Source organism: Bacillus sp. AMCV2, from assembly GCF_056033925.1.
In genome coordinates this window covers 823,014-880,684 of the sequence record NZ_JBVYIB010000002.1, presented here as the reverse complement: position 1 = coordinate 880,684, position 57,671 = coordinate 823,014, and the positions used below count along the sequence as shown (strand labels likewise).

Annotated in this window: 56 protein-coding genes and 1 pseudogene (1 of these 57 only partly in view); 19 read left to right on the top strand and 38 right to left on the bottom strand. The window is 45.9% G+C overall.

Annotated features, from left to right (window positions below; genetic code table 11):
- A protein-coding gene (locus AC0OMA_RS04580; protein ID WP_015383120.1) for a YnfA family protein crosses the window boundary here: on the top strand, nt 1-66 show its end. Its footprint begins 264 nt before the window's first position; 66 of the gene's 330 nt are visible here — the last part of the coding sequence; its start codon lies beyond the left edge, outside the window; the stop codon is at nt 64-66.
- 35 nt (nt 67-101) lie between these two features.
- Here AC0OMA_RS04580 and AC0OMA_RS04575 read toward each other — a convergent pair whose 3' ends face one another.
- The 12 genes and pseudogenes from AC0OMA_RS04575 to AC0OMA_RS04520 form a co-directional block, all read right to left on the bottom strand.
- Nucleotides 102-281, bottom strand: coding sequence for a small acid-soluble spore protein H (locus tag AC0OMA_RS04575; RefSeq protein ID WP_015383119.1), 180 nt, complete (start codon nt 279-281; stop codon nt 102-104).
- Between the two features lie 53 nt (nt 282-334).
- Nucleotides 335-2,152 carry an acetoin dehydrogenase operon transcriptional activator AcoR gene (acoR, locus tag AC0OMA_RS04570; protein WP_041517761.1) on the bottom strand — a complete coding sequence of 606 codons (1,818 nt, stop codon included), beginning with the start codon at nt 2,150-2,152 and terminating at the stop codon, nt 335-337.
- A 115-nt stretch (nt 2,153-2,267) separates the two neighbouring features.
- Nucleotides 2,268-3,644, bottom strand: a complete 1,377-nt coding sequence (gene acoL, locus AC0OMA_RS04565; protein WP_015482962.1) for an acetoin dehydrogenase complex dihydrolipoyl dehydrogenase — start codon at nt 3,642-3,644, stop codon at nt 2,268-2,270.
- 20 nt (nt 3,645-3,664) lie between these two features.
- The gene (acoC, locus tag AC0OMA_RS04560; protein WP_015383116.1) at nt 3,665-4,861 is read right to left on the bottom strand and encodes an acetoin dehydrogenase complex dihydrolipoyllysine-residue acetyltransferase; all 1,197 of its coding nucleotides are present in this window, start codon (nt 4,859-4,861) and stop codon (nt 3,665-3,667) included.
- A 13-nt stretch (nt 4,862-4,874) separates the two neighbouring features.
- Nucleotides 4,875-5,903, bottom strand: a complete 1,029-nt coding sequence (acoB, locus tag AC0OMA_RS04555) for an acetoin:2,6-dichlorophenolindophenol oxidoreductase subunit beta (RefSeq protein ID WP_014476166.1) — start codon at nt 5,901-5,903, stop codon at nt 4,875-4,877.
- Nucleotides 5,904-5,906: 3 nt separating this feature from the next.
- Nucleotides 5,907-6,908, bottom strand: a complete 1,002-nt coding sequence (acoA, locus tag AC0OMA_RS04550) for an acetoin:2,6-dichlorophenolindophenol oxidoreductase subunit alpha (RefSeq protein WP_015383114.1) — start codon at nt 6,906-6,908, stop codon at nt 5,907-5,909.
- 232 nt (nt 6,909-7,140) lie between these two features.
- A pseudogene (locus AC0OMA_RS04545) lies at nt 7,141-7,353 on the bottom strand (hypothetical protein); the annotation flags it as partial.
- A 39-nt stretch (nt 7,354-7,392) separates the two neighbouring features.
- A complete protein-coding gene (locus AC0OMA_RS04540) occupies nt 7,393-7,845 on the bottom strand; it encodes a DUF6884 domain-containing protein (protein ID WP_015383112.1) in 453 nt (150 codons plus the stop codon).
- Nucleotides 7,846-8,056: 211 nt separating this feature from the next.
- The gene (locus AC0OMA_RS04535) at nt 8,057-9,034 is read right to left on the bottom strand and encodes a tRNA dihydrouridine synthase (protein ID WP_015482959.1); all 978 of its coding nucleotides are present in this window, start codon (nt 9,032-9,034) and stop codon (nt 8,057-8,059) included.
- 741 nt (nt 9,035-9,775) lie between these two features.
- Nucleotides 9,776-10,060 carry a YfzA family protein gene (locus AC0OMA_RS04530; RefSeq protein ID WP_015482958.1) on the bottom strand — a complete coding sequence of 95 codons (285 nt, stop codon included), beginning with the start codon at nt 10,058-10,060 and terminating at the stop codon, nt 9,776-9,778.
- Between the two features lie 604 nt (nt 10,061-10,664).
- A complete protein-coding gene (gene rlmD / locus AC0OMA_RS04525; protein WP_015383110.1) occupies nt 10,665-12,065 on the bottom strand; it encodes a 23S rRNA (uracil(1939)-C(5))-methyltransferase RlmD in 1,401 nt (466 codons plus the stop codon).
- A 113-nt stretch (nt 12,066-12,178) separates the two neighbouring features.
- Nucleotides 12,179-13,042, bottom strand: a complete 864-nt coding sequence (locus AC0OMA_RS04520; RefSeq protein ID WP_003233646.1) for a DNA-3-methyladenine glycosylase family protein — start codon at nt 13,040-13,042, stop codon at nt 12,179-12,181.
- A 117-nt stretch (nt 13,043-13,159) separates the two neighbouring features.
- Between AC0OMA_RS04520 and corA the strand changes: the two genes are divergently transcribed.
- Entirely contained in the window at nt 13,160-14,119 is a 960-nt protein-coding gene (gene corA, locus AC0OMA_RS04515; protein ID WP_003233650.1) for a magnesium/cobalt transporter CorA, read from the top strand.
- A 98-nt stretch (nt 14,120-14,217) separates the two neighbouring features.
- On the top strand, nt 14,218-15,078 hold the full coding sequence (locus AC0OMA_RS04510) for an NAD(P)-dependent oxidoreductase (RefSeq protein WP_015482957.1): 861 nt from the start codon (nt 14,218-14,220) through the stop codon (nt 15,076-15,078).
- A gap of 37 nt (nt 15,079-15,115) precedes the next feature.
- Here the strand turns inward: AC0OMA_RS04510 and pdaA are convergent, their stop codons facing one another.
- Together pdaA and AC0OMA_RS04500 are read right to left on the bottom strand one after the other, a co-directional pair.
- Nucleotides 15,116-15,907, bottom strand: a complete 792-nt coding sequence (gene pdaA / locus AC0OMA_RS04505) for a delta-lactam-biosynthetic de-N-acetylase (RefSeq protein ID WP_015383107.1) — start codon at nt 15,905-15,907, stop codon at nt 15,116-15,118.
- Between the two features lie 100 nt (nt 15,908-16,007).
- A complete protein-coding gene (locus AC0OMA_RS04500) occupies nt 16,008-16,193 on the bottom strand; it encodes an SE1561 family protein (protein WP_003223132.1) in 186 nt (61 codons plus the stop codon).
- A 144-nt stretch (nt 16,194-16,337) separates the two neighbouring features.
- Between AC0OMA_RS04500 and yfkAB the strand changes: the two genes are divergently transcribed.
- Together yfkAB and mscC are read left to right on the top strand one after the other, a co-directional pair.
- A complete protein-coding gene (gene yfkAB, locus AC0OMA_RS04495; RefSeq protein ID WP_003233655.1) occupies nt 16,338-17,459 on the top strand; it encodes a radical SAM/CxCxxxxC motif protein YfkAB in 1,122 nt (373 codons plus the stop codon).
- Nucleotides 17,460-18,302, top strand: coding sequence for a mechanosensitive ion channel protein MscC (mscC, locus tag AC0OMA_RS04490; RefSeq protein WP_080467358.1), 843 nt, complete (start codon nt 17,460-17,462; stop codon nt 18,300-18,302).
- Nucleotides 18,303-18,340: 38 nt separating this feature from the next.
- Here the strand turns inward: mscC and AC0OMA_RS04485 are convergent, their stop codons facing one another.
- Together AC0OMA_RS04485 and cax are read right to left on the bottom strand one after the other, a co-directional pair.
- Entirely contained in the window at nt 18,341-19,135 is a 795-nt protein-coding gene (locus AC0OMA_RS04485; RefSeq protein ID WP_003233657.1) for a YfkD famly protein, read from the bottom strand.
- A 70-nt stretch (nt 19,136-19,205) separates the two neighbouring features.
- Nucleotides 19,206-20,261, bottom strand: a complete 1,056-nt coding sequence (cax, locus tag AC0OMA_RS04480) for a calcium/proton exchanger (RefSeq protein ID WP_003242902.1) — start codon at nt 20,259-20,261, stop codon at nt 19,206-19,208.
- A 167-nt stretch (nt 20,262-20,428) separates the two neighbouring features.
- On the opposite strand from cax, the gene AC0OMA_RS04475 reads away from it, so the two are divergent.
- Nucleotides 20,429-21,604 carry an MFS transporter gene (locus AC0OMA_RS04475; RefSeq protein WP_003243008.1) on the top strand — a complete coding sequence of 392 codons (1,176 nt, stop codon included), beginning with the start codon at nt 20,429-20,431 and terminating at the stop codon, nt 21,602-21,604.
- A 198-nt stretch (nt 21,605-21,802) separates the two neighbouring features.
- Here the strand turns inward: AC0OMA_RS04475 and AC0OMA_RS04470 are convergent, their stop codons facing one another.
- The 3 genes from AC0OMA_RS04470 to yfkJ are packed head-to-tail and all read right to left on the bottom strand — an operon-like array spanning nt 21,803 to nt 23,462.
- Entirely contained in the window at nt 21,803-22,630 is an 828-nt protein-coding gene (locus AC0OMA_RS04470; protein ID WP_003242564.1) for a YihY family inner membrane protein, read from the bottom strand.
- Nucleotides 22,631-22,653: 23 nt separating this feature from the next.
- Nucleotides 22,654-22,974, bottom strand: coding sequence for a hypothetical protein (locus AC0OMA_RS04465; RefSeq protein ID WP_003233665.1), 321 nt, complete (start codon nt 22,972-22,974; stop codon nt 22,654-22,656).
- 17 nt (nt 22,975-22,991) lie between these two features.
- The gene (gene yfkJ, locus AC0OMA_RS04460) at nt 22,992-23,462 is read right to left on the bottom strand and encodes a protein-tyrosine-phosphatase (RefSeq protein ID WP_181218579.1); all 471 of its coding nucleotides are present in this window, start codon (nt 23,460-23,462) and stop codon (nt 22,992-22,994) included.
- A 202-nt stretch (nt 23,463-23,664) separates the two neighbouring features.
- On the opposite strand from yfkJ, the gene AC0OMA_RS04455 reads away from it, so the two are divergent.
- Both AC0OMA_RS04455 and AC0OMA_RS04450 read left to right on the top strand, forming a co-directional pair.
- Nucleotides 23,665-23,880 carry a DUF1128 domain-containing protein gene (locus tag AC0OMA_RS04455; RefSeq protein ID WP_003243712.1) on the top strand — a complete coding sequence of 72 codons (216 nt, stop codon included), beginning with the start codon at nt 23,665-23,667 and terminating at the stop codon, nt 23,878-23,880.
- Nucleotides 23,881-23,989: 109 nt separating this feature from the next.
- Entirely contained in the window at nt 23,990-25,180 is a 1,191-nt protein-coding gene (locus tag AC0OMA_RS04450) for an MFS transporter (protein ID WP_003243812.1), read from the top strand.
- Nucleotides 25,181-25,219: 39 nt separating this feature from the next.
- Here AC0OMA_RS04450 and yfkM read toward each other — a convergent pair whose 3' ends face one another.
- Complete coding sequence (yfkM, locus tag AC0OMA_RS04445) at nt 25,220-25,738, bottom strand: general stress protein 18 (protein WP_047182280.1); 519 nt, start codon at nt 25,736-25,738, stop codon at nt 25,220-25,222.
- A gap of 242 nt (nt 25,739-25,980) precedes the next feature.
- On the opposite strand from yfkM, the gene AC0OMA_RS04440 reads away from it, so the two are divergent.
- Entirely contained in the window at nt 25,981-30,369 is a 4,389-nt protein-coding gene (locus AC0OMA_RS04440) for a multifunctional 2',3'-cyclic-nucleotide 2'-phosphodiesterase/3'-nucleotidase/5'-nucleotidase (protein WP_181218577.1), read from the top strand.
- Between the two features lie 39 nt (nt 30,370-30,408).
- On the opposite strand, the gene AC0OMA_RS04435 is transcribed toward AC0OMA_RS04440, so the two are convergent.
- From AC0OMA_RS04435 to treP, 4 genes are all read right to left on the bottom strand, one after another.
- The gene (locus tag AC0OMA_RS04435) at nt 30,409-31,074 is read right to left on the bottom strand and encodes an NAD(P)H-dependent oxidoreductase (protein ID WP_014476144.1); all 666 of its coding nucleotides are present in this window, start codon (nt 31,072-31,074) and stop codon (nt 30,409-30,411) included.
- 139 nt (nt 31,075-31,213) lie between these two features.
- Nucleotides 31,214-31,930, bottom strand: coding sequence for a trehalose operon repressor (gene treR, locus AC0OMA_RS04430; protein ID WP_003233679.1), 717 nt, complete (start codon nt 31,928-31,930; stop codon nt 31,214-31,216).
- A 20-nt stretch (nt 31,931-31,950) separates the two neighbouring features.
- Nucleotides 31,951-33,639 (bottom strand): alpha,alpha-phosphotrehalase, encoded by a 1,689-nt coding sequence (gene treC / locus AC0OMA_RS04425; protein ID WP_322840060.1) that lies wholly within the window; start codon nt 33,637-33,639, stop codon nt 31,951-31,953.
- A gap of 70 nt (nt 33,640-33,709) precedes the next feature.
- Nucleotides 33,710-35,122, bottom strand: a complete 1,413-nt coding sequence (gene treP, locus AC0OMA_RS04420; RefSeq protein ID WP_322840061.1) for a PTS system trehalose-specific EIIBC component — start codon at nt 35,120-35,122, stop codon at nt 33,710-33,712.
- Between the two features lie 188 nt (nt 35,123-35,310).
- Between treP and AC0OMA_RS04415 the strand changes: the two genes are divergently transcribed.
- The 4 genes from AC0OMA_RS04415 to AC0OMA_RS04400 are packed head-to-tail and all read left to right on the top strand — an operon-like array spanning nt 35,311 to nt 39,303.
- The gene (locus tag AC0OMA_RS04415; protein ID WP_474221945.1) at nt 35,311-36,852 is read left to right on the top strand and encodes a spore germination protein; all 1,542 of its coding nucleotides are present in this window, start codon (nt 35,311-35,313) and stop codon (nt 36,850-36,852) included.
- Complete coding sequence (locus AC0OMA_RS04410) at nt 36,833-37,987, top strand: Ger(x)C family spore germination protein (protein ID WP_322840062.1); 1,155 nt, start codon at nt 36,833-36,835, stop codon at nt 37,985-37,987. The genes AC0OMA_RS04415 and AC0OMA_RS04410 overlap by 20 nt, the downstream gene beginning before the upstream one ends.
- 15 nt (nt 37,988-38,002) lie before the next feature.
- Nucleotides 38,003-38,203, top strand: a complete 201-nt coding sequence (locus AC0OMA_RS04405; protein WP_003233686.1) for a hypothetical protein — start codon at nt 38,003-38,005, stop codon at nt 38,201-38,203.
- A 23-nt stretch (nt 38,204-38,226) separates the two neighbouring features.
- Nucleotides 38,227-39,303: an endospore germination permease gene (locus tag AC0OMA_RS04400; protein ID WP_474221944.1), complete on the top strand. Its 1,077-nt coding sequence runs from the start codon at nt 38,227-38,229 to the stop codon at nt 39,301-39,303.
- Here AC0OMA_RS04400 and AC0OMA_RS04395 read toward each other — a convergent pair.
- From AC0OMA_RS04395 to AC0OMA_RS04385, 3 genes are all read right to left on the bottom strand, one after another.
- Complete coding sequence (locus tag AC0OMA_RS04395) at nt 39,300-40,715, bottom strand: alanine/glycine:cation symporter family protein (protein WP_474221943.1); 1,416 nt, start codon at nt 40,713-40,715, stop codon at nt 39,300-39,302. The two genes, AC0OMA_RS04400 and AC0OMA_RS04395, sit on opposite strands and share 4 nt — an antisense overlap.
- Before the next feature lie 124 nt (nt 40,716-40,839).
- Nucleotides 40,840-41,232: a DnaJ family domain-containing protein gene (locus AC0OMA_RS04390; protein ID WP_003233692.1), complete on the bottom strand. Its 393-nt coding sequence runs from the start codon at nt 41,230-41,232 to the stop codon at nt 40,840-40,842.
- An 18-nt stretch (nt 41,233-41,250) separates the two neighbouring features.
- Nucleotides 41,251-41,388 carry a hypothetical protein gene (locus AC0OMA_RS04385; RefSeq protein ID WP_080344169.1) on the bottom strand — a complete coding sequence of 46 codons (138 nt, stop codon included), beginning with the start codon at nt 41,386-41,388 and terminating at the stop codon, nt 41,251-41,253.
- Nucleotides 41,389-41,488: 100 nt separating this feature from the next.
- Here AC0OMA_RS04385 and ltaS point away from each other — a divergent pair, with 100 nt between their 5' ends.
- Complete coding sequence (ltaS, locus tag AC0OMA_RS04380; protein WP_327844168.1) at nt 41,489-43,438, top strand: lipoteichoic acid synthase; 1,950 nt, start codon at nt 41,489-41,491, stop codon at nt 43,436-43,438.
- A 33-nt stretch (nt 43,439-43,471) separates the two neighbouring features.
- Here ltaS and nagE read toward each other — a convergent pair whose 3' ends face one another.
- Nucleotides 43,472-44,830 carry an N-acetylglucosamine-specific PTS transporter subunit IIBC gene (gene nagE / locus AC0OMA_RS04375; protein WP_014479158.1) on the bottom strand — a complete coding sequence of 453 codons (1,359 nt, stop codon included), beginning with the start codon at nt 44,828-44,830 and terminating at the stop codon, nt 43,472-43,474.
- Nucleotides 44,831-45,001: 171 nt separating this feature from the next.
- Between nagE and map the strand changes: the two genes are divergently transcribed.
- The 4 genes from map (at nt 45,002) to AC0OMA_RS04355 (ending at nt 46,703) form a co-directional block, all read left to right on the top strand.
- Nucleotides 45,002-45,751, top strand: a complete 750-nt coding sequence (gene map / locus AC0OMA_RS04370; RefSeq protein ID WP_327830892.1) for a type I methionyl aminopeptidase — start codon at nt 45,002-45,004, stop codon at nt 45,749-45,751.
- 81 nt (nt 45,752-45,832) lie between these two features.
- Complete coding sequence (locus AC0OMA_RS04365) at nt 45,833-46,147, top strand: DUF3243 domain-containing protein (RefSeq protein WP_015383089.1); 315 nt, start codon at nt 45,833-45,835, stop codon at nt 46,145-46,147.
- Nucleotides 46,148-46,253: 106 nt separating this feature from the next.
- The gene (locus tag AC0OMA_RS04360) at nt 46,254-46,409 is read left to right on the top strand and encodes a hypothetical protein (RefSeq protein WP_003244572.1); all 156 of its coding nucleotides are present in this window, start codon (nt 46,254-46,256) and stop codon (nt 46,407-46,409) included.
- A 156-nt stretch (nt 46,410-46,565) separates the two neighbouring features.
- Complete coding sequence (locus AC0OMA_RS04355) at nt 46,566-46,703, top strand: YflJ family protein (RefSeq protein ID WP_003239885.1); 138 nt, start codon at nt 46,566-46,568, stop codon at nt 46,701-46,703.
- Between the two features lie 40 nt (nt 46,704-46,743).
- Here AC0OMA_RS04355 and AC0OMA_RS04350 read toward each other — a convergent pair whose 3' ends face one another.
- Nucleotides 46,744-47,409 (bottom strand): MOSC domain-containing protein, encoded by a 666-nt coding sequence (locus tag AC0OMA_RS04350; RefSeq protein WP_181218572.1) that lies wholly within the window; start codon nt 47,407-47,409, stop codon nt 46,744-46,746.
- A gap of 66 nt (nt 47,410-47,475) precedes the next feature.
- Here AC0OMA_RS04350 and AC0OMA_RS04345 point away from each other — a divergent pair, with 66 nt between their 5' ends.
- Nucleotides 47,476-47,751 carry an acylphosphatase gene (locus tag AC0OMA_RS04345; protein ID WP_003243829.1) on the top strand — a complete coding sequence of 92 codons (276 nt, stop codon included), beginning with the start codon at nt 47,476-47,478 and terminating at the stop codon, nt 47,749-47,751.
- Here AC0OMA_RS04345 and nosA read toward each other — a convergent pair.
- The 9 genes from nosA to AC0OMA_RS04300 all read right to left on the bottom strand — a co-directional run bounded on the left by nosA (nt 47,742) and on the right by AC0OMA_RS04300 (nt 57,493).
- On the bottom strand, nt 47,742-48,833 hold the full coding sequence (nosA, locus tag AC0OMA_RS04340) for a nitric oxide synthase (RefSeq protein WP_063335677.1): 1,092 nt from the start codon (nt 48,831-48,833) through the stop codon (nt 47,742-47,744). The genes AC0OMA_RS04345 and nosA overlap by 10 nt on opposite strands.
- A gap of 118 nt (nt 48,834-48,951) precedes the next feature.
- Nucleotides 48,952-49,746, bottom strand: coding sequence for an MBL fold metallo-hydrolase (locus AC0OMA_RS04335; protein ID WP_474221942.1), 795 nt, complete (start codon nt 49,744-49,746; stop codon nt 48,952-48,954).
- Between the two features lie 55 nt (nt 49,747-49,801).
- Nucleotides 49,802-51,103 (bottom strand): citrate transporter CitM, encoded by a 1,302-nt coding sequence (gene citM / locus AC0OMA_RS04330; RefSeq protein WP_003242978.1) that lies wholly within the window; start codon nt 51,101-51,103, stop codon nt 49,802-49,804.
- Nucleotides 51,104-51,145: 42 nt separating this feature from the next.
- Entirely contained in the window at nt 51,146-51,271 is a 126-nt protein-coding gene (locus AC0OMA_RS04325) for a hypothetical protein (RefSeq protein WP_015383084.1), read from the bottom strand.
- 26 nt (nt 51,272-51,297) lie between these two features.
- The gene (locus AC0OMA_RS04320) at nt 51,298-52,257 is read right to left on the bottom strand and encodes a tripartite tricarboxylate transporter substrate binding protein (protein ID WP_322840069.1); all 960 of its coding nucleotides are present in this window, start codon (nt 52,255-52,257) and stop codon (nt 51,298-51,300) included.
- A gap of 2 nt (nt 52,258-52,259) precedes the next feature.
- On the bottom strand, nt 52,260-52,940 hold the full coding sequence (citT, locus tag AC0OMA_RS04315) for a two-component response regulator CitT (RefSeq protein WP_003242754.1): 681 nt from the start codon (nt 52,938-52,940) through the stop codon (nt 52,260-52,262).
- On the bottom strand, nt 52,912-54,540 hold the full coding sequence (gene yflR, locus AC0OMA_RS04310; RefSeq protein ID WP_367147993.1) for a two-component sensor histidine kinase CitS: 1,629 nt from the start codon (nt 54,538-54,540) through the stop codon (nt 52,912-52,914). The genes citT and yflR overlap by 29 nt, the downstream gene beginning before the upstream one ends.
- 127 nt (nt 54,541-54,667) lie before the next feature.
- Nucleotides 54,668-56,104: an anion permease gene (locus AC0OMA_RS04305; protein WP_015383080.1), complete on the bottom strand. Its 1,437-nt coding sequence runs from the start codon at nt 56,102-56,104 to the stop codon at nt 54,668-54,670.
- Nucleotides 56,105-56,230: 126 nt separating this feature from the next.
- Nucleotides 56,231-57,493, bottom strand: a complete 1,263-nt coding sequence (locus tag AC0OMA_RS04300; RefSeq protein WP_100506777.1) for a pectate lyase — start codon at nt 57,491-57,493, stop codon at nt 56,231-56,233.
- Between the last annotated feature and the right edge of the window lie 178 nt (nt 57,494-57,671).

Genomic DNA, 57,671 nt, shown 5'->3' with positions numbered 1-57,671 from the left:
GACTGGATCGGCGCATTCATTTGTCTCATCGGTGTCTGTGTTATTTTATTTGCGCCGCGCGGATAACAAAATGGCCTGCTTATGAAGCGGGCCATTTTTGTTTAATCCTCTTTTAAGTTAGTCAGCTGCACTTCATGCTCCTCTTGCGGTTCGTCAAGCGGATAAATTCTTGCTGTTCCGTTTTCTTCATTCACGTGCTGAATGTATATAGGAACGCCGTTATATGTTACTTTCTTCATGTCGGGAGATTCTACAATTTCTTTCGCCCTTTGAATATTCATCGTAACACCCTCCTTCAATACATAACGTTTCCATTTCCTGAAGGAAGTATGCTTTATGATTCAGCGGACAAGTTGAATTTTTTTAGGCGTTTGTAGAAAGTGCTTCGGGGGATCCCGCTGATTTTTGCGGCTTGAGAGACGTTTCCTTTTGCAGATTCAAGCGCTTTGATCATCATATCCTTTTGGATTTGCTCACGAAAAGTAAGCACGCCGGCAGCAGCTGGCTTTTTTTCTGCAGAGCTGGCCGGCAATCCAGCGGCTTCCAGTAAAGCAGGAAGCGATTCATCCCTCAGCCGGCCGTCCGGAAATCTGATAGAAAGACGTTCAAATACATTAAACAGCTCGCGAATATTTCCCGGCCACTTCCATTGCTTCAGCACATTACAAAAATCAGAAGGAAGTTCGCCTGGCCAATGATTCTTCTGTTTGTAGTACTCAAAGAGATCCGGGATATCCTCGGTGCGATCGCGTAATGGAGGGAGTTCAATTGGATAGACATGAAGACGGTAAAACAAGTCCTCTCTGATTTTTCCGTTTTCGGCAAGCTCGCGTAAATCACAATGTGTGGCGGCAATAACTCTGATATCAACTGGAATTTCTTTCGTCCCGCCGATTGGCGTTATCTTACGTTCCTGAAGCACCCGTAAAAGCGCAACCTGCATCGAGTGGGAAATTTCTCCGATTTCATCTAAAAATAATGTGCCTTGATTCGCTTTTTGAAAGGCGCCTTTATAGCCATTTCGTTTCGCTCCCGTAAAAGCGCCCTCTGCATATCCGAACAGTTCGCTTTCAATCAAATCAGACGGAATCGCTCCGCAATTGACAGCAACAAACGGACCGTGCCGTCTCTCACTGTTCTCATGAAGCGCGCGAGCCGCGACTTCCTTTCCCGTACCAGTTTCGCCCGACAAACAGACCGTTGCATCTGCCGCAGCTGCACGTTCAAGGTTCATCAGCATCGCTTGCGATCGGCCGCTTTTCCCGATCACTCCATTGAATCGAAACACCTTCTTTTTCTTTTGTTCCGAAAGATAAAAACAAGTGCCGCCATCTCCTATGGTGACAGCTTTTTCGATTGAGTAGCCCCGTTCCTTCAACTCATACAGGTGCCGGCCCTGCCAATCCGGCATAGAGGTTCGAATCGGTATGCTCGCACTGATGATGTGCTGCTTGATATTGCATAGCACCATCGGCACACTGGATGCAGCCCTCTCTCCAAAACGGCTGATCAGCTCGAGCTCTTTCTCACGGCTTTTAGCTGCGAGTTCCCGTTCAGCTGCATAGGCGATCGCAGTGGCAATACCTAGCATATGAGGATGCGCGCCTGCAGCCGGACACGATATGTCAATCACACCCGCAAGGCTGCCATCCTCATGGTGAATCGGAGCGGCTGAACAGTTCCAAAGATGGGAAGCAATGGAGTAATGCTCTGATCCTTGTATCGCAACCGGCTCGCTGATGTGGAGCGCCGTGCCAATCGCATTTGTTCCGACAGCCGTTTCCGTCCAGCATGCCCCTTCGACAAAGTTGATGCGTTTGGCTTCATAGAGCGCGCGGGGATGGCCGTCCAATGCCAGAACAACACCGTCTGAATCAATTAACAGCGCCATCATTTCCATTTCTTTTATGGCAGGCAGCAGTTTTTCGAGGTAAGGCTTTGCGGTCGTCAAGAAGAATGAATGTTTTTTTGACTGATGATCCAGCTCCGTTTGCTGTAAAACCTTCGGGCCTTTTTCTAAATAAGGATTGACCTCAGCTTTTTTGCAGCGATGCCATGACTCGGCAATCCGTTTTCTTAATCGGGCTTCGTCAAGCACACCGTCTTTCACAAAACGTTTCCAGGTTTGCAAATCGTTTGGGACCGAATTCATTTCCTTGATCGCTCCTCCCTTACACGCCGTTTTCATCTATTGTAGGGGAAAAATAAAGCGCTTTCAACAATAAAAAAGCAGGCGCCTTATATCCATGCGCCTGCTTTTTCCTTTATTATGCATGTACCGCAAGGCCGATCGTGCTTAACAGCGCCTCATGCAATGTTTCCGATAAAGTCGGATGGGCGGCGATAAAATGCTCCGCCATATCTGCCGTCATCTCACCATTCATGATCGCTGCCGCTTGGCCGATGAGCTCGGTTACATCCGGGCCAATCATCGAGACACCCACGATTTCGCCGAATTCCGGTTCAGCCATGATTTTGACCTTTCCTTCCGCTTGCTGTTTAATGAGCGCCTTGCCGTTTGCGGAAAAAGAAAATTCGCCGATCTTCACATCCCCGTATATGCTTCTTGCCTGTCGTTCTGTCATTCCGATACACGCGATTTCCGGGGACGTATAGATGCAGCGCGGCACATGTTTCTCATTGATTTTGACATCCCTTCCGGAAGCATGAGAAGCAGCGATGATGCCCTCATGGAAAGCGGCATGCGCCAGCTGAATGCCCCCTATAGCATCTCCGCACGCGTAAATATGAGGCACGTTCGTCTGCATGTGCCCATTCACTGGAATGCCCTTTGGAGAAAAATCAACTCCGGCCTGTTCCAGCTGTAATCCGTCAAGACGGGGTTTTCTGCCGATCGCCACCAGCACATAATCGGCCTTCGTTTTAAACTCTCGCTGACCGCTTTTCCATATTGCCGTTTTGGCCGTTTGATCCACCCGCTCTAATCTGGATGAAGTATGCACTTCGACACCGTCTTCCTCAAGTTTCTCCTGAAAGAGACGGGCAATATCTTCATCTTCAGCCGGGATCAGCTGGTCCGCTGTTTCAATGATGATCACCTTCGATCCCAATCTGGCGAACAGCCCTGCATACTCACACCCGATGACACCGCCGCCGACAATGACTAGTGAAGACGGAATCTCGGAAAGAGAAAGCGCGTCTTTGCTGTCGATGATCCATTCGCCGTCAAACGGGGCGAAAGGCAGCTCGATTGGCTCTGATCCGGAGGCAATCAATACTTGGTCCGCCTCTCTGATTTCTTTTCCGTTTTCTCCTTCGATCAAAAGCTTTCTTTCAGAAAGAAAGGAGGCTGTTCCCTTTACAACCTGTATTTGATTTTTCTTCATTAGGTACTGAACGCCTTGGACAAGCTGACTGACAACCTGTTGTTTTCGGCTTTGCATTTTACTCCAATCGACTGATATCGCACCTGCCGGAAGTTCGATTCCAAAGCTGTCGGCATGCTTGATTTTATCAAGAACGTTTGCGCTTTCTAACAAAGACTTTGTCGGGATGCAGCCTTCATTCAAGCAGGTCCCCCCAAGCTTGCCTTTGTCAATGAGCAGCACGTTTCTGCCCTGCTGTGCCGCGGAAACCGCAGCCGCATAGCCTGCAGGTCCGCCGCCGATAATGGCTAATGTCATGTCGTTTTCACCTGCTTTTCCTATAAAATTAATGCTGCGGGTTCTTCCAAATATGTTTTAATCGCCTTCAGGAATGCAGCGGCTGGGGCGCCGTCACACGCTCTGTGATCAAATGTCAGGCTGAGCGGCAGGATCGTGCTTCTGACGATCTCCTCCCCTTGATACACCGGCGTGTCATAGCTTGCTCCGATGCCGAGAATGCCTGTTTCCGGCGGATTTAGTATCGGTGTGAAATGCTCAACTCCAAACGAGCCAAGGTTTGTAATGGAGAAGGTAGAGCCTTGCAGTTCTTCGCTTCCCGCACGTCCCTCGCGTGCTTTTTTGGCATTTTCTGAGATGGATTGAGCCAGTTCTATCAGCGTTAGCTTTTCAGCATGGCGGATTACAGGCACCACTAAGCCATTTTCCAAGGCTACAGCCATACCAAGGTGTACATGGGGATGTGTGATGATGCGCTCATTTTGATAAAAGCTGTTCAGCACAGGGTGAGCTTGCAGAGCGAGAACGGCGGCTCTTGAGACAAAATGAGTGATCGTCAGTTTTGTGCCGTATCTCTCTTCCGCAGTTGGTGAAAGCTGTTTTTGAAGAGTGGCAAGCTTGGTGATATCAGCTTTCATCGTGATCGTCAGCTGCGCGCTGTTTGCCAGGCTTTCCTGCATTCGGGCAGCGATGACCTTTCTCATGCCTGTCACCGGGATTTCCTGCGCATTCTGCTCCGACACAGGCTTTGCCTGATCTTTTTTCTGTTCAGCAAGGGCCTTTGTTACGTCATCCTTCACGATTCGTCCGCCTGGTCCAGTTCCTTTCAGTTGTTTTAGGTCTAATCCTGCTTTTTCTGCTATTTTCCTGGCGACTGGAGATATTTTCATTCGATCTTTTTTGGAGGCTGCGGGTTTGTTTTCTTGTTTGACGGGCTGAACGGCTTGCGCCATATTGTCTTCAGCAACAGGCGCCCCCGCCTCTTCCTGCACCGACTCATTGGCGTCCCCGATATAGCAGATAGCTGTGCCGGGCGGAACCTCTTCCCCCTCTTTCACTTTGATGTCGATCAGCGTTCCTTTTTCAGGCGCTTCGATCTCCATTTCAATTTTCTCCGATTGAATGCTGGCAATGCTTTCTCCCTTTTCAACCGGGTCGCCTACTTTTTTATTCCATATCGATACTTCCCCTTGTTTCATGGCCATTCCCAATTTTGGCATCACTACTTTTACCGCCATTTGTGTCCCCCCTTTAATTCATTGCCGGCTCGCCAAGCAATTCAAGCGTGACGCTGACAATTTTATCTGGTGTCGGCAAATATTGATCTTCAAGCACTGGTGAAAACGGAACCGGTGTATGCGGCGCTGTAATCCGTTTAATCGGCGCATCAAGCAAATCAAAGCCCTTGTCAGCAACAAGCGCAGCAATATCCGTGGCAATGCTGCATCGCGGATTGGCTTCATCAATAATGATCAGCCGGTTTGTTTTTTCTAACGATGTGAAAATCGCATCCTCATCCAGAGGAGACAGACTGCGGGGATCAAGGACCTCGGCTTCGATGCCCCTCTCTGAAAGCTGTGCAGCCGCTTCAAGCGCGGTATTGACCTGCTTGCCGACTGCAAAGAGCGTGACATCATTGCCTTCGCGTTTGATATCCGCTTTTCCGAGGGGAATTGTATAATAATCTTCCGGCACCTCGCCCTTCATGTTGTAGGACGTTTTGTCTTCAAAGAAGAACACCGGATCATTATCTTCTATTGCTGCAAGCAGAAGACCTTTGGCATCATACGGATTGGATGGAACAACCGTCTTCAGTCCAGGAATGCTCGTGAAAAGGCCATACAGCGCTTGTGAATGCTGGGCAGCGGCCCGGAACCCTGCTCCGTATGTGGTGCGGACGGTAATCGGTACTTGCGCTTTTCCGCCAAACATATAACGGAATTTCGCCCCTTGGTTGATCACCTGGTCAAAGCACGTGCCGATAAAATCGTTAAACATTAGCTCGGCAATCGGTCTCAAACCGGTTGATGCCGCAGCCATAGCCGCACCCATGTAGCCCGCCTCAGAAATCGGTGTGTCCAGCACTCTTGTGCGCCCGAATTCCTGTACGAGTCCCTTTGTGACCCCTAATACACCGCCCCATGCTTCATCATCCTGCAAATGATCGACCGCCGCTCCCCCGGCGACATCTTCACCGATCAAAAGCACATTTTCGTCTCTTCTCATCGCAAGCTTCATTGCTTCATTGATCGCGTCTGACATGCTTATGACTCTCGCCATCTCTTACATTCCTCCTTTTTCATATGACACGTACACATCTGTCAGCAGCTCCGAATCTTTTGGATATGGGCTGTCTTCGCTGAACGAGACGGCTTTTTCAATCGATTCGCTGACACGCTGTTCAATGTCTGACAGCTTATTAGCATCTGTTTCTTTTAAAAGGTAGTTTTTAAAACCTTGAATGGCATCTTTTTCTTCAAGATGCTCAACTCTTTCATCCTTCGTTTTATAGGTTTGGGCATCTCCTTCGAAATGGCCGTAGTTTCTGTAGGTCATACATTCAATCAAAGACGGGCCGCCGCCGTTTCTTGCTCTTTCTATCGCTTCCTCGGCTGCCTGGTAAACTGCTAAAATATCTTTGCCGTCAACTGTCACCCCCGGCATGTTATAAGCAGCCGCCCGATCGGCGATTGAATCACAGGCTGATGCGTACTCAAATGGGGTAGCTTCGCCATAGCCGTTGTTTTCAGCAACAAATACGACAGGAAGGTTCCATACAGCCGCTAAATTCAGCCCTTCGTGGAAGGTGCCTTGGTTATTTGCCCCGTCCCCGAAAAAGCAAACGCTTACATTTTTAGTCTGTTTATATTTAGCCGTGAGCGCTGATCCGCATGCGAGCGTAAAGCCGCCCCCGACGATTCCATTTGCGCCTAACATGCCTTTATCAAGATCCGCAATGTGCATAGAACCGCCCTTGCCTTTGCACAATCCGGTCGCTTTCCCGAAAATTTCCGCCATCATGCCGTCCAGATCACAGCCTTTGGCGATACAATGTCCATGTCCCCTGTGGGTGCTTGTAATGCTGTCGCCATCATGTAAATGAGCGCACACCCCTACAGCCACGGCTTCCTCACCGGCATATAAATGAACGAAGCCGGGAAGCACTCCCTGGGCGAACAGTTCATGCACTTTGTCTTCAAAGCCCCTGATCTCCAGCATCTTTTGGTACATCCACAGCGCTTTTTCCTCAGTTAATGACAAGCCCTCTCGTTTTAACAATTCCATTTTTTTGTGCGCCTCCTTCTATTTAGGGTTCACCATTATAAATGCAAGAAGTGTGCCAGTCTTTTGAGCCCGTAAAATCAGTCTTCTCGTCTTCACCTTGGAGACAGTTTGAGACGTGTGTCTCGTTTTGTCTCAAACTGATTCATTTGTCTCGTTTTACAGCATGCAAAAAAGACCGGATATCACCCGGCCTTTGACAATGATCGACGTATTTATTTCCTTGGAAATCTTTTTAACTTCCTAGTTCCTCTGCATCGTTTGACTGAATAGCTGCTTTTGAAAGAAAATCAATTGAATATTTGACATATCCAATACCGGCGTCCCCGTCCTTCTGCATACAGTCTATCGTGCCGTTTGAGTATGTATATCCCTTTTCATAAAGCGTTTTTCTGACCGTTTCCGCCATCTTTGCGGCATCTATTTTTGATAACCCGCTGGCACACAAGTTTTTTCATGTTCCCACTCTTTTCCACATATGTACGTGCTACAGTTCATGCTTTTCTTCTACAGCCCGGTTCAGCGCTTGGAGCATGTAGCCTATGCCTTTGTATGATGATAGCGGCCAGCTGATATGCTGGTGCTCTCCGATGACGGCGTTTAGAACGCTTCGATATTTTTTTCCGCCAAGCATGACTAGCTCTTCGATATCAGAAAAGCCTTTTTCGTGAAATTGGCGGCGCAGCTCGTCCGCTGTCATGATTTCCGGATGACCGGTGCCAAAAGTGACATCGTAATTTCCCGAAACGAGATCATCAGGGCGAAGAAAGCCATGCTTCGCCGACAAAATCACCCACTCATCGAAAAATGCTTTCGCATACCGCTCGCACGCCTGATGAAACGGGCTGAGATAAGCGTCCTCTGCTCTTACCGGCCCGGCATCAGGCTGGACGTCCCAGAATTTTTTCTTGCCGCAGGGGATGATGCATAGCCGTTTCATTTTTCTCTCCCCCTTTATAAGATATCTCTACTAAATATACCATTATTTTCTGACAATAAATTAGAGAAAAGACAGGCTGAGTAAAAGCTGCGTACAAAAAAGACCCGGAAATCGGAATTGTTTATTTTACCGAAAATCCAGGTTTATTTTAGTCAAGAATGGTGTAAAAATCCCTTTATTTTGTTAGCCTTTTTTGAATCAAGCACTGCTGTTACTCTATCCCATCAAGATACTTTCTCTCAAAGTCGTCGAGCAATGCACGCACTTCATCTGTTGACTTTGTGTTCATGCATTGATTTCTTAATTCACTTGCCCCTCGGAACCCGCGGAGATAAATTTTGAAAAAGCGAGGAAGAGGCTTGTACGGACGGGCTTCTAATGCTGAATATTTATCATGAAGATCCAGATGCAGCCTTAAGAGATCAAGCAATTCCTTGCTGTTATGCTCTTTCGGCTCCTTTTCAAAGGCAAATGGATTTGTAAAAATACCACGCCCAATCATAATTCCATCAACACCGTATTGTTCAGCAAGTTTTAAGCCAGTTTGGCGGTCAGGGATATCACCATTGATCGTCAAAAGTGTATCTGGTGCCACCTCATCACGAAGTTTCTTAATCTCTGGGATGAGCTCCCAATGCGCATCTACTTTGCTCATTTCTGCTCTTGTACGCAGATGAATAGAAAGATTGGCAATATCCTGTTTCAAAATGTGTGTCAGCCACTCGCGCCATTCGTCTACATCCGTGAAACCAAGTCTTGTTTTTACGCTTACGGGCAATCCCCCTGCTTTTGCAGCTTGTATTAATTCTGCTGCAACTTCCGGTCGGCGGATAAGACCGCTTCCCTTACCGTTCTGTGTCACATTAGGCACAGGACAGCCCATATTGATATCTAGCCCTTTAAATCCTAACTCTGCCATGCCAATACTCATTTTACGAAAGTTTTCAGGCTTATCTCCCCATATATGGGCCACAATTGGCTGTTCATCCTCTGTAAAAGTCAAACGGCCGCGCACGCTATCTTTCCCATCCGGGTGGCAATAGCTCTCTGAGTTTGTGAACTCTGTAAAAAACACATCCGGTCTGCCTGCTTCACTTACTACATGCCGGAAAACAACATCTGTCACATCTTCCATTGGTGCCAGTACAAAAAATGGCCGTGGTAGTTCACGCCAGAAATTTTCTGTCATAACAAAAATCAAATCCTTTCATTAGGGGGTACGGCTATACCTGTATCTCCAATATTAAAAAACTGACCATGCTTTCTTTTTACACTTATCGCATGCGAAAGCATTTCTTATCAATCTATAGTAAATTTTGAACATTTCACGTGGGATGATTATCTACACCATATATTGTGGTTAACACTGGCGCTGACCTTCGTCTTTCTTAGTGGCCTTACTTTTGAACTTTTTGGATAAAAAGAATTCCAACCTAAATAGAATATCATATGAGTTCTCCATATTACCAACGCAAAATAATTGCCCTGTTATTGAAGATAAGATATTTAACACTACACCATATCCGTATCTCTATATCATATTTGCGGAAAAACTAATTTCAAGAGATAAACTTTGATTAAGCAAATTGAGTGGTATAACTGAGTACTCGAGAGAATGAAAAAAACTACTTAAGCTGCTACCACTTGTGAATCACATGGAGTACAGAGGATGAGAAGAGAAAATAAACCCTTATTTAAAAGAATTCAAGAACTTCAATCTGAATCATTTGGGATTTGCTCATGACTTAGAAAATAACCAACGCAGCAAGTGGCAACCTACTATATATTTGTATAGGGTTATAATTCGGTAATCCTGATCCAGAACCAATAAAATAGACTGCTGACTAAGTGTCGCAGTCTTCACTCATAAGATAATTAAGAAAGTGTTCATTTTCTTTCATCATTAAATAAGGCATCAGAAGTTATTGCTTTAATTTCGAATATCCTTTGTTATCCCTGTAATTATTTGTATAATAGTGAAAACTCCCAAGAAAACAGTAATAATATTAAACCATGGATTATCATAGAATGAAAGATATGTTTGAAAGAAATCCAGTTCAACTATGTTTGCTGGGAATCCATTCATTTCTCTATACTTAGGACCCCATCCCGTTAATTCTACAAAATTAAAATAAAGCTGAGATACTAAAAATGCCACAAATGTTTGAAACCAACTTCTTTTATATAACGGTCGTTTTTTATATACTTTATCCATTTAGTTATCCATTTCCTTCTCTGCAATACTTTTTAGCCAAGTGTCAATCTAAAATTTATATTATGAAGCATGATTGTCGCAAGGATATAACCATTGTAGGTATTACTGTAATAGTTGTTATCGTCTCGGCACTATTATTTATTTGTTGTAGTGCTCATACGTTATTCATTTTAAAATGGGGTTGGCCATCATTTTCACCTCTTTCGTTTATTACAATGTTTCAACTTTTTAAATCGAATGACTCTTGAAATGATATACGCCATACCTTTCCTTATATTCCTATAATCAATATTTCACACGTCATAACTGCAAGTCAATATATAATTTTACAAATTATGAAAAAATATCTATGATTTTACATCATTCTACTCATGTATTTTAATCATACTGGAAGGAAATTTTTCCGGTTAAATAACGCTGTTTTTCACCCGCTTTTCAACACGTTTTTTCAACTCTTTTCGCCAGTTAAAATAAAGATCTCCGCGAATAGAAGGAAGATAAAATTGGGAAAAGACAGTCAGGACAAGGGCTGCACATGAAAAAGACCCGGAAATCGGAATTGTTTATTTTACCGAAATCCAGGTCTGATTAGGTATTTCTTATTTTAGTTAGACGATTTCAATACAAGTCTCGCCACTGCTTCAACATGCGCCGTCTGCGGAAACATATCGACAGGCTGAATATAGTCCACGCGATAGTCCTTCGACAGCGTCTGCAAATCCTTCGCAAGCGTGGATGGATTGCAGGAAACGTAGACGAAGCGTTTCGGTTTGACTTTTTTGATCGTGTCCAGGAACGTGCTGTCACAGCCGGTTCTTGGCGGGTCTACGATGACGACGTCCGGGCGGAAGCCTTCTTTCGTCCATTTCGGGAGCCAGTGCTCGGCTGTTCCTGTTACGTATGTGGCATTTGCCATGCCGTGTTTTTTGGCGTTTTTCTTGGCATCGTCAATTGATTCCTTGATGACGTCCATGCCGCGGACTTCCTTCGCTCCGTCCGCCACCCACATGCCGATCGTGCCGACGCCGCAATACGCATCAACGACTTTTTCTTTTCCGGTCAGCTGCGCCGCTTTTTTCACTTCATCATACAGCTTGACGGTCTGTTCCGGATTGAGCTGGAAGAAAGCGCGGGCGCTCAATTCAAAAGATACGTCGCCGAGCACTTCTTGAATTACTGTTTTTCCGGCGAGCTGTTTTGTTTTCTCACCAAAAATCACTGAAGTTTTCGCCCCGTTTACATTCTGAATAATGGATGTGACCTCTGGCAATCGCTTTTGAATCGCTTTGACGATTTCTTCCTTGTGCGGAAGCGTTTCTTTTGCGGTTACAAGCACGACCTGCACTTCACCTGTTTCAAAGCCGACTCTCGTCACGATCGTGCGAACGTCGCCTTTTCGTTTTCTTTCATTATAAACAGACACATCGAAGTCCTCTAATATGCGGCGGACGATGCCTGTTGTTTTGTTCGTTGCCGGATGCTGAACGATACAGTCTTTAATCGGCACGATGTCATGAGAATCAAGGCCGTATAAGCCGGCGATGATGCTGCCGCTTTGCGAGCGCCCGATCTGGAATTGGCTTTTATTGCGGTAATTCCATGGGTTGTCCATGCCAATCGTTTCTTTGATTTCCATGTTTTCAACTTTAAACTTCGTATGGCGTTCAAGAGACTGAATGACGATATCGCGTTTTTCCCGAAGCTGCTGGCTGTATGCAAGGTGCTGAAGCTGACAGCCGCCGCATTGTTCATAAACAGGGCAAGGCGGTGCCACTCGGTGCTCAGATGCCTTGCGGATTTTCTTAATGCGGCCCTCCGAAAACTTCGGCTGGACCTTTGTGGCCTGCACAACAACTTCTTCGCCAGGAAGCGCGCCGGGCACGAAGACGACTTTTTTCTTAAAATAGCCGACACCTTCTCCGTTAATGCCGAGACGCTTAATCGTCAGCGGAAAGGTTTGTCCGACCTTCAGTTCGACGGGCGCCTGTTTCTTTTGTTGGTTCACGTTGTTCTCTCCGTTTCTATATGAAGCTTTCTGCAGAAGGCAGAAAGTGAAATGTTTTTTTCACATCTTTCTAGTATAACACGTTTGCAGAATTTCCTTCATTGTCAGATGAATTATTCTATACTCCTCCACAAATACAAAGACGCATAGCTTAAATAAGGCTCCCACTCCTTGCTCATCGCCAGCATGACATCCTTTGCCGGCTTATCGTCCAGCTGAAAGTGGCGTTTGATGGCATTCTGGAGGCCGATATCGGCAAGCGGGAATAAATTGGGACGGCCAAGTCCGAACATGAGGACGTTTTGCACGGTCCACGGGCCGATACCCCTGATTTTGATCAGTTTCTTCATAATGTCTTCATCCGCCATATGCGGCAGCTCTGACAAGCTGAGTGTGCCTTCTGCGATCATCCTTGATGTATCAATGGTGTATTCCGCTTTTCTCATGCTGAATTGCAGATCACGCAGATCCTGATAATCGAGTTCTGCAATCGTTTCCGGCTTTGGGTAGCACCACACGCCATCCTTCTGCTCGCCAAACGCATGAACAAATCGTTCTGTTAGCGTGTAAGCGAAGGAAAGATTGAGCTGCTGGTGGATAATGCATTTCATCATGCAGTTGTACACGCTGTAGTCCAGAACAAGCGGCGTCCCGGCATGCTCTTCAAAAATGGCGGACAGGCTCGTTTTTGAAAAGTGATCCAGAACGTGCTGCAAATGATTTTCCCATTGAAAAATCCGCTTGATTTCCTTCATCATTTCTCCCTGATCCGTTTCCCCGCTGACGAGGAACTCAGGCTCACCCGCATGGCCTAACGCCTGTACCTTTACAATACATACGTCCCCCGCTTGATTTCTGATTGGCACACGGACTTCCCTCGCCTCTCGATCAACAGCATTGAGGGGGTCTAAAGACAGCCTGTCCAGCACGCGGTCAAAATGATACGGAGGCGTGACAGATACTTTTTCCTTCCACATGAGATCCACCCTTTTTCCGTTTTTGTTCAGTATAACATGCCGCTTGAATTAGGCAGAGAGTACCGTATACTTTTCTCATAAAGACCGCATGATATAATGGCAGGTGGAGGGTTGTTTATGATCAACATTACCGCAATCACAACAGAGCATCAGCTGCTGAAAAATATACCGATCGAACGAGTGGAACAGCCTGATATTGCATGGTACTGGGTTGATTTTTACGGCCCGGAGGATACGGAAACGGCGTTATTGAGAGATTTTTTTCATTTTCACCCGCTTGCCATTGAGGATTGCTTCCAGCATATGCAGCGGCCGAAGCTTGACCATTATGACGGCTATCGTTTTTACGTGATTCATGCGCTGAATAAGGAAACACTTGAGACGGAGGAAGTCGATATCTTTCAAGGCGAAAAATTTGTCGTCACCTTTCATTTACACGAAACGCCCGGTATCGCTAAAGTCCGGGAGCGTTTGTATGCTTCACCGGATATATTGAAAAAAGGGCCCGGACATATTTCTTATATGATCATGGATCAGCTTGTTGATGAATATTTTCCTCTCGTGTACAAAATCGAAGACCGGCTGAATGAAATTGAAGAAAGCCGTCCCCACAAAACGTATGGAACGCTGATGAACGAGGTGTTTGATCTCAGAACAGACCTATTGCATTTGAGACGGACAATTATCCCGATGCGTGATTTGCTCTACCGGATTTTAAGCCTTGACCATGTGAAAGAGCAGCGGGAAACGAAAGCCTATTTCAGCGACATATATGATCATTTGTTAAAGTTGTCTGAAATTGTGGAATCCAACCGTGACATGACGTCCGACTTGCGTGACAGCTACGTGACGCTAAACTCAAACCGGATGAATGCGATTATGATGACACTGACGATCGTATCAACTATTTTCATCCCGCTCACGTTTATTGCCGGTGTATACGGTATGAACTTCGACTTTATGCCGGAGCTGCATTGGAAATACGGATATTTCGCTGTACTTGGCCTGATGGCCGCGCTTGTGATTGGAATGCTGATTTGGTTTGTACATAAAGGATGGTTCAATATTTTTAAATGAGGACAGCGAGCAGCTGTTCTTTTTTGTTGTAAGCCGATCGCTATGCATATTCTGTTCATATTGTTTATAATGGAAAAAATATTCAGGGAGTGATCAGATTGAAAATTGCTGTTATCGGACTCGGCAATATGGGACAGCCCATTGCCCGAAATGTTCTTCAAGCAGGCTACGAATTGACTGTCTATAACCGGACGAAGCAAAAGACGGAAGACCTTGTCACAGAAGGCGCACAGGCAGCTGACACGCCACGGCTGGCGGCAAAGTCCGCTGATATTGTCATCACAATGCTTGCAGATGATGATTCTGTCAGCGCCGTGACATTCGGAGAAGACGGGCTGCTTGAAGGATTAGCAGAGAACAGCATTCACATCTCGATGAGCACAATCAGTGTTGAGTTTTCAGAAAAGCTCGCAGCAGCTCATGCAGAGAAAGGACAATTTTTTCTCGCCGCTCCTGTTCTTGGCAGACCGGATGCCGCAGCCAAAGCCGCGCTCCGTATCATAACAGCCGGACCGGCAGAAGCAAAGCAAGCTGCCAAGCCTCTGCTCGACAGCCTGAGCCAGCAGGTATTTGATGTCGGCGAAGAAAGCAAGACGGCAAATGCAGCCAAAATCAGCATCAATTTCTTGCTTGTGTCCATGCTGGAGGCGTTATCTGAATCCTTTTTAATGATGGAGAAATACGGCTTAGAACAAAAACAATTTTTAGAAATCGCCAGCGCGCTCTTTGGTTCTCCAGTCTATCAAAATTACGGAACCATTATGGCCGAGCAGAAATTTGAGCCGGCCGGCTTCAAAATGTCTTTAGGGCTGAAGGATACCAACCTGGCACTCGCCGCCGCAAAACGGGTTTCTGCAAATCTTCCTCTTGCCGAGCTGGCCAAGAGCCATTTTGAAAGCGGGATTGAGAAAGGCTTCGGGGATCTGGACTGGGCCGCACTGATTAAATGTATAAAATAAAGAAAAACCTCTCCGTTTAAGGAGAGGTTTTTCTCTTTTACAAAGACGGCAGCCTCATTTCTTTCTCAAACATCAAATCATCAATGCTTTTAAATGTGTAGCCCTGTTTTTTCAGATCTGTAATCGCGTCATCCAGCGCTTCTGCATTGTCCCTCGATACGGTGTGAAGCAGGTAAATGGCTCCCGGGTGCGCCTGCTTGATCATATGATCGTAGGCATATTTCTTTCCCTTTTGGTTGTTGATTTTCCAATCAACAAAAGCGACCGACCAGAAAACGGTTTGATAGCCGAGGCGTTTCGTTTCTTTCAGTACGTACTCACTGAACACGCCGCGCGGCGGACGCAAGTACAGATTGTCCTGCTTTCCCGTAATTTTATAAACCTCTTCGTTGACTGAATCAAGTTCATCCTGAATCTGATCAGCTGTTTTTGTCGTTAAATCCGGATGGTGAAAGGAATGGTTGCCGATAATATGGCCCTCATCTGACATACGTTTGATCAGCTGAGGCTGGTCCTTTACGAAATGCCCGGTGACAAAAAACGTTCCTGTTACGCGATGTTTTTTTAAGACATCAAGAACTTTTGGCGTATAGCCATTTTCATATCCGTTATCAAACGTTAAGTAAATCGTTTTTTCCTTTGTATTCCCTAAATAAAACGCGTCATATTTTTCAATTAAACTGTTCAGCTGCTTCCCGGCATCTGGCGGCTGATGATTGACACTTCGTTTAAAGCCCCAATTAATCGGCTCATTCGGCACCGCTTCCGCCATTGCTGCACCTCCGGCAAGCAATACGGCGGCGCAGCATATTGAACACATCCACTTCATGGCCAGCGCTCCTTCTGCATTTTTTCTTATTTTACAGATAGAGACTTTGTTTTATACTGTTGCTTTATGCCAATAAAAAAACCGCGGCGGGCGCGCGGTTTTATTCCCAATCTTTTTTAAAACGTTCGTATTTGGCTTCCAGGTCATCAAGCATGCTGATGAGCCTATCTATATCTTCAACGTCGGTTGCTTCAGGGTCTAATGAATCGATGACGTTCATAAACATGTCAAGTCTGTTCTTTAAATAATCAATCTGCTGATCTTTATTGTTTACGGCGTTCCCCATTCTGTTCCTCCATTCATTTTTTATTATGGTAGCTCATTTTTTGCCGTTTTTCAATCGCCGCGCTACTTGCGATCTTGGCAAATCAGGTCTAAAATTAACTGTTGGCAGCGTTAGTATGCCCATTTATAAAGGAGTTAGATAGTCATGACACAAAACACGAAGCTGCGTCCGATTACGCCCGAGTTTGACCCTTGGGAAGCCTATATGGATGTTGACCAATACGGAGACATGCAGCTGACAAACGTTGAATTCACAACGACGACACTGTGCAATATGAGATGCGAGCATTGTGCTGTAGGATATACATTGCAGCCTAAAGACCCGAATGCTCTGCCAATAGATCTTCTGTTAAAACGGCTGGAGGAAATCCCGCGCCTCAGATCCATCAGCATCACAGGCGGAGAGCCGATGCTTTCGTTGAAATCAGTAAAAGAATATGTTGTTCCTTTATTGAAATATGCCCATGAACGGGGTGTGCGGACACAGATTAATTCAAATCTGACCCTCGACATCGAGCGGTACGAATGGATCATTCCGTATCTCGATGTGCTACATATTTCTCATAACTGGGGTACAGTTGAAGATTTTGCTGAAATCGGCTTTGCCATGATGGACAGAAAACCGACCTTCGAACAGCGCGCGCGCTATTTTGAAAAAATGATCGAAAACAGCCGCACGCTCGTGGATGCCGGAGTAATGGTATCTGCGGAAACGATGCTGAACAAACGAACACTTCCGCATATTGAGCATATTCACCGCCAAATCACAGAAGATATGAAATGTCAGCGTCACGAGGTCCACCCAATGTATCCAAGCGATTTCGCAAGCGCTCTTGAATCCCTCAGCCTGAAAGAGATGAGACAGGCCATTCACCGCTTGCTGGATATTCGTGATGAAAATACGTGGATGCTGTTCGGAACGCTGCCGTTTTATGCCTGCAGTCCGGACGAAGACGACCAAAAGCTGCTTCGCCGGCTTCGCGCGGCGAAAAACGTCACAGTGCGAAATGACCCTGACGGCCGGTCCCGCCTGAATGTGAACATTTTCGACGGAAACATTATCGTGACCGATTTCGGTGATACCCCGCCGCTTGGCAACATTCAGACGGACAGCCTCCCTTCCGCCTATGAAAAGTGGAGAGAGACCAAGCTTGCGAAAGAACTAAGTTGCCACTGCCCGAATGTCCGGTGCCTCGGACCGAATGTTCTTGTCAAAAATAGTTATTATCAGGATACAGACTTCACAAAACGTCAAGCCAGGAGTTAGATGCGGATGAAAGAAACACTTACGGAGATTTTTCAAAATAAAATCGTCGATATTCTCCTCGTTGCCGTTATCCTTTGGATCGGTGTCTTTATCATCAACCGGCTGGTACAGCTATTTTTTAAACGGACGGACTTTATTGAAGAAAAAAAGGAAAAAACGATTGAAAGCCTTGTCCGTTCTGTCACCCAGTATACGGCGACAATTGGTTTTATCTTTTACGTTATTTCTTTATTTGTGCATGATTTCGGCAAGATATTAGCCGGGGCGGGCGTAGCAGGTATCGTGATCGGTTTTGGCGCCCAATCGCTGATCAAAGATGTGCTGGCTGGTGTGTTCTTAATATATGAACGCCAGCTGCACAAAGGCGATTATGTCACCGTCAACAACTTGTTCAACGGGACAGTGGAGGAAATCGGCCTCCGCTCTCTGCAAATCCGGGAATGGAGCGGGAAGCTGCTCACCATCAGCAACGGCGAGGTCAGACAAATAGAGAACTATAATATTGATTTTATGCGGATTACCGAATCCTTTCTTATCAGCTTTAAAGAAGATCCGGACCGCGTGTACAGCGTGTTGGAAAAGGCATGTGACATGCTGAATGAAGAGCTTCGTGATTCATTGAAGCGGGATGAATTCGGCAATCCGACAGAACCGTTTCAAATCCACGGCATCACCGCGTTGAATAAAATCAATCGCGGCGTCGAATTTACGGTTAAAGGCATGGTGAAAGATGATGATTATTTCAGTGCCAGCCTTGCAGTAAGACGGGTCCTCGTTCGCCAGCTCTACCAAAACAATGTGCAAATGCTTGAGGAAGCGGTCCGAATCGAGAGAACCCAATAAACAAAAAAACTGATTCCGAGTTGGAATCAGTTTTTTATTTATCTTGGCAGTGAGGAAAGCTGAAAGCCAAACGTGACATGATCTTGAACCGGAATCCAGGCGCCGATTCCCTGTGACGTGACATTTTTCACGACGAGTTTTCGTTTATTTCCTTTCAGCACTAAGTACACTTCCCCGTAAGTCACTTTTCCTTTTTCATTCACAGCCGGTGCATATGCATGTAGATAACCGATTTTTTTAGGAGCGACTTTATAAATCTGATCCCGTTTTGTGCCAGCCCCAATGACCGTCTCAAATGCAAGCGGAAGGTTCGTTTTCTTCATTGCTTTTTGCATCATCATGCTTTTGACATCTTCCGCATTTGGAACTTTAGCTGTCAGGCCGCCCTTCACTCTGTACTGCTGTTCCTGGGCATAATGCATTTCAGCCGTTTCTTTCCCGCCGCGGTTATCCGCACGGTTTGTATTGATTTTTTTATATTCCCAGTTTGCGACTGTTTCATTTGATTCATAGCCGAGCGCCCATTTCCCGAGAAATATTGTCGCCCGGTACCCTACTGCAAGCGGTGTGCCGGATATGTTGGATTCATTCAGCATTTTGATGAGGTGCGGATTTTCAATCTTCACCTCAGAATGATCGAGCAATTCCTTTGCCAGCTTGCTCGGCTGAAGCATTGGCTGATCCTGTGAAGCATTCGGATACGTGTTTTCCTTTGAAATGCTTGCGACAGAATTAGGAACCTTAAACTGCTTTTTCGCGTGGATGGGCTGAACGCCGAAAAAACTAAAGAATAACAACACGATAAGTGTGGAATGAAATAGCTTTTTCATCATATCACTCTTTCTATGGCATTTTCCCTTAGTCTTTTCATCCCGCTTTGTTGTTATCCATCATTTTTTCAGGTTAAAGAAGGAAAAAGCCGATCGCCATAATGACATATGCAGCAAGCAGTGTCGCCCCTTCAAACCAGTTGGAATCCCCGTCATTCGAAATCGCGATCATCAAGAGAACCGCTGATACCATCGCGACAAGCTCAGGCAATGTAAATACAAGCGGCATGCTTGTCGGAAAAAAGATAGAACAGATAACGAGAACCGGTGCGACAAACATAGCGATCTGCAGCGTAGAGCCGACTGCAATTTCAACCGCAATGTCCATTTTATTTTTGAAGGCCATAATAATCGCTGACGCGTGCTCCGCCGCATTTCCTACAATCGCCACGATGATGACCCCGATAAACAGCTCGCTCCACCCGAACTGTTCAGCCACCGAGTGAAAGGTATGGACCAGGTTTTCGGATATGTATGCAACCACAATTGTTGCCGCAAACAAGACAATCGTCGCAACCTTCCCTGACCATTCCGGCTCTTCCTCTTCTTCAGTCTGAGCGGCATTATTCGGCTGATAAACGCCCCGATGAGTGACAAGTTTAAAGTACAGCGCCGCCACATATAACAGAATCATAATGATGCTGATGCCGATGCTTAAATTGAGCTTGCTGGCGTTTCCCATACCAACAGAGAATACCTCCGGAATCACAAAGGCGACAATGATGGCAAAAATCAGAAGCCCGGAATTATGGCGGGCATCATGAATATTAAATTCCTGCCGCTTATATTTTAAACCGCCGACAAAAAACGATAGTCCCGCTACCAGCAGCAGGTTCCCCAGCACTGAACCGGTTAAAGAGGCAAGCACGATTCCTGTCAGGCCTTCTTTTAATGCAAAAAGGGAAATAATCAGCTCCACCGCATTCCCGAAGGTGGCATTCAACAAACCGCCGATACGCGGTCCTGCAATGATGGACAGTGATTCTGTCGCCCTCCCCATATAGCTTGCAAGCGCGATAATCGTCACGCAATAAACGGCAAATAGAACCGCGGAAGGCCAATGCATCAAACTGCCAATCACAGAAAGCGGAACACCGGCCGCCACTAAAATAAAAAAGATACGATTCATGGTGAAATAGCTCCTTTTTTATGACTTGTTTTATTTTTATTCTTCACAAAAATCTTCATGATTACACGAGGGCAAATGTATAGCGTGATATAGGCTTTTTTCAGGTTGCCTGCTTTTGGAAAACATTGTACGATCAACATAGATTCCACATAAGGAGAACTGACACGATGTCACGATTTCATTTCTTTATCCTTGTCTTGCTCGTTTCCATTTCCGGGTTTTCACAAGGCATGCTGCTGCCTGTCATTTCAATCATTTTTGAAACAAATGGAGAATCCGCTGCTATCAACGGCCTGCACGCAACCGGGCTGTATATCGGTGTGCTTTTGGCTTCGCCGTTTATGGAAGCGCCGCTCAGAAAGCTCGGGTTCAAGCCGCTGATCGTCATGGGCGGAAGCATTGTCATTTTAAGCTTATTCGGATTTATTTGGCTTCAGTCAGTTTGGGTCTGGTTCCTGCTTCGCCTGTTCATTGGAATCGGCGACCACATGCTTCACTTTTCTACGCAAACGTGGGTGACCTCCATGTCATCAAAACAAAATCGCGGAAGAAACCTGTCTATTTATGGGCTTTCCTTTGGCCTTGGCTTTGCCGCAGGCCCGTTCATGGTGCCGCTTGTCAAGCTGAGTCCGTCGCTTCCTTTTATCGTGTCCGGCTGCATCAGTCTGTTTGCGTGGCTTTTTGTTTTCTTTCTACAAAATGCATACCCGGAAACCAGTCCTCATGAAACCAAATCAGACAATAGTTTCAGGCGATTTTATCAGGCCATGCTGTTTGGGTGGGTTGCCTTTATGCCTACATTTGGCTATGGCTTTTTGGAAACGGCGCTGAACGGAAGCTTTCCGGTGTACGCGCTCCGTTTGGGGATATCAGTAGACGCAGTAGCGATCATCCTTCCCGCATTTGCGATTGGAAGCATTATTTTTCAGTTTCCGCTCGGCATCCTCAGCGATAAATACGGCAGGCGGAATGTGCTGCTGGTGATTTTACTGACTGGGGCTCTTTGCTTTTTCATCGCCGGTGTATTTCCTTCGCCTTACGTGATCGGCGGCTGCTTTTTTATTGCGGGAATGGCAGTCGGATCAACCTTTACACTTGGCATCAGCTATATGACAGATCTTCTTCCGCCTCATCTCCTGCCGGCAGGAAACCTGCTTTGCGGTATTACATTCAGTCTCGGCAGCATCCTCGGCCCGGTTGCCGGCGGCTGGTATATGCAGACATTTGAAAGCGCAAACTTGTTCTACTTCATTACTCTCACGCTTAGCGCTGTGTGGCTGGCCCTTGTGCTGGGAAAACCGAAAAGCTGGTCACCGGCTGAAACCTATTCTTCATCTTCTTAATCAAAAAGCCTCCTGACATCATGTCAGGAGGCTTTTATGCTAATGGTAGCCGTTTTGTCCGTTGGCGCTTCCGCTTGTTTTATGGCTCGATTTGCTTTTCGAGTTTTGTTTGTTATGGCTTCCGCCTTTTTTCGTATGCTTGGTCATCACGATATCCCCCCGACTTCTTTTTGAACCGAAGTTCGTTTATAGGGTGCGCTAATGGTAGGGATTTTCATCAGGAAGCTTTTTACGTTTATGTAAAAGAGCGTTGATTTCTCCGCCTAGGATAATTAAAATGCCGCTCAAGTAAAACCAAATCATCAAGACGATGATTCCCCCGATGCTCCCGTAAGTGGCGCTATAGTTCGCAAACGTGCTGACGTAAAATGAAAACAATGTACTGACAATGATCCAGCCGATGGTCGCAAAGACCGCACCCGGCATGACAAACCGGAGAGACAGCTTTTTGTTCGGCGCAATCACATACAGCGCGGAAAAAACAATCAACAGCACAAGCGGGCTGACACCCCAGCGAATGGCGGCCCAGACGGATAAAAACAGATCCGACGCGCCGACAAAGTCAGAAGCGAGCCTTCCAATCTCCCGGCCAAATACCGGCAGAAGCAAAGCCACTAAAATCGTAAATACCATGGCAATCGTCAAAAAAATCGAGGTAAGACGAACAATGATAAAAGAGCGGTTTTCTTCCACATCATACGCGTGGTTTAGCGACCGGACGATCGCGTTCATACCATTAGACGCAGACCATAATGCGGCGATAATCCCGAATGACAGCAAACCGCCATTTCGATTATTTAAGGTTTGATGGGTAATGGATTCAACGAGTGACATCGCACTGGCGGGAGCATATTGTTCTATGACTCCTAAAACATCATCGGTAGAAAGCGGAAGATACGCGGTGAGCGTCAGCATAAAAATCAAAAACGGAAACAGTGACAATAGAAAAAAATACGCCAGCTCCGCTGATTTACTTTGTCCTTCATGAAGGGTGTATCTGCTGAAAAGCTCTTTCAAAAAACTCATGTCGTCTCACCTCGCATGTTTGATCATTTTTTTGAAAAATGCTCTTTCGTTTCTTGCACGAGTTCCATCACTTGCGGCGTTGTTTTCTTCAGCTCTTTCACCTGCTGGTTCACAAAGTCGACTTCCTTTGAAAGCGTTTGGGCGAGCTTTTTGGCCTCATCCACTTTTGTGATAACAGTGTTTTTTAACAGCTCCGGATTGCTTTTATACAGTGAAAGTTTATGCTTGCATGTCAGCCATCTCATGCCGCACGCCTGTCTTGTCGGCTTATGGAGCAGTGATAACGCCGCGCCTGCCGCAGCTCCGAGAAATATTCCTTTCAGCATTAAACGTTCGTTGTTCATGCAAATTCTCCTTTCACTCACAATTGTTTTTCTTTTTGAATCGACGCAAGCAGATCCTCACAGCCCGATTTGATTAATTGGCAGACTTCTTCAAAATTCCCTGTGTAGTAAGGATCGGGAACGTCGGCAAGATCTGAATCTTCAACATAGTCCAAAAGCCTTTTGATATGTGAGGTGTTTTTAAATCCCGCCATGCTTCTGAGACTTCCGATATTTTCTGCATCCATTGCAATGATGTAATCAAAATCGGCCAGATCCTGTTCGCTGACTTGACGCGCCAGCATGCCATCAAAGCTGATTCCTTCTCTGCGCAATATCTCCTGCGTTCCCTCATGCGGCGGATTGCCGATGTGCCAGCCGCCGATTCCCGCTGAGTCAGCCTTGATTTTCTCCTCTAATCCTTTTTTGGCTGCCAGGTCCCGAAAAATCGCTTCCGCCATCGGAGACCGGCAAATGTTTCCTAAACAAACAAATAACACGCTTATCATGTTGTCCAACCTCCCTATTCTTTGCCCCTATTTCTCTAAAAAGAAACCTTCATCAATATCTTAGTAGGATGTTCATTTTCTTTTCAACTGATGTCTTCACTTTTTTGGAATGAACAGCCTGCTTTTAGAATAGGGTTTTTTTCTGATGGAATTCTGTTAGAATAAAACATACCTATATTGCGCATAGAAAGGATGGAACCATTTGTCCAGCCCAAATACAGAAACATTAACTCAAATGATTGAAGAGATTTCCCAAAAGCTGAACATGCTGAACGTCGGCGTAATCAAAGCGGAGGATTTCAGTGATGAGAAGATTGAAGACCTCACGTACCTTCACAGAATGGTGATGAAAAAAGAATCATTCAGCCCAAGTGAAATGCAGGCGATTGCTCAAGAATTAGCCTCGCTTCGTAAATAATGGAGACTGGCCGGAAACTCGGCGAGTCTTTTTTATCATTTCCCCAAACCAATTTTCCTTAGAACAGTAAACAGTAAAGTGTTCGAATAAGATTTGAAGGAGTACAAGCATGCAAACGACATCTATCAAAACAGCATCCGGAATGTATATCAACTACTTCTTTCTGGGGATGGTCAACATCATTCTCGCATCCAATATGTCCTCATTAACAAAACAGTGGAATACCGATCCGACCGGCATCAGTTATGTCATTGCCGCTATCGGGTTTGGCAAACTGCTGACATACGGCATTTCCGGAGTTCTATCAGATAAAATCGGCAGAAAGCCGCTTGTTGTCGCTTCTGCGGGAATTATGGCCGTCTTTTTAGTCGGTATTCCTTTATCACCGAGCTATGAGCTGGCGTTTGTGTTCGCCTTATTAGCCGGAGTCGCAAATTCAGCGATGGATGCCGGAACATATCCGGCCCTAACCGAGCTCTTTCCGTCTGCTTCCGGTTCGGCGAATGTCTTGGTCAAAGCCTTTATGTCTGTCGGGGCCGCACTTTTGCCGCTTTTGATCACATTTTTAGCAGACCACAGCATGTTTTACGGATTTGCTTTTTATCTGCCGGCAGCGGTCTATCTCCTGAATATTATTTATTTATCAACGCTTTCGTTTCCTAAAAAACATAAGAAACCAACGAATAGCGGCCAACAGGAATCTCCCGTTTTCTTGTCTGAACCCGTTTTTCAGAAAGAAGGCACCGCACTGATTATCATCGGTTTTACATCCACGGCTTTATTTACGGTTTCTCAAATCTGGCTCCCGAGCTACGCGCAAAAGGCAGCCGGTTTAGCTGAATCAGCATCCGTTCAATTGCTGAGCTATTATAGTATAGGATCTCTGGCATCTGTTTTATTATTAGCCGTTCTGCTGAACAGATGGGTCAAACCTGTCTTCATAACGCTCTTATATCCTATTATTACTTTATGTACACTCGCAGTTATGCTGACCGTTCATATCCCAGTTGTGCTGGACATCACTGCCTTTTTCTTAGGCTTTTCAACTGCGGGTGTGTTTCAAATTACCATTACGTTAATGACAGAGCTTTTCTGGAAGCGAAAAGGAACCGTTACCGGAATTGTAGCGACCGCTTCAAGCCTTGCATCGATTCTGCTGCCGATTGCAACAGGGCTTATCGCAAAAGCGGGGGGCATCGCCCATATTTTCATATTCGACTTCGGCATTGCGGTCATCGGAACGGCTGCAGCTGCTTTCTTGTATTACAGGTACAAGAAACTGACAGGTGCTCAAGCCTAAGCAACAAAAAAACGGACGCCCAAGAGCGTCCGTTTTTTCTTATTTCTCAAGCAATGCCAATGACTCGCGGTTAAATGCCGGTATATCGTCAGGTGTCCGGCTAGTGACCAATTGATCCTGGCAAACAACCACTTCCTTGTCCACAACGTCGGCACCGGCGTTTTCCATGTCAACACGAATGGACGTATAGCCTGTCGCTTTTCGGCCATCGAGCGCTTTCGCATTGATTAAAAGCTGCGGGCCATGGCAAATAGCGAATACCGGCTTTTTGTCAGTCATAAACGCTTTTGCAAATTGGACGAAACGATCGTCAGCGCGAAGCTGGTCTGGTGAAAATCCTCCGGGAATCAAAAGCGCATCAAAGTCTGAAGGATTTACGTCGTCAATGGACGCGTCAACCGTCACTTCAGCATTTCCCTGCTTGCCTTTTACTGTTTTTCCTTTCTCATTTTCAATGACAGTCAGTTCATGTCCCGCTTCTTTAAAGGCTTTCGCAGGCTCAGTGTACTCGCTGTCCTCAAAATAATCTGTCAAAACAACTGCAATTTTTTTCCCCATGATTCATAACCTCCCGCTTTATATGTCTACATAAAACACTCTACCCCAGCCACACTAAAATAAACATTCCGCGATTGTGACAAACGATAAGCATAAGTACCCAGTATTTGTCGTTTGATACTGCTACATAATACTCATTTTTCTCCCTTTTACAATAATCATAAAGAAACACCTACAAATAGTTACAAAATATTCTTACAATAGGAGCTGTAATACAAATTTCGTTGAAAGGTGGAGAACTGGTGAGAATACAGAAAAGACGAACACACGTCGGAAACATTCTCCGTATTCTTTTGCCCCCAATTATGATACTTAGCCTAATCCTCCCAACACCACCCATTCATGCAGAAGAAAGCGCGGCTCCTCAGGTGCATCTGAGTATTTTGGCTACGACTGATATTCATGCCAACATGATGGATTACGATTACTACAGCGACAAAGAAACGGCGGATTTCGGTCTGGCGAGAACAGCGCAATTGATCCAAAAGCACCGCGAGCAAAACCCTAACACCCTGCTTGTGGATAACGGCGACTTGATTCAAGGGAATCCGCTGGGTGAATACGCGGTGAAATATCAAAAAGACGACATTATCTCCGGCACGAAAACCCATCCGATTATCAGCGTCATGAATGCGCTGAAATACGACGCCGGAACGCTTGGCAATCATGAATTCAACTACGGGCTCGACTTTCTCGACGGCACAATCAAAGGAGCCGATTTCCCGATTGTAAATGCCAACGTCAAAACAACTAGCGGTGAAAACCGTTATACGCCGTATGTGATTAATGAAAAAACCCTCATTGATGAAAACGGTAATGAGCAAAAAGTAAAAGTCGGCTACATAGGCTTTGTCCCGCCGCAAATCATGACATGGGACAAAAAGAATCTCGAGGGGCAGGTGCAGGTGCAGGATATCGTAGAATCCGCCAATGAAACGATCCCGAAAATGAAGGCGGAAGGCGCAGATGTCATTATTGCCCTCGCCCACACCGGCATTGAAAAGCAGTCACAATCAACAGGTGCAGAAAACGCCGTGTTTGACCTTGCCACCAAAACGAAAGGCATTGACGCGATTATCTCGGGCCATCAGCACGGACTCTTTCCTTCCGCCGAGTATGCGGGTGTTGCTCAGTTCGATGTGGAAAAGGGAACAATTAACGGCATTCCTGTCGTCATGTCAAGCAGCTGGGGCAAATATTTAGGCGTGATTGACCTCAAGCTTGAAAAGGCGGACGGCTCATGGAAGGTAGCAGATTCCAAAGGAAGTATTGAATCCATTGCCGGCAACGTCACATCAAGAAACGAAACCGTTACAAACACCATTCAGCAAACACACCAAAACACACTGGAGTATGTCCGAAAGCCAGTCGGCAAAACCGAAGCAGATATTAACAGCTTCTTTGCACAGGTCAAAGATGATCCTTCCATTCAGATCGTGACTGACGCGCAAAAATGGTATGCCGAAAAAGAAATGAAGGATACCGAGTACAAGAACCTGCCGATTTTATCCGCTGGAGCGCCGTTTAAAGCAGGCGGCAGAAACGGAGCCAATTACTATACAAACATTCCAGCCGGAGATCTTGCGATTAAAAATGTCGGTGACTTGTATCTTTACGATAATACTGTTCAAATCGTCAAGCTGACAGGCAGCGAGGTCAAGGACTGGCTGGAGATGTCAGCAGGCCAATTCAATCAAATTGATCCAGCCAAAAGCGGCGATCAGGCCTTGCTGAACGAGAATTTCCGCTCCTATAATTTTGACGTGATTGACGGTGTCACATATCAGGTCGATGTGACAAAACCGGCTAAATACAATGAGAACGGAAAAGTGATCAATGCGGATTCATCCCGGATCATCAACCTTTCCTATGAAGGCAAGCCGATCAGCCCAAGCCAGGAATTTCTCGTAGTCACCAATAACTATCGTGCGTCCGGAGGCGGCGGGTTTCCTCATCTGACGAGCGATAAAATTGTCCACGGCTCTGCAGTTGAAAATAGGCAGGTGCTGATGGATTACATTATTGAACAAAAAACAGTCAATCCAAAGGCAGACAACAACTGGTCAATCGCGCCTGTTTCCGGCACGAATCTGACGTTTGAATCCTCGCTTTTGGCCAAGCCATTTGCCAATAAAGCAGACGACGTCGTTTATGTAGGCAAGTCTGCGAATGAAGGCTATGGTGTGTATAAGCTGCAATTCGATGATGATTCAAATCCAGATCCTCCTAAAGACGGACTGTGGGACCTGACCGTCATGCACACCAATGATACGCACGCACATCTCGATGATGCAGCGAGACGAATGACGAAAATCAACGAAGTACGCAGCGAAACAAATCACAACATTCTCCTTGATGCAGGAGATGTGTTTTCCGGCGATCTGTATTTTACAAAATGGAACGGTTTGGCCGATCTGAAAATGATGAACATGATGGACTATGACGCCATGACCTTCGGGAACCATGAATTTGACAAAGGCCCGACAGTGCTTTCTGATTTTCTAAGCGGAAACAGCGCAACCGTTGATCCGGCGAACCGCTATCACTTTGAAGCACCGGAATTTCCGATTGTCAGTGCAAACGTAGATGTGTCAAATGAGCCCAAGCTGAAATCATTTGTCAAAAAGCCGCAAACCTTTACGGCAGGTGAAAAGAAAGAGGCCGGCATCCACCCTTACATTCTGTTAGACGTTGACGGGGAGAAAGTCGCCGTATTCGGCCTGACAACAGAAGATACAGCCACCACATCAAGCCCGGGCAAAAGCATCGTATTCAATGATGCCTTTGAAACAGCACAAAACACCGTCAAAGCGATTCAGGAAGAAGAACAGGTAAATAAAATTATTGCTTTAACCCACATCGGGCATAACCGTGATCTTGAGCTAGCCAAAAAAGTAAAAGGCATTGACTTGATCATCGGCGGACACACTCACACCCTCGTAGACAAAATGGAGGTCGTAAACAACGAAGAACCGACGATCGTGGCGCAGGCAAAAGAATACGGCCAATTCTTGGGGCGCGTTGATGTCGCGTTTGATGAAAATGGCGTTGTGCAAACAGACAAATCAAATCTGAGCGTGCTGCCAATTGATGAACATACAGAAGAAAACGCGGAAGCAAAACAAGAGCTCGATCAGTTCAAAAGTGAATTAGAGGACGTAAAAAATGAAAAAGTCGGCTATACGGATGTGGCGCTTGACGGCCAGCGTGAGCATGTGCGCACGAAAGAAACGAATCTCGGAAACTTCATTGCGGACGGTATGCTGGCAAAAGCGAAAGAAGCAGCCGGCGCCAGAATAGCGATAACAAATGGCGGCGGCATCAGAGCCGGCATTGACAAAGGGGATATCACACTCGGCGATGTGCTCAACGTGATGCCGTTCGGCAATACGCTTTACGTGGCCGATTTAACCGGAAAACAAATTAAAGAAGCCCTTGAACAAGGCTTAAGCAATGTGGAAAATGGCGGCGGCGCTTTCCCTCAGGTGGCCGGAATCGAATATACCTTTACATTAAACAACAAACCTGGACACCGTGTGTTAGAAGTGAAAATTGAATCGCCTAACGGAGACAAAGTTGCTATAAATATGGATGATACCTACCGCGTGGCAACAAATAATTTTGTCGGTGCCGGAGGAGACGGATATTCTGTCTTTACAGAAGCCTCCCATGGTGAAGACCTTGGCTACGTTGATTATGAGATTTTCACCGAACAGCTGAAAAAACTAGGAAACAAGGTCTCTCCTAAAGTTGAAGGACGGATCAAAGAAGTATTCCTGCCGACAAAGCAGAAGGACGGCAGCTGGACACTTGATGAAGACAAATTTGTGATTTACGCTAAAAATGCCAACACGCCATTTGTCTATTATGGAACACATGAAGGATCTCAAGAGAAGCCTATCAATCTTAAAATGAAAAAAGATCAGGTCAAACTTTTGAAAGAAAGAGAGTCAGATCCTTCATTGACGGTGTTCAACTACTGGTACAGCATAAAGATGCCAATGGCGAACCTTAAATCAGTAGACACTGCAATCGGAATCAAGTCGACGGGAGAATTGGATGTGTCACTGGCAGATGTATATGACTTTACAGTGAAGCAAAAAGGAAAAGAAATAAAATCATTCAAGGAGCCCGTTCAGCTTTCGCTTCGCATGTTTGATATTGAAGAAGCCCATAACCCTGCCATTTATCATGTCGACAGGAAAAAGAAAGCTTTCACAAAGACAGATAACGGATCAGTTGACGATGATATGGTGACAGGATATACAAACCACTTCAGCGAATACACGATCTTAAATTCCGGTTCGAACAACAAACCGCCGGCATTCCCTTCCGACCAACCGACAGGCGGTGATGACGGCAGTCATGGCGGAGGCTCCGACAAACCAGGCGGAAAACAGCCAACTGACGGAAGCGGAGGAAAGGATACGCCTCCCGGCACTCAACCGACTAACGGCTCTGGTGGAAACGGTTCGGGCGGATCAGGAACAGACGGTCCGGCTGGCGGCCTGCTTCCGGACACAGCCACATCCATGTACTCGATCCTGTTGGCCGGATTTCTGATCAGCGCACTCGGTACGGCAATGTACTTACATCAGAGGAGAAAACAGAATAGAGCGAATCAGGCATAAATAAAGAAAGCTGCTCGCTTAGCGAGCAGCTTTCTTTATTTAAACCCACTTCACAACATCTTCAACAGCAGATCTTGTTTTCGGACGAGGGTCTCTCACTCGGTAGCCGAATGCCACCATCACAGAAATATCAAAGCTTCCGTTTTCCAGAAGGCCTTCTTCTTCAAGAATACGGTGAATGTGATCGTACTGGAAGCCTTCGATCGGGCAGGAATCAACACCGATTTGCGCAGCGGCAGTCATCATGTTGCCAAGCGCGATATAGGTTTGTTTTGATGCCCAGTCAAACAATGTTCTGTCACTTTCAAGCAAATGCAAATCGTTTTTCTGGAATTCTTCTGTTTTGCTTAAATAGCCTTCGTATACGTCTTGAGGCATTTGTTTTACTTCTTTTAAATGACGTTTGATGTAGTCCGCATTATATTTGATATCCTTCGCTGTACGCGCAAGAATCAGGACGAAATGGCTTGCGGTCGGCAGCTGCTTTTGCGCGCCCCATGTGTATTCACGAAGCTTCTCGCGGAATTCCGGATTTTGGACGACGACAAATTTCCAAGGCTCAAGGCCTAGTGAGCTCGGAGACAGTCTTCCTGTTTCTAAAATAAATTCAAAATCGCTGTCTGACACTTTTTTATTCGGGTCAAATTCCTTAGTCGCATGCCTGAAATTGTATGCATCCAGAATTTGTTTCTTTAGATCTGCCATGTAAAACACCTCTCCTTTAGGTTACTCTCATCTCTATTGTAGCCATTATGATAAAAAGTAAAAGTACGCACATTTTTGTTGGATAGTATCAATTTTGATACCAAACAAAAAAGCGCGCTGCCGCAGGCAGGCGCCTCTCTCATTTCCCCCGCCGCGCAAAATCAACAAATCGGAATTTGTCGAGACGGTGTCTGCTTTCCGTATATTGAAACAAACTGGTATCCTCCAAAAAGACGTAGTTTCTCACCACGACCATATGGTCATAGCCGCGTAAATCGAGCAGCTCTCTGTCCTCGTCCGTACACGGCTCGGCGACAATTTCTTTTTGGGCGTAACTGATCGAAAGACCGAGCTCTCCTTCTATATATTCATATATGGAGTTTTCACAAATTTCTTTCGTCAGGTGAGGGACATGCTTTCTGAAAAAGTAATCCTTGTCCAAAATCACATGTTCCCCGTCAATCTTTCTAGACCTGATGACTTCCCAGATGTCGTCATCCAGATTGGCCCGGAGCTGTTTTTGGATCAGCTCTGACGGAGGCTCCAGCCCGAATTTGTGTACAGTTGTTTTCGTTTCTTTGCCAAGCGTTTGCGCGAGCTCCTTGAAGCTGACAAGGCCCGAAACGGGAAACTGCATTTTTTCACGATTGAGCACGACGGAGCCTTTTCCCCTGATTTTCTGGATATAACCGTTTTGCGCGAGCATATGAAGCGCCTTTCGGACCGTTTCTCTTGATGTACCGTACTGTGCGGTCAACTCATGTTCAGACGGAAGAATCTCCTCCGCTTTCCATCGGCCGCCTTCAATTTGCTGTGCGATGTCTTTATAAATTGTGATGAATTTATTCACCTTCATTATGGACCACCCAGCTTAGTTTAACACGGTTTTGTTAAACGATAAACAATGGACTCATACGGGCGAAGCGTCATGTTCTGAAGCCCTTCCCTTTCTTCATCGTTCGTCAACAGCACCTCTGCCTTCCATTCGTCAGGCGCTAAAGAGTCCGGCAGTGTAAAGGCCGCCTCTGTCCCGTAAAAATTATTGATCACGAGCAGCTTTTCATTGCTGCCGTGTCTGAGATACGCAAAAATGTTCGGATCATCCTTTGCAATTAACTCATACGTTCCCTCTGTCACAATGTCATACATTTTGCGAATCCGAATCAATTTTTGATAATGGTAAAACACCGAATTTTGATCTCTTAGCGCCGCTTCAGCATTGATTTCCCGATAATTTCCGGCAACCGGTATCCACGGTGTGCCCGTTGTAAAACCGCCATTCTCCGTAGCATCCCACTGAACGGGGGTTCTGGAATTGTCACGGGATTTCGCCTGTAAAATGGCTGTGATCTCTTGATCAGCCATTCCTTTGTCCTTAAAGGCGTGATACATGTTCAGCGATTCGACATCCCGATAGGAGCTGATGTCAGTAAACTTCGGATTCGTCATCCCCAGCTCCTCGCCCTGATAAATATAAGGCGTGCCCTGCATCATATGAATGGCCGTAGCAAGCATTTTCGCCGATTTCACCCTATATGCGCCATCATCTCCATATCTTGATACAACGCGCGGCTGATCATGATTGCACCAGAACAGAGCGTTCCATCCCCCTCCTGCGTGCATCCCCGTTTGCCAGTCGGATAGGATCTCCTTCAGCTTCAAAAAGTCAAACGGCGCCAAGGCCCATTTTTCGCCGTTTGGATAGTCAACCTTGAGATGATGGAAGCTGAATGTCATATCAAGTTCTTTATTGTCAGGATTCGTATAGCGGATACAGTGGTCTACGGTTGTTGAAGACATCTCACCGACCGTCATGCTGTCGTAATGTGAAAACACCTTTTCGTTCATTTCATGCAGAAATTCGTGCACCCGCGGCCCGTCAGTGTAAAAAGAGCGGCCGTCGCCGCCGTCCTCCGCATTCGGAAAGCGCTGATCTTTAGAAATCAGATTGATGACATCAAGCCTGAAGCCGTCTATTCCCTTTTCAAACCAAAAATGCATCATGTCATAGACATGCTTTCTGACCTCTTCATTTTCCCAATTCAAATCAGCCTGCGTCACATCAAACAGATGCAAATAGTATTGGCCCGATGCTTCGTCAAGCTCCCATGCCGAGCCGCCGAATTTCGATTCCCAGTTTGTCGGAAGAGAACCGTTTTCCTGCGGGTCTTTCCATATATAAAAATCACGGTACGGGCTGTCTATTGAAGAGATCGCCTCGCGAAACCATTTGTGCTCTGTTGACGTATGATTGACAACAAGATCCATGACGACTTTCAGGTCTCTTTTATGTGCTTCGGACACTAGCCGCTCAAAATCCTCCATCGTACCATATTCAGGATAAATCGAGTAATAATCACGAATATCGTACCCATTATCATGCTGAGGAGAATCATAAATCGGTGTCAGCCAAAGCACATCCACCTGAAGTGTTTTTAAGTAATCAAGCTTTTCAATAATGCCGTTCAGATCGCCGACACCGTTTCCTGTCGTATCGTTAAAGCTTTTCGGATAAATTTGATAAACCACAGCTTTTTTCCACCATGGCGTATGTTCTGTTTTCATCTGTTTCCACCACCATATTTAAATTGAAAACGGGAAAAGGGAACGTTCAACACGTCCCGCTCCCCATTTGTTATTTATGTTTGAATCTCGCATACGCGTATGTTCCGGCAAACGGCACGATTAATACAATAGCCATCCCGATTGCAAACGCGCCCCAGTACTGGCTCAAGATTGAGAAAATCCCCGGCACACCGCCGACACCGACGGAGCTTGCCAGCACACCTTGAGAAGAAATATACATTCCGGCCAGGCCAGAGCTGACCATTGCAATGATAAACGGGAATCTGTATCGCAGATTCACCCCAAAGATGGCAGGCTCTGTAATGCCAAGATAAGCAGAAATCCCTGATGTGAGGGAGAGGCCTTTTTGTTTCTCATCCTTCACGATAAACATCATGGCCAGAGCCGCCGAACCTTGTGCGATATTAGAAAGCGCCAGCATCGGCCATAAAAAGGTGCCGCCGAGCTTTGAACCGATGAGCTGCAGGTCGACTGCAAGAAACGTGTGGTGCATACCGGTAATCACGAGCGCTGAGTAGAAACCGCCATATAACAGACCGCCCAGTGCGGCAAAAGAACCGAACACCGAGATAAGCCCTGAAGTCAGTACATTACCGATCGCAAATGTAATCGGGCCGATAATGATAAAAGAGGCAAATCCTGTTAAGAGAAGCGTAATTGGTGCGACAACGAGCAGCTGTATGCCCTCAGGTGTGCGTTTTGTTAAAAATACCTCAATCTTCGCCAGCATATAAGAAGCAAGCAAAATTGGGAGCACCTGGCCCTGATAGCCGACTTTCTGCACCTCTAGGCCGAATAGATTCCATACCGGGATCTCTCCGCTTTGTTCTGCCGCGCCATATCCCCACGCATTCAGCAAATCAGGATGCACGAGCATAACCCCGAGCACAATGCCGAGAAGCGGATTGCCGCCGAACCGCTTGACGGCAGACCATCCGATTAACGCAGGCAAAAACGTAAAGGCCGTGCCTGCAATCAGGTTAATCATATTAGCAAGATCCGCCCACTGCGGATAAACCTGCACAATCGATTTTGTGCTGAAGAAAATGCCTTCCGCCGTTAAAATGTTATTGATCCCCATTAAAAGACCCGCCGTGACAATCGCAGGCAATATTGGAATAAAAATATCTGCAAGCGTTTTCACGGCACGCTGCAATGGATTCATATTTTTTTCTGAGGCCTTCTTCACTTCATCCTTTGTTGACTCGCCAATCCCCGTTTCCTTAACCAGTTCAGCATATACTTTATTGACAGTTCCCTGGCCGATTACGACCTGAAACTGTCCGTTTGTCGAGAATGATCCCTTTACCACATCAATTTGATCAAGCATCTCTTGGTCAACCTTGCTTTCATCTATTAAAGCAAAACGCAAACGTGTAACACAATGAGTTGCCGCTGCAATATTTTCAGCACCGCCGACTGCTTCGACAATCTGACGTGCCGATTTGTTCAGTTCCCCCATGCCAACCCCTCCGTAACCGTTTTTATAACTTGTATATACAACTTATAATCATATTGTATTCCTGTATATACAGGTAGTCAACACTTTTTTATAGCGCTTTCATCCTAGTCTGGAATATATGAAACAGACAAGGTTACCCTAAAAGTCACAAGCACTTATTGTGACATTAAAAAGCAGGGTGAGCCTCTATGAATAAACGCGACAAAGCGCTTCAGCTCATCAAAGAGCTTGAAGACAATCAGGACAGACCGATCTCTCCTGATTTGAAGGAAAACCTCGATAATCTGACCTTATTAACAGAAGGCTGCTCAGACATCGTATTTAGACAATTTGACTTTGGAAACGGGCTGTGCGGATTTATTGTTTATGTCGAAGGAATTGTAAAATCTGAACATATTCAGGATCATGCCCTCCGCCCTTTCTTAATGCATTTGACGGATCAAATAGATGAACATGAAGCGGCGCTGCAAAATACTCTATCCATTTCAAGTGTTGCAATAGAAACGAGTATGAGCAAAGTGGCTGCATCCATCATTGAGGGGAACGCGGTTTTATTTGCCGACGGGCACTCAAAAGGCCTGATCTTAAATATAAAAGGCGGACAAAGAAGAAGCATTGAAGAGCCGATAACAGAATCGACCATCAGAGGGTCAAGAGAGGGCTTTACTGAAAGCCTCAGGGTCAATACCGCTCTTGTGCGCTTTCGCGTCAAAACGTTTCAGCTTAAAATGATCTCGTTTAAAATTGGTACCAAAACCAAAACCGATGTTGTCTTGGACTATATTGACGGGCTTGCCGATCCAAAGGTCATTGACAAAGTAAAAAAAAGAATCAAAAAGATTAAGATTGATGCTGTCTTAGAAAGCGGATATATTGAAGAGTTTATCGAAGACGACACGTACTCACCATTCCCCCAGCTGCAATACACAGAAAGGCCGGACACCGTCGCCGCCCAGCTTCTCGAAGGCCGATTTGCCATTTTCACAGATAATACGCCCTTTGTCTTAACAGGCCCGATTACGTTTTGGCAGCTTATGCAGGCCAGTGAAGATTACTATGAGCGTTATTTGATGTCTAACTTAATCCGCTGGCTTCGCTATATGTTTTTATTCGTTGCTTTATATTTGCCGGCTATTTATGTTGCCGTTATTACATACCATCAGGACTTAATGCCGACAAACTTAATGTTCAGTGTGGCCTCTGCGCGTGAACCGATTCCTTTCCCCGCCATCATAGAAGCATTGATTATGGAAATTTCTTTTGAGGCTCTCCGTGAGGCGGGAGTGCGCCTGCCGAAAACCATCGGCCAGACCGTCAGTATTCTCGGGGCCCTTGTCATTGGGACAGCCGCTGTTGAAGCGGGAATTGTGTCTGCCCCCATGGTGATCATCGTATCGTTAACAGGGATCGCGTCATTTACAATTCCGCGATTTAACTTAGCTATCTCCATCAGGATGCTTCGTTTCCCGCTTATGTTTTTGGCGAGTATTTTCGGGATTTTCGGCATTATGCTCGGCACGATTATCTTAGTGCTTCATTTATGCAAGCTGCAATCTTTCGGCATTCCTTATTTATCCGGGATTTCTCCGTTTAAACGAGATGAAGTAAAAGATATTTTTGTCAGGGCGCCTTGGTGGACGATGACCAGAAGGCCGGGCACGTATTCGCGCGGCAACGGACAGAAGGGAGCGAAAAGAGAGGACCCAAAAGATGAAGAAAACAATATATAAGTGTGTTTTGCCGCTTCTCATTTGTATCCTTCTAACGGGGTGCTGGGACCGGACAGAAATCAATGACATTGCATTTGTTGTCAGCTCAGCCATTGATAAGAAAAAAGATCAGTATCGAGTGGCCATGCAGATTCCCTTGGTCGGTCAATTAGGCGGACAAACAGGGGGCGGCGGCGGAACTGCCGGTTCAAAAACATGGTATGTTGATTCAGCTTCCGGCACTACGATCAGAGAAGCGAACAACAAGCTGCAAACCTCCTTGTCACGGACAATCAATACGTCCCACAGACGTACAGTCATTATTGGAGAGAATATGGCGAGAGACGGCGTTGCCCCAGTCTTTGATATTTTAACGCGAAATCCGCAGAACAGATTAACGGCGCTCATTTTAGTCAGCCGGGGAGAAGCTCGGGACATTTTAAACACCGATGTTCAGCTTGAACAGTTTCCGGCGGAAATGATTCGGGAGCTGGCCATTATCGCAACGAGCCGCCCCGTTTTCTTAAGCAGATTCATGTCTGATCTAGTAGAAATAGGCAGTGATCCGTATGCACCAGTCATCTCTGCATCTAAAACAAAACCTGGAGGGCAAGGCAAATCTAATTTGAAAATTGACGGGCTTGCGATCTTTAAAAAGGACAGATTGATGGATATTTTCAAAGATGAACACATGACAGCAGCCCTGATGTTGCTGAATCAAGCCCGCCAGCCAGAATTCATAGTAGACCTGCCGAATCAAATGGGGCAAACATCCATTCAGCTTCAAAAGTCCAATGCATCCTTTCATGCCGCTGAAAAAAACGGAAAGCTGTCAATGACAATCGAGATCAGAGCTAAAGGAATTATTATGGAAAACCAATCAACCTATGAGACGAGAGAAAATGACCAGTATTACATCATTCAAAAAGCACTAAACAGAACCATAAAGAAGGACGTGACAAGCACCGTTCATCGTTTGCAAAAGCTAAAGGCGGACCCGGCCGGCTTTCAAGACCGGACTATTAGAAGCACGGCAACCACGAAGAATCTGCTGAAAAAGGAATGGGAAGAGGTATACAAGGATATGGAGGTTCACGTCGTCCCAATTGTGACCATTGAGCAGGGCGGTGTCCTATACAAAACGATCAGCCATTAATGGAGGTGCGTCAGCATGATCAGCTATATCGTACAGACATTGATTGTGTGCATTGCCATATACGCATATGAATGGAAGAATTTTCGTTCCGCTAACAATCTAACAAAATGGGCCTTCAGCCTGCTGATTGCAGGAAGTGCTTTTCTATGGATTTATATGAGAGTGAATCCCCTGCTTCCGCGGCTGGGGCACCTGTTTAAATATATTCCGTTTTGAACATGACAGAAAGGATGTGCTTTATGGACAAGACCTCTGCATACCAAGGATTATTTTTCGGAGCTCTGTATACGTTAGCGGTCGGATTAAAGCATGCTCCGATTCTCATGATCGAATCAGCAAAACAAAATGCCTGGCACAGCTACATCCTCGGCGTTGTCATCGTGATTCCGGCACTCTGGCTCATGCATAGGCTGATGAAAAAGCATCAGGATAAAAATATCTATGAGCTGCTGAGCGATTCCTCACCAATCGCAGGCCGGATTATCATTTTACTGTTTTCTTTGTATTTCCTGTTAATCAATGCTCATGATTTACGTTTTTTCATCAATTTGATTAACATTTTATTTCTCCCGAGAACACCAATGGCTGTTCTTGGCGGTGTTATTATCTTTGTGGCGATCTGTATTGCCAGAGAGGGAAAAGAAACATTGACCAGAATGGCGCAGATATTCCTATTTCCATTCGGCATCCTGGTCTTGTTCCTTCCATTTACGCTGGCCACACAAATTGAGCTTCAAAACTTGACGCCTGTTTTTGAAGGTCTAATCCCATACCTTCAATCAGGCTATTACGCGTTTGGGACCATGGGGGAATTGATTATCCTTCCGCTTCTCTTCTCAAACCGGAGTGTCCCGCTAAAATACACCATTTTCGCGATACTGCTGGGCGCTTTATTGCTGGCCGTGATGTTATTTTCTTCAATTTCTGTCTTTGGTCCCAACCTGACATCTACTTTCTTTGATCCTGCTTATATGGTCATCAGGCAGATCCGCATTACGGATTTTCTGGATCGCTCAGACCTGATCATCGCGGCCTTTTGGATTCCGGTCATTATGGTGAAGATAGCAGGTTCCCTATATATCGTGGTATACGGCCTTTCGTTTTCACACTCAAAAATCGACCCGAAAGCCATGTATACACCAACCGGCATGTTCTCAGTCGTATGCGGCTTTTGGTTCTTTTTAAATACAAATCAGCTAATCGACTTTAACAGAATCAAACCAATCATTAATGTAGTGATTTCTCTTTTGCTGCCTTTACTCATTTATTTGATCATAAAAAGCAAAGCGTTGTTCGGCGCCAAAGCTAAACACTAGGAATTTTTAGCTTCTTTTGTTTGATAAACAGGATTCTGTTTTGTTTTTCTTATATCTTTCAGGTAGTACTGTTCAGATGTAAAGAATTCGGTGTACAGCGCTTTTACCTTTCTGCTCAATAACAACAGCGCAATCACATTTGGAACGAGAATAAAAGCCAATGCTAAGTCCAAAAAGCCCCAAATGGCTTTTGCTCCGCCTGCGGCACCAATGATAATAGCCGCTAAATAAACGAATTTGATCACGTGTCTTGCCAGCCGCCCGAACAGAAATTCAGCTTGCTTTACGCCGTAAAAAATGACAACCATAATGGTTGATACGACAAAGAAGACTAGGGAAACCGAAACGAAGTACCCTCCGCCAGAACCGAAATAATGCTGAAATGCAGCCGTCGTCAGTGCTGCCGGGTCATTTGAGGCGTTCTTCTCTGTCCAGACACCAGATGCAAGAACGACAAAAGCGGTGGTCGTGCAGATGATCAAGGTGTCAATGACAATGCCGATCACAGACCAAAACCCTTGCCGCACAGGATGATCAGTCATTGCTGCCGCATGTGCAATCGGGGCTGTTCCCATTCCGGCTTCATTAGAATAAAGCCCGCGGGCAAATCCCCAGCGAACGGTTTCCGCCAACGCAGCACCTGCGAACCCTCCAACTGCTGAAGAAGAGGTAAACGCATTTGAAAAGACGAGAGAGAAAAACGCCGGCACTGATGATAGATTCATGAGAACAATCAGGAGACCGGCACCCGCGTATGCCCCTGCCATAAGAGGCACGACAAACTCTGTTACTTTTCCGATCCGCTTTACCCCTCCTATCACCACTAACCCAATCAAAAATGCAATTCCGATTCCTGCGTATATTTTATTGAAAGAAAACGTCTCGGCAAGCGAGACTGAAACCGAATTTCCCTGAACCATAATGCTGGGGATCAGCTCCACAATCAGCGCAACAGAGAAGAATACGCCGAGCCATTTCATGCGCAGCCCTTTTGTTATGTAATACATCGGTCCCCCGACGTATTCACCCTGCTCATTTTTTTCTCTGTAATGAACAGCAAGAACACTTTCAGAAAACTTAATCGCCATGGCAAATAAGGCAATAAGCCACATCCAAAAAACCGCTCCTGGTCCTCCAAACATAATAGCGGCGGGCACACCGACAATGTTCGCTGCACCGATCGTTGAACTGAGGGCTGAGGTCAATGCCTGAAGCGGTGTGACTGTGCCCTCTCCCTTCGGCTTTTTTCCTACGCTGCCGATTGTCTGTTTGAAAATGTATAAAGGATAGCGAAATTGAAAACCTTTCAGCAAAATAGTGAAATACAACCCCGTCCCCGTCAGCAGGATGATCAGCGGCGGCCCCCACAGCCAATCAGATATATGCTCTATCCATACCAATAGTCGTTCCATCCCATCACCCTTTTTTCGTTTATGGGTCATTTCCCATAGATGGAAAAACATAAACCTTTTGACATAGAACTTGGAACATAAAAAGGATGGCTTTTATCAATCGCCATCCTGCAGACAAGACAAATCAGCTGGAAGAAGGTCTGTTTCGTCCAAGCCGGTCATATACTTTATTCTTATAAAAAGCGGATGCTGGCTTTGAAAACATGCCTTTTTTGTCGACAAGCTTATCAAGCAGCAATTGCTTTTCAGATTTTTTTCTGATTAATTGCTCGCGTTCTTTTTCGTCATAGCACTTTTCGATTAAATGGTCGATGGTCATAAGCTCTTTTTTGAGCGCGCCCTCGTCCTCTGCCATTCCCGCGTTTTTCAAAATACGATAGCCCATGCGCAGCGATTCCGGCAAGTGTGCCGCGTCATCCTTCGGCAGCGGCTTCCCCATTCCCGGGAGGTTTTGAAAGTCCCCGTCTTTGATGGCGCGCTTAATTTTATCTTCAGACACAATATGGGAAAAATCCATCATTTCACCTCTTTTTATCTATACCTTATATTTTATCATACAATTATCAATGTACCATTTTATTCCTTTATTTCTAGAAAGATACCTTATTTTACATTTGGTAATATCAAAGCGAAACGTTGATTCGACGGCGTTTTTCGCCACTTTCTCCATCATACGATTTTCACTTTTCTAATCTGCTGATTCGTGTTATATTGGATACGTTCGTTTTTTCTATCGTTTCGCTCGAACTGGATCGGAAAAAAGGAGTGTAACAATGAAAACATTTATAAAAGAAAGAGGACTGGCCTTCTTCTTAATTGCGGTCGTCCTGTTATGGATCAAAACGTATGTCGGTTATGTCCTGAACTTCAACTTAGGAATAGACAACACGATACAAAAAATATTGCTTTTTGTGAATCCTCTTAGCTCAAGCTTGTTCTTTCTTGGCTTTGGACTCTTGTTCAAGAAAAAATTACAGCAGACAGCCATTATAGTGATTCATTTTTTAATGTCTTTTTTACTGTACGCCAACATTGTGTACTACAGATTTTTCAATGATTTTATTACAATTCCGGTCATTATGCAGGCTAAAACAAACGGCGGCCAACTCGGTGACAGCGCATTTTCGCTGATGAGACCGACTGACGCCTTTTACTTTATCGATACGATCATCCTGATCATCTTGGCGATCAAAGTAAACAAGCCTGCCGAAACGTCAAGCAAAAAATCGTTCCGAATTATTTTTGCGTCTTCAATTCTTGTGTTCTTGATCAACCTGGCAGTTGCGGAATCAGACCGTCCTGAATTGCTGACAAGATCATTCGACCGGAACTATCTTGTGAAATACTTGGGAACATACAATTTCACGATTTATGACGCTGTACAGAATATCAAGTCCAACAGCCAGCGCGCGCTTGCCGATTCCAGCGACGTGACGGAAGTAGAAAACTACATGAAAGCCAATTACGATGTGCCGAATAACGTGTATTTCGGCAAAGCGGAAGGAAAAAACGTCATTTACGTTTCACTTGAATCTTTGCAGTCATTTATCATCGACTATAAAATTGACGGCAAAGAAGTGACACCGTTCTTAAATAAACTGGCACATGATAACGAAACGTTCTACTTTGATAACTTTTTCCACCAAACGGGACAAGGTAAAACATCGGATGCTGAATTTATGATGGAAAACTCTCTGTACCCGCTGGCTCAAGGTTCAGTTTTCGTAAACAAAGCGCAAAACACGCTGCAATCCGTTCCGGCGATTCTGAAGTCTAAGAATTACACATCTGCTACTTTCCACGGGAACACGCAGACGTTCTGGAACCGTAACGAAATGTACAAAGCGGAAGGCATTGATAAATTCTTTGATTCTGCCTACTATGACATGAACGAAGAAAACACGAAAAACTACGGCATGAAAGACAAACCGTTCTTCAAAGAATCAATGCCGCTGTTGGAAGGCCTGCCGCAGCCGTTCTATACGAAGTTCATTACCCTGTCTAACCACTTCCCATTCGGAATGGATGAGGGGGATACAGACTTCCCGGCTGGAGACTTTGGTGACTCTGTCGTCGATAACTACTTCCAGTCAGCCCATTACCTTGATCAGTCCATTGAACAATTCTTCAATGATCTGAAAAAAGACGGGTTATATGATAAATCGATTATTGTGATGTACGGAGACCACTACGGCATCTCTGAAAACCACAATAAAGCGATGGCGAAAGTGCTTGGCAAGGATGAAATCACTGATTATGACAACGCCCAGCTTCAACGGGTGCCGCTCTTTATCCACGCTGCCGGCGTGAAGGGCGAGAAAGTTCATAAATATGCCGGAGACGTTGATGTGGCTCCTACCATTCTGCATCTGCTCGGAGTGGATACGAAGGACTATCTGATGTCCGGTTCTGATATTTTATCGAAAGAACACCGTGAAGTGATTCCGTTCCGAAACGGAGACTTTATTTCACCGAAGTACACGAAAATATCCGGTAAGTATTACGACACGAAAACCGGAAAAGAACTCGATGAATCCGAAGTCGACAAGTCAGAAGACTCGCTCGTCAAGAAGGAACTTGAAATGTCCGATAAAATCATAAACGGAGACCTGCTGCGGTTCTACGAGCCGAAAGGTTTTAAGAAGGTGAATCCTTCCGATTATGATTACACAAAACATGGCGAAGATTCTTCCGAAACGTCAACGGATAACGAAGATAAATAAGAAAAAGCGGAGAGGTTGCCCTCTCCGCTTTTTTTATTTGACAGCAGCTCTCAATTCTTCCGCCGCAAATTCCACATTCGGGCCAATAATGACTTGAACCGATTGCCCGCCCGATTTGACAACCCCTTTTGCGCCTGCTTTCTTTAGCAGCGCTTCATCCACCAAAGCGGTATCCTTCACAGTCAGTCGCAGCCTTGTGGCGCAATGATCAATGGTTTGAAGGTTTTCTTTTCCGCCGAGCCCTTTCAGCATGATGTTTTCATTTACATCCTGAACAGTATTTTCATCCAGCACTTCATCCACATCATCGTCTTCCCGTCCAGGCGTTTTTAAATTCAAAGCCTTAATCAGTACATAAAACACGATAAAGTATACTGCCGCATAGCATATACCTACCAAAAGCAGAAGCAGCGGTTTTTCTGCGATTCCATAGCTGAGCACATAATCGATAGCACCGGCTGAAAAAGAGAAGCCTGAGCGGATGCCGAGCCAGTTGACGATAAATAAAGATAACCCGGTTAAGACCGCGTGAACAGCGTATAAAAGCGGAGATAAAAACATAAATGCAAACTCAATCGGCTCCGTAATCCCTGTGATAAACGCCGTTAAAGCAAACCCAATCATCATTCCAGCCGTCGCTTTCCGTTTAGACGGCTTCGCAGTCACAACCATAGCCAGACACGCCGCCGGAAGACCGAACATCATGATTGGGAAGAATCCGGTCATATATGTGCCCGCTGTCGGATCTTTCGCGAAAAAGCGCGCCAGATCCCCTGTCACTCCGTTATATTCTCCGAATTGGAACCAGAAAATATTGTTCAGCACATGGTGAAGGCCAAGCGGAATTAACAGCCTGTTGAATAGGCCGAATATGCCTGCCCCGATGCCGCCGAGCCCGAGCATCCACTCTCCAAACGAGTTTATACACGATTGAATCGGCGGCCAGACGACTCCGAATATGCCCGCTAAAATGATCGTAATAATGGCTGTTATAATCGGCACAAGCCGTCTGCCGCTGAAGAATCCGAGATATTCAGGCAGCTTGGTATCCTTGAAGCGGTTATAGGTGTAACCGGCAATTAAACCGGCAATAATTCCCCCAAACACCGCCATGTTATTTGTTTTATCAATTGTCTTTGTTGCCGCGTCAAGCATCAGATACGATATCGCCCCTGATAAACCCGCGGCCCCATTGCTGTCTTTTGAAATGCCGATGGCAATTCCGATCGCAAAAATAAGCGGCAGATGATCAAAAACCGCCGTCCCCGCCTGATAGACAAACGGGATATTAAATACATCCTCTCTGCCAAGCGCAAGGATAATTCCAACCGCAGGCAGAACCGCAATCGGGAGCATAAATGACTTCCCGAGTTTTTGTAAAAATGAAAGCATACCCATCCCCCTCATACCCTTTTTTTTCAAATATACCATATAAGATATCTAGTGATCTATACCAATTTTCCCGGGGGTATTTCTTTTTTCCCAGGTCCGTGTGTTTCCTATTTTTAAGACAGTTGTGGTAAGCTTAATCTAGATTATTTAAAAAGAAAGCGGGAATGACAGATGATTGTAACAAACGATCAAGAATTAGAAGGCCTGAAAAAAATCGGAAGAATCGTCGCGCTTGCGCGTGAAGAAATGAAGCGGAAGGCAGAGCCCGGCATGAGCACAAAAGACCTTGACCTTATCGGAAAAGCTGTGCTTGATGAGCACGGCGCCGTTTCAGCTCCTGAGAAGGAATATGATTTTCCAGGCGTGACATGCATCAGCGTAAATGATGAAGTGGCTCACGGCATACCAAGCACATCCAAAATTTTAAAAACAGGGGACCTTGTCAACATCGACATCTCCGCTGAATTTGGCGGCTTCTATTCCGACACAGGCATCTCATTTGTGCTCGGTGAAGGAGAAGAACGCCTTCATAAGCTTTGCCAATGCGCGGAAAACGCTTTTCAAAAGGGGCTTCAGCAGGCAAAAGCGGGCAAGCGCCAAAACCAGATCGGAAGAGCCGTTTATCATGAAGCACGCTCTCAAGGCTTTACCGTCATCAAAACCCTGACCGGCCACGGAATCGGCCGAAGCCTGCATGAAGCGCCGAACCACATCATGAACTATTATGATCCGTTTGATAACGCACTGTTCAAAAATGGCACAGTCATCGCGCTTGAACCGTTTATTTCAACGAAAGCAGAAACGATTGTTGAAGCTGGAGACGGCTGGACGTTCAAGACGCCGGATAAAAGCATGGTTGCCCAAGTTGAACACACGATCGTCATCACAAAAGATGAACCGATTATCTTGACGAAACTGTAGAACACATTCCGGACTTCCGGCAGGTTTAACCTCCTCCAATAGCAGGTAAAACATCATTATTCTGCACGAGGAGGTCTTGCAATGAACAGAGATCAAGAAAAAATCCAAATTGAAAACGAAATGAACGCGATGCATGGCACAATAAAAGAAGACATTTTAAAAGACTTTGAGGAATTTAAAGGCTACCTGAAAAAACAAGTCAACCGAGGCAAAAAGCTGGGATTGAATGACGGCAAGCTTGTAAAAAGCGCTGCGATCCTGGGAGACTACCTCGCAAAGCATGAAGAGCCGCAAAACGGTGAAGAAATGCTGCTGCAAGAGCTTTGGAGCGTTGCGGACGAAGATGAGAAAGAACATTTGGCACAGCTTCTGGTCAAATTGGTTGATAAACAATAAAACATGAGCCGGGCGATATGCGCCCGGCTTTCTTGATATTGTCACAGCCCGGCTCTTTCAGATATGCTACACTACTATTATGTCTGTGAAAGGAGCCTTTATCTGCATGTGGTTTATTATTTTCGGCATCATTTTTTTCATTGAAGGCATCATTATGACCGTTTACGGCGTTAAGAAAAAAAACGGGATGCTCACATATATCGGCATTGTTTTCGCCATTATGACATTTGGCGTTGTCATGATCAAACTAACCGGCCATTAAATCATATTCGGCTTTTGCTCCGCATATACATACAGAAGAACATTCGTACATCTAGTGCGAAAGGCTCAGTTTTCCCCGCATCTCTTTTCAGCATCTTTTTATAGATGTTACAATGCCAATCGTTTCGAAATCAGATAGGGAAAGGAGTTTTCTGACATGCATTACGGCAGTAAAGGCTGGTATGTGGCAGAACTAAAAAAGCAGGGGATCACGCACCATGAGGGAAGAAAGCTTCAAAGCTATAAAACCTATTTTCTTGCCAACCTGCTTGAAACAAAGAAAAAACAATCGTAAATATGGCAAAGCCGCGCACGTTGATATGCGCGGCTTTTTTCTATTCAACCGGCTGCAGCCTGTCCTTCTTTTTCATAAAGGACGCTCTCCAGCTTTCCGATAGTGCAGCCTCACTTAAAATCCGTTCAATGGCGGTGAGATTTTTTGCATCATGGTAGTTGATGCGGTTGGCGAACTGGACGGATATGCCCTTCTCTCCTCTGGACAGCAATTCAAGGTTCGCGCAGGGAGACACCCTGCCCTCCTCCAGCACGCGAAAATAAAACCCTGTATAGCCAGTTTGCTGGACCTTCAGCACCATTTCTTTTACACCAAACTTTTTCGCCAGCTTTACACACGGCTGGCGCGGCTGGCTGACCTGAACAACAGCTTCATCAAGCCTGAACACATCCCCGATGCAAACATTCTCCTCAGTCAGGCCCGCGACCGTCAGATTTTCTCCAAATGCGGCGTTTGACAGCGGTCTTGAGAGGAACTCTTCCCAAAACGGATAATGCTCCGCCGGGTAGACACAGACAGCCTTATCAGGTCCGCCGTGGTTGACGAGGTCCGCCTGTCCGTCTCCTTCAAAATTCTCCCGATGCAGCATAACGGCTGATTCAGCTGGCCGCTTCATGATGCCGGTTTCGATTTTCTTTCCGCCATATTCAAGCGTCTGCGGTTTTCCCAGATTAAGAGAAAGAATTGAATAGCGCTCTGGTTTCATACAAACACATCCCCTTTACAGGTTGTAAAATGATTGATTATCATAAAAAGAAAAGGTGGTTTTTACATGCTTCAATACCGAATCATTGTAGACGGCCGGGTTCAAGGTGTGGGCTTTCGCTATTTTGTTCAAATGGAAGCTGATAAGCGAAAACTGGCCGGCTGGGTCAAAAACCGTGATGACGGGCGTGTCGAGATTTTGGCAGAGGGTCCGGAAAACGCCCTGCAATCGTTTGTTGAGGCTGTAAAGAACGGAAGCCCTTTCTCAAAGGTTACCGACATCTCTGTGACTGAATCCCGCAGCCTTGAAGGCCATCATCGATTTTCTATTGTTTACTCATAAGGCTTATCTTGATAAAAGTAATTCGGCTTAACGATTGAGTTATCATAGGATCGGTGGAAGATATGAGTGGCAGCGGGTGAAATTGGCGGAATCAGCCACGTCCAGTCCCCCGTCAGCTTTCTGCCCGCTTCTTCCTCCTGTTCTTCAAACCGTTTAAACTGGCTTGCCGCTGTATGATGATCAACGATGCTGACACCCTGCTTTTTATACGAGTGCAGCACAGCTTTATTCAATTCAACTAGCGCTTGATCCTTCCATAAATCCGTATTGTAATCAGCGGCGATGCCGATCACGGACGCTACTTTTTTGAGCTTGTCGTACCGCTTTTCATCTGCGAGGTTTCTCGCTCCGATCTCCGTGCCCATATACCAGCCGTTAAATGGCGCGGCATTATAATGAATGCCCCCGACCTCAAGCTTCATATCAGAGATGATAGGCACGCCGTACCACTTCAGCTCCAAATCAGAAAACGCCTCGATGTCCGGATGTATGATTGGAACCTCGATCACAAGTGAACGCGGCAGCTCATACCAGACAGGCTGTTTGTCGCCTTTCATGCGAAAAATGAGCGGCAGCAGGTCAAAATCCGTTCGCTCTCCGCGCCAGCCGAGCTCTTCGCAGGCTGCTGTCAGTGAACAGGAAGCCGGGTCACCGATTCTTTCTCCGTCTGACTCATATCCAGCGTACCGGATCAGCTGATGATTCCAGATCTCGACTTGCTTTTCACCCTTCTCTTCCGGAGGGAAAATCGTAATGGTCGGTCTGATTTTCCCGTTATTGGTGGCGGTTTCAATATGGTGAAAGAGGGCGTCACGCACTTCCTCCTTCGTCCGGACGTCTCGTCTGTCGATAACATTCAGCGAATTCCAGAACAATCTGCCGATGCAGCGGTTGCTGTTTCTCCAAGCCATTTTCGCTCCGTGCTCCAGCTCTTCCTTCGAATGTACATAGCTTCCGGTCAGGTCAATTTCGCTTTTAATGTCCTCGAGACGGTCTTTCACTTCCTCCTCCTTTCCCAATTCCTGATAGCATGCGGCAATAAACGCTTTCGCTTCGTTCCAGAGTATTTCTTTTTCTTCCAACAAACTCTCCCCTTCACATCACTTCATGCTTTTCATTGTATCGTTTTTAAGCGGCAAGACAAATGATTTTTCTGCAACTTCCTGGAAAACAATAAAAAACACCCGCGTGGTGCGGGTGTCAAATAGACGATAACCGATTTGCCAATTCAGTTAAGTCACTTCGAAAGTTTTTGCCGGTCATCGGTATGCCGTGCCCGGTCAATAACGCTTCCGGTTCAAGACCGGCCAGCTTTAGAATGGACTCCGCGGCCGTATCTGTGTCAGGCGTGAAATAAGCCGGCGGACCGTGAAGCTCCTGTTTTTGTATCAAGACGTCAGCCATTTTCTCCTGTTCCACTGTAATAACAGCATCACCTGCCACAAGCACGCGGCCGTCATCGCGGAATAACGAAATATGGCCCGGCGTGTGTCCTGGTGTCGCAATCCACATCCACTCGTCAAGAAAGGGGACTGAACCGTCTTCCGGCAGTGCCTGGACATGTGAGGAAATATCGATGGAGTGCCGCGGAAACAGCGGCGACAGCTTGGCGACCAGCCCGCTCTTGCTGTCAGGACGAGCCGGAGGATAATCTTCTTTACCTGTTACATAGGGCATTTCCCGAGAATGGACATAAACAGGTACATCCCAATGTTCAAGGATCTCTTCGATTGCCCCAATATGGTCAAAGTGCCCGTGTGTGAGGATAATCGCCTTCAGCTGAAACCCTTCACCGAATCTTTGTTTGGCTTCATTGACAATCATGCCGGCTGATTGAGGCATGCCGGCATCAATTAAAACAAATGAGTGAGGTTCAGAAGGCAGCTGAATAAAATAAACATTCGCAATTTGCACAGTCAGGCCGTGCACACCTTTTGCCGCTTCGAACCCCGTTCCGCTTCTGACTGAAGTCAGCGGCATATAAGGATCACTCATAATGACACCTCCGGAATGTTGTATGCCGTTAGTGTGTGTCATTACGCCTGAATTATCATACGGAAATAGAGATCGCACCGATCAATAGAGCGATAGCCGTCATGACGATCACTGCGAGAACCGCCCATTTCAATGCGAATTTTTGATGGTCATCAATAGAAACTCCGACGAGTCCGACAAGCAAATGAGTGGATGGCACAAGCGGACTCAGCATATGAATCGGCTGGCCGATAATAGAGGCTCTGGCAATTTCCACTTTATCCACACCGTATGCGACAGCTGTTTCTGATAAAATCGGCAGCACCCCGTAGAAATACGCGTCATTCGGCATCAAGAATGTGAAAATGCCGCTTGTTAAAGCAACAATCGCCGGGATCAATCCGCCCATTTGTTCCGGTATCATGGACACGAGCGAGATCGCCATTTCATCAACCATTTTCGTGCCTGTCAAAATCCCCGTGAACACCCCCGCGGCAAAAATCATTGAACCGATAGCCAGCACGTTGCTGGAATGCGCCGCGATGCGCTGCCTCTGATGCTCGAGATTGGGATAATTCACAATCAGCGCAATACAAAACGCAATGACAAACAGTACGGTTAAACTGACTTTACCCGATACTAAACATCCTATTAAAGAAAGCGTTAACAATAAATTGAACCACCAAAGCTTCGGCCGCTTCCACTCATCTTCAACCGCTGCCGCAGGTTCATTGGCATTGGCCGGCTGTTTCAGTTCAATCACACCAAGGCGCTTTCGTTCCGCTTTTCCAAGCACATACGCAACCGCCACCATACAAAGCATCCCGCTTGCAATGACAGGAATCATCGGCCCTGTAAGCTCAGCTGGATCAACCCCCAGCGCACTCGCCGCCCTCGGCGTCGCACCACCCCATGGAATCGTGTTCATGATTCCCATGCCGACTCCCGCGATTCCCGCCAAGATAATTGGCCGGATGCCTAGCAGCAAATAGAGCGGAAGCATGGCGCTTGTCGTAATCATGTACGTTGTCGAGCCATCTCCGTCCAAGGCGACGAGCATTGTAAGAACCGCTGTCCCGACAACAATTTTTAAAGGGTCTCCTTTGACCATGCTTAAAATTTTGCCAACCATTGGATCAAACAGGCCTGTATCAATCATAATTCCAAAATATAAGATCGCAAACATAATCATGACCGCAGTCGGCGCGACTTGTTGAATCCCCGAAATCATCATGTCCCCAACTTCAGTAAATCCAAATCCGGCGATAAGCGCAAACACAATCGGCGTCAAAACCAATGCTGTTAAAACAGAAAGCCGTTTTGTCATGATCAATGCCATAAACACAAGCATCATGAGAAAGCCTAAGATTGCTAACACATCCATTCCCCCTTAATGAATCCGCTTACATTTTTTTCTCCCTTACTCCCCTTTTTGTCTTGCCTTTTTGCCATCGTATGGGAAAACAAATCGCAAGTAAATAATTTGGTTTTTTTGTATTTTTAATTTTTTAAAACCGTTTTGTTCTTTTTGATCAATTTTCGGCATGAAAAAAATCCCGGGATGCCGGGATCTTAATTTCCTGTCATGATGCTTTGATAAAAAGCAGATTGTTCTTCTAAAAACCGTTTCGTTTCCCTGCTGTTTAAATAAAAGCTTTCCCAGTCCTGTTCGTTTATTTTCCGCTTCCATTCAGGTGAAGAGGTGACCTCCTTTAGCGCTTGATCCCAGTAAGAAATCTCTTCCTCAGACATATTTTTCGGGCCCAAAATCCCTCTCCAATGAGAAAAAACAAACGGGATTCCCTGCTCCTTCCACGTCGGTACATTTGGAAAACCGGGAAGTCTTTTATCAGACGTTACAGCGGCTAACGTGATATCGCCGTTTCGTTCATATGGTTTCGCTTCAGAAAGTGTCATGGAAGCCGCTTCTATCTCATGTCTGATCAGCGCCTGAATGAGCTGTTCACTGCTGTCATACTGTGAGAATTGAATGTCAAACGCGTCAATGCCGTACATATCTGCCGCTCTGACGAACGAGAGCTGATCATCATTGCCAAACCCCGGGGCAAAGCCGATTCTCACCTTGCCAGGATGCATGTTGATCTCATTCAGCACATCCTTGCCATTTGTTAACGCTGATCCTTTTGGCAATGCAACCGTCTGCCATTCCTTGGAGAGAATGGCGAGCGGCGTAAAATCGGCCATTTTTAATTTACTTTGCCCGAGAAGATCATTGCTCAATATTAGGCTGGACGTCATGCTGATGGTTTGTTTGCTGCTTTTGTTGACATATTTCCAGCCTTTCTCTCCCCCGCCGCCGGGTTTATAGACGATATGAACATCACCCTTCACGATCTGCTTCTGACTCAAAACAGAATGGATGGCCTGCGCTGTGACATCCCAGCCGCCAGAAGGCTCAGCGGGGACGACAATTTCTATCGGCCCGTCCGGCAGGCGCGGCGCAGCCGCCTGCCTGATATCACCCTGCATAAAGATCAATAGAAAAATCAATAATATTATAGATTTTTTCATATCTAATCCGCCGCCAAATAATATTTTCTCTCCGGCCTGCCGATAATCCCGTATTCAAGCTCGGCTCTTGCTTCTTCCTTTGACACAAGGTACTCGGCATAACGGCGGGCAGTTGTTCGTGACGCCCCCATTTTTTCCCCAAGTTCCTCCGCTGTCAATCCTTCTGACGCAGTCTGAAGCGCTTCCTTAATTTTTCGCAGTGTAATCGAATTAATGCCAGTCGGCAAATCCTCTGCCGGCAAAGCTGTCTTCACACCGTTCCCAAAAATATGGTCGATCATCGATTGGCTGACCTCCGGCTGAGACATGAGCAGCTTCCTTTTTTCTTTATACTGAAGCAGCACCTGCCTGAACTTGTCAGCCGTTACGGGTTTGATCAAATAGTGGGCAATCCCCGCTCTTAGCGCTTCCTGCAAATGCCGGGTTTCTGTTGCCGCTGTGATAATCATAATGTCCACTTCAGGAAATCGGCTTCGTATATCAGGAATCAACGCGGTCCCAAGCTCGTCCGGCATATAAATATCCAGCAGAAGCAAATCAGCCTTGTGTTCCTTCAAAAGCGCCAATGTCTCTTTTGCGTTAGCCGCCTTGCCGATAATCTTGAATCCATCAAGCTGTTTAATCAATCTCTCATGGATTTGCGCAACTCGAAAATCATCCTCCGCAATCGCGATGTGAATCAAATGGATTCCCCCTTTGTTTCTCCTTCGGTATAAACACAGTGAATACCGCCCCGCCAGTTTTTTGATTCGCCAGTTCGATCCAGCCGCCCAGTTCACGCACTGAGTCTTTCACATTGGCCAGACCGTAGCCTCTCCTCATCCCCTTTGAAGAATAGCCTCTCTCAAACACTTCTTCCATCTTATCTGGCGGCACACCGGGCCCTGTGTCTGATACTTCAATGACAATGTCATGGCCCATATCCGTGATAAAAAACAAAACTTCCTTCACGCTTTGCTCCGCTACAGCTTCGAAAGCGTTATCAATTAAATTGCCGATAATTGTAATAAGATGGGACAAGCCGATATGTGCAGGAAGAGGCGCGAGTGAGCTGTTCTCATCAATCACCAGCTTGACCTTCTTTTCCGATGCCTTGCTTATTTTCCCTAACAAAATGGCCTGAACCTGCTGCGAATGGATGTTATGGAATAAAAGATCATGCTGTTCATTTTGTATCGCATATTCCTCTTTAATCAGATCAATGGCTTCATCATACTCCCCAAGCTCAAGCAGCCCTAAAATCGCATAAAGCTTATTTGAAAATTCATGAGTCTGCGCCCTGAGATCCTCTGAATATTTGCGAACCTCTGTCAATGTGTCGATCAGCTTCTTCAGCTCTGTTTTCTCCCTGAAGCTGACGACAATCCCATATGCCTGCCCGCCTTGATTCATCACTTTCGTATTGATAATAAACACTTGATCGTTGACGCTTACCTCTTGGTTCGGCAGCATTTCTCCTTGTTCAAGCACAGACATCAGCCCTGCTCCCGGCATGACGTCATCTATAGGAAGATGGATCACAGGCTCGGGCAGCTTCAGCATCTCGGCCGCCGATACGTTCATCATGGTGACGACGCCTTCACGATTGGTGGCAATAATCCCTTCTCGAATCGCGAAAAGCATTGCGTTCCTCTCACGATATAGAGCCGCGATCTCATGCGGTTCAAGCCCAAGCGTATCCTTTCTGATGCTTTTCGCCAGCACGGCGGCGCCAATAAATCCGAGCAGCAACACAAGCACAGCAATCACACTCAAATTTCTCAAATGCTTTTTGATGCTTTGCTCTGTCTCCGTTTGCAGAAAATCAACAGATACGCTGCCGATCACTTGGCTGTATCCCTTTTGTTCTTTTATAATCGGCGCGCTCCCTCTGATCACTCTTCGTCCATCCGCTTTTGTTTCAGAAACATGCGAACCGCCAAACAAAATTTCTCTGCTGCGCTCCAGTTTCTTTAATCCGCTTTTTAAAGAGGCGCTGCGAATGTCTCCTTTTTCGTCCAAAACATAAATGGCAAACGCGCCAGTCTGTTCTTTCATTTGTTCAATGACCTCTTGCGTCTCAGCCGCATGTCCGCCTTTTCTCTCAATGAGCTCTTTAACCGGCGGCATATAGGAAATGGTTCTCGCCGTTTGAACCGCCAGCTGCTCTGCCTGTCTCCGTTCTCCCTGTGTATGCTGAACGGCTAACGTAATAGTCAGCACACCAATGACAAAGACCAGCAGAGCCGCAATCAGCCCCATTATTTTTGTTTGCAGGGAAAAATGGAACCGCTTTTTCACCACAGCACCAGCCGTCCTTTCTACCTAGATCATATCATTTTTATAGGGAATTTTCTCATTTTTCAAAATCCGTTTTCTTGCGAAGGAGTGAAAATAAAAAAAAAGGCAGACCGCGTCTGCCTTTTTCTTTCTACCATATTCCTAGTACTTTCCACCATAATCCGCCGATCACAAGCCATACGATGATATGAACAATCGACAGGATAAATCCGATGGACCACCATTTGCCTTGTGGGATGTAGCCTGCTCCGAAGAAGACCGGAGCCGCTCCAGAACCGTAGTGAGTCGTTGACCCGAACAGGTTGCTGATGAACGCGAGGCTCAGCGCTGCTAAAAGCGGCGGTGCGCCCGCTGCCACGACGACAGCCAAAAATGCTGAATACATCGCACTGATGTGGGCTGTCGCACTTGCAAAGAAATAGTGAGAGTAATAATACACAACAATTAAAATGATGAATGCCACAATCCAAGAGAACCCTGATACGGATGATTTCATGGCATTACTGAACCAAGACACCATGCCTAATTCATTCAAGAAGTTGGCGAGCATGACAAGCGCCGCAAACCAAGTGAGCGTATCCCAAGCGCCCTGTTCTTTCTTGATATCATCCCAAGTCAGAACCTGTGATAATAAGAGAACGGACAAACCGATCAATGCGGTTGTGGTTGCGTCGATGTTGAAGCTGCCGCCAAAAATCCACAGCACAAGCACCAAAAGAAACACGATAACCATGGAAAGCTCTGATTTTTTGAATGGTCCCATTTCTTTCAGTTTTTCTGTTGCGATTTTCGCCGCATCCGGTGTTTCTTTGATTTCCGGCGGATACAGCTTGTAAATCACAAGCGGCGTGATGATTAAGCTTACAAGTCCCGGTACAATCGCGGCAATTGCCCAGCTTGTCCATGTTAAGTCCACCCCTGCGACATCATGGGCCAGCTTGGCAATCAGCGGGTTCGCCGCCATCGCTGTCAGGAACATAGCAGATGTGATCAGATTCCCCTGAAAACCGGTTTTTAATAAGAATGCACCGATTTTTCTCTCTGTTCCATTTGCCGGGCTTGATCCGAATGTTTCGGATAATGATCTGATAATAGGAAATATAATGCCTCCTGCACGCGCCGTATTACTTGGAATAGCAGGTGAAAGTATTAAATCACTGAATAGCAGTGAATAAGAAAGTCCAAGGGTTTTTTTCCCGAATTTCTGAACGAATACATACGAAATTCTCGCACCGAGCCCGGTTTTGATAAATCCCCGGGAAATAAAGAATGCGATAACGATAAGCCAAATGGTCTTATTCCCGAATCCGCTTAATGTATCCTCAATTGATAGTGTTCCAGTTAGTGCAGTAACCGCCAATGCAAAAATTGCAATTGCACCCATTGGCAAGGGCTTGGAGATAAAGCCGATAATTGTCGCGACAAAAATCGCAAACAAATGCCAAGCTTTAGGTTCAAGTCCGGACGGAGCGGGAATAAACCAGATGATTAGTCCCACAGCGACAGTAATAAGCAATGGAACAAGCTTTACTGCTGACTGTTTTCCTGCGTCTTTTTCTGAAGCCATAAATAGGTCTCCTCCTATATACTTGTTTTCCGATCCCCTTTTCCATTCTACTCCTTAACTAAGTTAATAAACATTTTAATTAATTAAAAAACACAAAGGTTAGCACCCTTTGTGTTTTTCACTTTCTTAATTTAATTTACCCGCACCCGCTTGATTTATAACATTTGATTTCACATTAGCAGAAGCATCAATCGATCCATGCAGAGACGGCGTCCAGCCGACAGAAGAGCTCAGCCCGTTTGCAGCCGATGCGTTGATCTGTGTGCCGTTCAGCAACGTGCCGGAGTCATATAAAGCCGTTCCCCCGCTGAATACGCTGATCGTTTTAGCAGCTGACAGTCCCGGTACGTCAATGACATTGTTTTGGGCATAGATTTTAGATGACTTTCCGATTCCCCATGCATAGCTGAAAGGATAACTTGAAGAGCTTGTGCTTCCTTCATAATAGTTATTGTATACGTGCACTTGCCCGAAGCGGACTCTCGGCGCGCGCTGGACAATATTTTTATAGCGGTTATGATGCAGCGTAATTTTTAATTTGCCGTCATCGGAGGTTTTGCTGTCACTTGATCCGAAAATGGAGCTTTTATCATGATCGTGATAATAGTTGTAAGACATCGTGATATAGTTAGCACCGTTGGAAGCATCCGTTTGGCCGTCATGGTGCTGATATTTTCTTCCATAATATTTCGGCGATGTGCTGTCCGGACGCGAACCGTCATTAAATGTACAGTGATCAATCCAGATGTGTGTGCCGCCGTTTATCGTGATGTTGTCGTATTGTGAGTTCCAGTTCCCTGAGCTTCCGTCAGTCGGATCCCATTGCGGAAAATAGTCATAGGCATCCTGGAATTCAATGTTGCGAATAATGACGTTATCACTCTTGATTTGGAAGTTTCCGCCCACGACTTTAGCGTTAGTCCCTGAACCGACGATCGTCGTGTTTGCAGGAATATCCACCATGACCCGTGCTTTTTGGTTTTTCTGAGAGCGTGCTCTCGCTTCTTCTTGTGTTCCCGACGGCTCTTTTTTGCCCCATGTGCTAGGATCATAGGATTTCAAATATTTGTCCAAATCATACTCCGGATCTTTATAGTCATTTAGACCAAGCGGCTTCAGATTGTCATCCACGTTCATGTCAATCGTTCCCTTGATATAAATGATTTTTGGCGTTGTGTTCGTTTCCTTCCCTAATGCCGAGACAAGCTGGTTTCTGTTGCTGACGGTATACACATTTGAGGACGATGCTTTTGATCCGCCTGTCGTGCCGGTCGAGTACGCGCCCCATCCATCATTGGATCCCAACGTCTGGTGGCCTAAATCAGCTGCGTTCGCGCCAGCTGGAGTCAATCCTAAAAACAAAGCCGTAGCTAACATCACTTTTTTCATCCACTATGTACCCCCATTTTCTATTTTGTGAGATTTTATTCCAATTTATCACAAAAATATAATAGCAAATTGAGGGACATCCAGAACCGAAAATGTTCCGCTATCCTATTGCGGCATTCTGCAAAATACCACCGCAAAGACCGCAAAAAAACCAAAAGGCCGTCATGGCCTTTTGGTT

Coding starts and splice junctions, on each gene's coding strand:
- treP (WP_322840061.1), bottom strand. CDS start 35,122: ATGGGGGAACTGAACAAATCGGCACGTCAGATTGTCGAAGCAGTCGGC.
- AC0OMA_RS04400 (WP_474221944.1), top strand. CDS start 38,227: ATGGACAAGACCTCTGCATACCAAGGATTATTTTTCGGAGCTCTGTAT.
- pdaA (WP_015383107.1), bottom strand. CDS start 15,907: ATGAAGTGGATGTGTTCAATATGCTGCGCCGCCGTATTGCTTGCCGGA.
- AC0OMA_RS04410 (WP_322840062.1), top strand. CDS start 36,833: ATGAAGAAAACAATATATAAGTGTGTTTTGCCGCTTCTCATTTGTATC.
- acoA (WP_015383114.1), bottom strand. CDS start 6,908: ATGGAATTGTTAAAACGAGAGGGCTTGTCATTAACTGAGGAAAAAGCG.
- cax (WP_003242902.1), bottom strand. CDS start 20,261: ATGAATCGTATCTTTTTTATTTTAGTGGCGGCCGGTGTTCCGCTTTCT.
- AC0OMA_RS04465 (WP_003233665.1), bottom strand. CDS start 22,974: ATGAACAACGAACGTTTAATGCTGAAAGGAATATTTCTCGGAGCTGCG.
- yfkJ (WP_181218579.1), bottom strand. CDS start 23,462: ATGATAAGCGTGTTATTTGTTTGTTTAGGAAACATTTGCCGGTCTCCG.
- AC0OMA_RS04355 (WP_003239885.1), top strand. CDS start 46,566: ATGCATTACGGCAGTAAAGGCTGGTATGTGGCAGAACTAAAAAAGCAG.
- AC0OMA_RS04325 (WP_015383084.1), bottom strand. CDS start 51,271: ATGCCGAAAATTGATCAAAAAGAACAAAACGGTTTTAAAAAATTAAAA.
- AC0OMA_RS04335 (WP_474221942.1), bottom strand. CDS start 49,746: ATGAGTGATCCTTATATGCCGCTGACTTCAGTCAGAAGCGGAACGGGG.
- treR (WP_003233679.1), bottom strand. CDS start 31,930: ATGAAGGTGAATAAATTCATCACAATTTATAAAGACATCGCACAGCAA.
- AC0OMA_RS04350 (WP_181218572.1), bottom strand. CDS start 47,409: ATGAAACCAGAGCGCTATTCAATTCTTTCTCTTAATCTGGGAAAACCG.
- acoC (WP_015383116.1), bottom strand. CDS start 4,861: ATGGCGGTAAAAGTAGTGATGCCAAAATTGGGAATGGCCATGAAACAA.
- AC0OMA_RS04540 (WP_015383112.1), bottom strand. CDS start 7,845: ATGAAACGGCTATGCATCATCCCCTGCGGCAAGAAAAAATTCTGGGAC.
- AC0OMA_RS04360 (WP_003244572.1), top strand. CDS start 46,254: ATGTGGTTTATTATTTTCGGCATCATTTTTTTCATTGAAGGCATCATT.
- AC0OMA_RS04345 (WP_003243829.1), top strand. CDS start 47,476: ATGCTTCAATACCGAATCATTGTAGACGGCCGGGTTCAAGGTGTGGGC.
- AC0OMA_RS04385 (WP_080344169.1), bottom strand. CDS start 41,388: ATGATGGAGAAAGTGGCGAAAAACGCCGTCGAATCAACGTTTCGCTTT.
- AC0OMA_RS04365 (WP_015383089.1), top strand. CDS start 45,833: ATGAACAGAGATCAAGAAAAAATCCAAATTGAAAACGAAATGAACGCG.
- mscC (WP_080467358.1), top strand. CDS start 17,460: ATGCGGATGAAAGAAACACTTACGGAGATTTTTCAAAATAAAATCGTC.
- AC0OMA_RS04395 (WP_474221943.1), bottom strand. CDS start 40,715: ATGGAACGACTATTGGTATGGATAGAGCATATATCTGATTGGCTGTGG.
- map (WP_327830892.1), top strand. CDS start 45,002: ATGATTGTAACAAACGATCAAGAATTAGAAGGCCTGAAAAAAATCGGA.
- AC0OMA_RS04535 (WP_015482959.1), bottom strand. CDS start 9,034: ATGACAGAAAATTTCTGGCGTGAACTACCACGGCCATTTTTTGTACTG.
- yfkM (WP_047182280.1), bottom strand. CDS start 25,738: ATGGGGAAAAAAATTGCAGTTGTTTTGACAGATTATTTTGAGGACAGC.
- AC0OMA_RS04300 (WP_100506777.1), bottom strand. CDS start 57,493: ATGAAAAAAGTGATGTTAGCTACGGCTTTGTTTTTAGGATTGACTCCA.
- acoB (WP_014476166.1), bottom strand. CDS start 5,903: ATGGCGAGAGTCATAAGCATGTCAGACGCGATCAATGAAGCAATGAAG.
- AC0OMA_RS04475 (WP_003243008.1), top strand. CDS start 20,429: ATGTCACGATTTCATTTCTTTATCCTTGTCTTGCTCGTTTCCATTTCC.
- ltaS (WP_327844168.1), top strand. CDS start 41,489: ATGAAAACATTTATAAAAGAAAGAGGACTGGCCTTCTTCTTAATTGCG.
- AC0OMA_RS04450 (WP_003243812.1), top strand. CDS start 23,990: ATGCAAACGACATCTATCAAAACAGCATCCGGAATGTATATCAACTAC.
- AC0OMA_RS04390 (WP_003233692.1), bottom strand. CDS start 41,232: ATGGATTTTTCCCATATTGTGTCTGAAGATAAAATTAAGCGCGCCATC.
- AC0OMA_RS04575 (WP_015383119.1), bottom strand. CDS start 281: ATGAATATTCAAAGGGCGAAAGAAATTGTAGAATCTCCCGACATGAAG.
- corA (WP_003233650.1), top strand. CDS start 13,160: ATGATCAACATTACCGCAATCACAACAGAGCATCAGCTGCTGAAAAAT.
- AC0OMA_RS04435 (WP_014476144.1), bottom strand. CDS start 31,074: ATGGCAGATCTAAAGAAACAAATTCTGGATGCATACAATTTCAGGCAT.
- AC0OMA_RS04405 (WP_003233686.1), top strand. CDS start 38,003: ATGATCAGCTATATCGTACAGACATTGATTGTGTGCATTGCCATATAC.
- AC0OMA_RS04320 (WP_322840069.1), bottom strand. CDS start 52,257: ATGAAAAAATCTATAATATTATTGATTTTTCTATTGATCTTTATGCAG.
- treC (WP_322840060.1), bottom strand. CDS start 33,639: ATGAAAACAGAACATACGCCATGGTGGAAAAAAGCTGTGGTTTATCAA.
- acoR (WP_041517761.1), bottom strand. CDS start 2,152: ATGAATTCGGTCCCAAACGATTTGCAAACCTGGAAACGTTTTGTGAAA.
- AC0OMA_RS04305 (WP_015383080.1), bottom strand. CDS start 56,104: ATGGCTTCAGAAAAAGACGCAGGAAAACAGTCAGCAGTAAAGCTTGTT.
- AC0OMA_RS04520 (WP_003233646.1), bottom strand. CDS start 13,042: ATGTGGAAGGAAAAAGTATCTGTCACGCCTCCGTATCATTTTGACCGC.
- yfkAB (WP_003233655.1), top strand. CDS start 16,338: ATGACACAAAACACGAAGCTGCGTCCGATTACGCCCGAGTTTGACCCT.
- AC0OMA_RS04415 (WP_474221945.1), top strand. CDS start 35,311: ATGAATAAACGCGACAAAGCGCTTCAGCTCATCAAAGAGCTTGAAGAC.
- nagE (WP_014479158.1), bottom strand. CDS start 44,830: ATGCTTTCATTTTTACAAAAACTCGGGAAGTCATTTATGCTCCCGATT.
- acoL (WP_015482962.1), bottom strand. CDS start 3,644: ATGACATTAGCCATTATCGGCGGCGGACCTGCAGGCTATGCGGCTGCG.
- AC0OMA_RS04500 (WP_003223132.1), bottom strand. CDS start 16,193: ATGGGGAACGCCGTAAACAATAAAGATCAGCAGATTGATTATTTAAAG.
- AC0OMA_RS04530 (WP_015482958.1), bottom strand. CDS start 10,060: ATGGATAAAGTATATAAAAAACGACCGTTATATAAAAGAAGTTGGTTT.
- AC0OMA_RS04470 (WP_003242564.1), bottom strand. CDS start 22,630: ATGAGTTTTTTGAAAGAGCTTTTCAGCAGATACACCCTTCATGAAGGA.
- AC0OMA_RS04485 (WP_003233657.1), bottom strand. CDS start 19,135: ATGATGAAAAAGCTATTTCATTCCACACTTATCGTGTTGTTATTCTTT.